The sequence below is a fragment of the Paraburkholderia elongata genome, assembly GCF_013177735.1.
Lineage (GTDB): Bacteria > Pseudomonadota > Gammaproteobacteria > Burkholderiales > Burkholderiaceae > Paraburkholderia > Paraburkholderia elongata.
On sequence record NZ_WOEZ01000086.1, the window covers coordinates 1 to 57,208 of the forward strand.

The 57,208-nt window shown below is 60.4% G+C and carries 49 protein-coding genes and 9 pseudogenes (1 of these 58 cut by a window edge); 27 read left to right on the forward strand and 31 right to left on the reverse strand.

Annotated features, from left to right (window positions below):
• Nucleotides 1–169: 169 nt before the first annotated feature.
• A complete protein-coding gene (gene pflB, locus GNZ13_RS16275; protein ID WP_328807237.1) occupies nt 170–2,434 on the reverse strand; it encodes a formate C-acetyltransferase in 2,265 nt (754 codons plus the stop codon).
• Between the two features lie 437 nt (nt 2,435–2,871).
• On the opposite strand from pflB, the gene GNZ13_RS16280 reads away from it, so the two are divergent.
• The 14 genes and pseudogenes from GNZ13_RS16280 to GNZ13_RS16345 all read left to right on the forward strand — a co-directional run bounded on the left by GNZ13_RS16280 (nt 2,872) and on the right by GNZ13_RS16345 (nt 19,832).
• On the forward strand, nt 2,872–3,396 hold the full coding sequence (locus GNZ13_RS16280; RefSeq protein ID WP_172166143.1) for a hypothetical protein: 525 nt from the start codon (nt 2,872–2,874) through the stop codon (nt 3,394–3,396).
• Between the two features lie 583 nt (nt 3,397–3,979).
• The gene (locus GNZ13_RS16285) at nt 3,980–4,201 is read left to right on the forward strand and encodes a hypothetical protein (protein WP_172166146.1); all 222 of its coding nucleotides are present in this window, start codon (nt 3,980–3,982) and stop codon (nt 4,199–4,201) included.
• Nucleotides 4,198–4,848, forward strand: a complete 651-nt coding sequence (locus GNZ13_RS16290) for a response regulator (RefSeq protein ID WP_172166149.1) — start codon at nt 4,198–4,200, stop codon at nt 4,846–4,848. Before GNZ13_RS16285 ends, GNZ13_RS16290 begins: the two co-directional genes overlap by 4 nt.
• 46 nt (nt 4,849–4,894) lie before the next feature.
• Nucleotides 4,895–6,391 (forward strand): sensor histidine kinase, encoded by a 1,497-nt coding sequence (locus tag GNZ13_RS16295; protein WP_172166152.1) that lies wholly within the window; start codon nt 4,895–4,897, stop codon nt 6,389–6,391.
• A gap of 16 nt (nt 6,392–6,407) precedes the next feature.
• Entirely contained in the window at nt 6,408–6,860 is a 453-nt protein-coding gene (locus GNZ13_RS16300) for a response regulator (RefSeq protein WP_172166154.1), read from the forward strand.
• Nucleotides 6,857–8,332, forward strand: coding sequence for a hybrid sensor histidine kinase/response regulator (locus tag GNZ13_RS16305; protein ID WP_172166156.1), 1,476 nt, complete (start codon nt 6,857–6,859; stop codon nt 8,330–8,332). The genes GNZ13_RS16300 and GNZ13_RS16305 overlap by 4 nt, the downstream gene beginning before the upstream one ends.
• A gap of 90 nt (nt 8,333–8,422) precedes the next feature.
• A pseudogene (locus tag GNZ13_RS16310) lies at nt 8,423–8,817 on the forward strand (SDR family oxidoreductase); the annotation flags it as partial.
• Between the two features lie 31 nt (nt 8,818–8,848).
• On the forward strand, nt 8,849–9,103 hold the full coding sequence (locus tag GNZ13_RS16315) for an RNA-binding protein (protein ID WP_172166158.1): 255 nt from the start codon (nt 8,849–8,851) through the stop codon (nt 9,101–9,103).
• A 119-nt stretch (nt 9,104–9,222) separates the two neighbouring features.
• Nucleotides 9,223–10,389: a hypothetical protein gene (locus GNZ13_RS16320; RefSeq protein WP_236002025.1), complete on the forward strand. Its 1,167-nt coding sequence runs from the start codon at nt 9,223–9,225 to the stop codon at nt 10,387–10,389.
• A 226-nt stretch (nt 10,390–10,615) separates the two neighbouring features.
• A complete protein-coding gene (locus GNZ13_RS16325; RefSeq protein WP_172166160.1) occupies nt 10,616–11,416 on the forward strand; it encodes a potassium channel family protein in 801 nt (266 codons plus the stop codon).
• A complete protein-coding gene (locus GNZ13_RS16330) occupies nt 11,413–13,140 on the forward strand; it encodes a SulP family inorganic anion transporter (protein ID WP_236002026.1) in 1,728 nt (575 codons plus the stop codon). The genes GNZ13_RS16325 and GNZ13_RS16330 overlap by 4 nt, the downstream gene beginning before the upstream one ends.
• 377 nt (nt 13,141–13,517) lie before the next feature.
• Nucleotides 13,518–13,706 carry a hypothetical protein gene (locus GNZ13_RS16335; protein WP_172166162.1) on the forward strand — a complete coding sequence of 63 codons (189 nt, stop codon included), beginning with the start codon at nt 13,518–13,520 and terminating at the stop codon, nt 13,704–13,706.
• A 71-nt stretch (nt 13,707–13,777) separates the two neighbouring features.
• Complete coding sequence (locus GNZ13_RS16340) at nt 13,778–19,042, forward strand: trifunctional serine/threonine-protein kinase/ATP-binding protein/sensor histidine kinase (protein WP_172166164.1); 5,265 nt, start codon at nt 13,778–13,780, stop codon at nt 19,040–19,042.
• A gap of 118 nt (nt 19,043–19,160) precedes the next feature.
• Complete coding sequence (locus GNZ13_RS16345) at nt 19,161–19,832, forward strand: tyrosine-type recombinase/integrase (RefSeq protein ID WP_172166166.1); 672 nt, start codon at nt 19,161–19,163, stop codon at nt 19,830–19,832.
• A gap of 81 nt (nt 19,833–19,913) precedes the next feature.
• Here the strand turns inward: GNZ13_RS16345 and GNZ13_RS16350 are convergent.
• Nucleotides 19,914–20,093 (reverse strand): annotated as a pseudogene (locus tag GNZ13_RS16350) (transposase zinc-binding domain-containing protein); the annotation flags it as partial.
• Between the two features lie 104 nt (nt 20,094–20,197).
• Here GNZ13_RS16350 and GNZ13_RS52320 point away from each other — a divergent pair.
• Nucleotides 20,198–20,293 (forward strand): annotated as a pseudogene (locus tag GNZ13_RS52320) (integrase); the annotation flags it as partial.
• 78 nt (nt 20,294–20,371) lie between these two features.
• Here the strand turns inward: GNZ13_RS52320 and GNZ13_RS16360 are convergent.
• From GNZ13_RS16360 to GNZ13_RS16380, 5 genes and pseudogenes are all read right to left on the reverse strand, one after another.
• Nucleotides 20,372–20,569 (reverse strand): annotated as a pseudogene (locus GNZ13_RS16360) (transposase domain-containing protein); the annotation flags it as partial.
• A gap of 173 nt (nt 20,570–20,742) precedes the next feature.
• Complete coding sequence (locus GNZ13_RS16365; RefSeq protein ID WP_328807238.1) at nt 20,743–21,747, reverse strand: tyrosine-type recombinase/integrase; 1,005 nt, start codon at nt 21,745–21,747, stop codon at nt 20,743–20,745.
• Nucleotides 21,744–22,688: a tyrosine-type recombinase/integrase gene (locus GNZ13_RS16370; RefSeq protein WP_172166169.1), complete on the reverse strand. Its 945-nt coding sequence runs from the start codon at nt 22,686–22,688 to the stop codon at nt 21,744–21,746. The genes GNZ13_RS16365 and GNZ13_RS16370 overlap by 4 nt, the downstream gene beginning before the upstream one ends.
• Nucleotides 22,685–23,944, reverse strand: coding sequence for a site-specific integrase (locus tag GNZ13_RS16375; protein ID WP_172166172.1), 1,260 nt, complete (start codon nt 23,942–23,944; stop codon nt 22,685–22,687). The genes GNZ13_RS16370 and GNZ13_RS16375 overlap by 4 nt, the downstream gene beginning before the upstream one ends.
• Before the next feature lie 126 nt (nt 23,945–24,070).
• Nucleotides 24,071–24,355: pseudogene (locus GNZ13_RS16380) on the reverse strand (IS66 family transposase); the annotation flags it as partial.
• Between the two features lie 214 nt (nt 24,356–24,569).
• Between GNZ13_RS16380 and glsA the strand changes: the two are divergent.
• From glsA to GNZ13_RS16405, 5 genes are all read left to right on the forward strand, one after another.
• Nucleotides 24,570–25,628: a glutaminase A gene (glsA, locus tag GNZ13_RS16385; protein WP_236002027.1), complete on the forward strand. Its 1,059-nt coding sequence runs from the start codon at nt 24,570–24,572 to the stop codon at nt 25,626–25,628.
• 842 nt (nt 25,629–26,470) lie between these two features.
• Complete coding sequence (locus GNZ13_RS16390; protein WP_172166175.1) at nt 26,471–27,046, forward strand: hemerythrin domain-containing protein; 576 nt, start codon at nt 26,471–26,473, stop codon at nt 27,044–27,046.
• Between the two features lie 204 nt (nt 27,047–27,250).
• Nucleotides 27,251–27,598, forward strand: a complete 348-nt coding sequence (locus tag GNZ13_RS16395) for a hypothetical protein (protein WP_172166178.1) — start codon at nt 27,251–27,253, stop codon at nt 27,596–27,598.
• A gap of 38 nt (nt 27,599–27,636) precedes the next feature.
• Nucleotides 27,637–28,077 (forward strand): ester cyclase, encoded by a 441-nt coding sequence (locus tag GNZ13_RS16400; RefSeq protein ID WP_172166181.1) that lies wholly within the window; start codon nt 27,637–27,639, stop codon nt 28,075–28,077.
• A gap of 351 nt (nt 28,078–28,428) precedes the next feature.
• On the forward strand, nt 28,429–28,677 hold the full coding sequence (locus GNZ13_RS16405; protein ID WP_216674872.1) for a c-type cytochrome: 249 nt from the start codon (nt 28,429–28,431) through the stop codon (nt 28,675–28,677).
• On the opposite strand, the gene GNZ13_RS16410 is transcribed toward GNZ13_RS16405, so the two are convergent.
• Both GNZ13_RS16410 and GNZ13_RS16415 read right to left on the reverse strand, forming a co-directional pair.
• Nucleotides 28,674–29,255: a hemerythrin domain-containing protein gene (locus tag GNZ13_RS16410; protein ID WP_172166184.1), complete on the reverse strand. Its 582-nt coding sequence runs from the start codon at nt 29,253–29,255 to the stop codon at nt 28,674–28,676. The two genes, GNZ13_RS16405 and GNZ13_RS16410, sit on opposite strands and share 4 nt — an antisense overlap.
• 216 nt (nt 29,256–29,471) lie before the next feature.
• On the reverse strand, nt 29,472–30,092 hold the full coding sequence (locus tag GNZ13_RS16415) for a c-type cytochrome (RefSeq protein WP_172166187.1): 621 nt from the start codon (nt 30,090–30,092) through the stop codon (nt 29,472–29,474).
• Nucleotides 30,093–30,708: 616 nt separating this feature from the next.
• Here GNZ13_RS16415 and GNZ13_RS16420 point away from each other — a divergent pair.
• A complete protein-coding gene (locus GNZ13_RS16420; protein WP_216674873.1) occupies nt 30,709–30,927 on the forward strand; it encodes a hypothetical protein in 219 nt (72 codons plus the stop codon).
• 111 nt (nt 30,928–31,038) lie between these two features.
• Here the strand turns inward: GNZ13_RS16420 and GNZ13_RS16425 are convergent.
• The 4 genes and pseudogenes from GNZ13_RS16425 to GNZ13_RS52325 form a co-directional block, all read right to left on the reverse strand.
• Nucleotides 31,039–31,332 (reverse strand): annotated as a pseudogene (locus GNZ13_RS16425) (IS110 family transposase); the annotation flags it as partial.
• 131 nt (nt 31,333–31,463) lie between these two features.
• Nucleotides 31,464–31,886 carry an ExbD/TolR family protein gene (locus GNZ13_RS16430; protein ID WP_172166190.1) on the reverse strand — a complete coding sequence of 141 codons (423 nt, stop codon included), beginning with the start codon at nt 31,884–31,886 and terminating at the stop codon, nt 31,464–31,466.
• The gene (locus GNZ13_RS16435; protein ID WP_172166193.1) at nt 31,883–32,587 is read right to left on the reverse strand and encodes a MotA/TolQ/ExbB proton channel family protein; all 705 of its coding nucleotides are present in this window, start codon (nt 32,585–32,587) and stop codon (nt 31,883–31,885) included. Before GNZ13_RS16435 ends, GNZ13_RS16430 begins: the two co-directional genes overlap by 4 nt.
• A 10-nt stretch (nt 32,588–32,597) precedes the next feature.
• Nucleotides 32,598–33,485 carry an energy transducer TonB gene (locus GNZ13_RS52325; protein WP_236002029.1) on the reverse strand — a complete coding sequence of 296 codons (888 nt, stop codon included), beginning with the start codon at nt 33,483–33,485 and terminating at the stop codon, nt 32,598–32,600.
• Nucleotides 33,486–33,797: 312 nt separating this feature from the next.
• Here GNZ13_RS52325 and GNZ13_RS16445 point away from each other — a divergent pair, with 312 nt between their 5' ends.
• A complete protein-coding gene (locus tag GNZ13_RS16445) occupies nt 33,798–36,083 on the forward strand; it encodes a TonB-dependent receptor (protein WP_172166196.1) in 2,286 nt (761 codons plus the stop codon).
• Between the two features lie 78 nt (nt 36,084–36,161).
• Here GNZ13_RS16445 and adh read toward each other — a convergent pair whose 3' ends face one another.
• Entirely contained in the window at nt 36,162–37,682 is a 1,521-nt protein-coding gene (gene adh, locus GNZ13_RS16450) for an aldehyde dehydrogenase (protein WP_172166199.1), read from the reverse strand.
• 473 nt (nt 37,683–38,155) lie between these two features.
• On the opposite strand from adh, the gene GNZ13_RS16455 reads away from it, so the two are divergent.
• A complete protein-coding gene (locus tag GNZ13_RS16455) occupies nt 38,156–39,883 on the forward strand; it encodes a methanol/ethanol family PQQ-dependent dehydrogenase (RefSeq protein ID WP_172166202.1) in 1,728 nt (575 codons plus the stop codon).
• Between the two features lie 90 nt (nt 39,884–39,973).
• A complete protein-coding gene (locus tag GNZ13_RS16460; protein ID WP_172166205.1) occupies nt 39,974–41,212 on the forward strand; it encodes a c-type cytochrome in 1,239 nt (412 codons plus the stop codon).
• Between the two features lie 106 nt (nt 41,213–41,318).
• Here GNZ13_RS16460 and pqqE read toward each other — a convergent pair whose 3' ends face one another.
• The 6 genes from pqqE to GNZ13_RS16490 all read right to left on the reverse strand — a co-directional run bounded on the left by pqqE (nt 41,319) and on the right by GNZ13_RS16490 (nt 46,773).
• Complete coding sequence (pqqE, locus tag GNZ13_RS16465; RefSeq protein WP_236002030.1) at nt 41,319–42,455, reverse strand: pyrroloquinoline quinone biosynthesis protein PqqE; 1,137 nt, start codon at nt 42,453–42,455, stop codon at nt 41,319–41,321.
• A 1-nt stretch (nt 42,456) separates the two neighbouring features.
• Nucleotides 42,457–42,738, reverse strand: coding sequence for a pyrroloquinoline quinone biosynthesis peptide chaperone PqqD (pqqD, locus tag GNZ13_RS16470; protein WP_172166208.1), 282 nt, complete (start codon nt 42,736–42,738; stop codon nt 42,457–42,459).
• Nucleotides 42,735–43,454, reverse strand: coding sequence for a pyrroloquinoline-quinone synthase PqqC (gene pqqC, locus GNZ13_RS16475; protein ID WP_172166211.1), 720 nt, complete (start codon nt 43,452–43,454; stop codon nt 42,735–42,737). The genes pqqD and pqqC overlap by 4 nt, the downstream gene beginning before the upstream one ends.
• 2 nt (nt 43,455–43,456) lie before the next feature.
• Nucleotides 43,457–44,380: a pyrroloquinoline quinone biosynthesis protein PqqB gene (gene pqqB, locus GNZ13_RS16480; RefSeq protein ID WP_172166215.1), complete on the reverse strand. Its 924-nt coding sequence runs from the start codon at nt 44,378–44,380 to the stop codon at nt 43,457–43,459.
• 69 nt (nt 44,381–44,449) lie between these two features.
• Nucleotides 44,450–44,524: a pyrroloquinoline quinone precursor peptide PqqA gene (gene pqqA, locus GNZ13_RS16485; RefSeq protein WP_007178434.1), complete on the reverse strand. Its 75-nt coding sequence runs from the start codon at nt 44,522–44,524 to the stop codon at nt 44,450–44,452.
• Nucleotides 44,525–44,799: 275 nt separating this feature from the next.
• Complete coding sequence (locus tag GNZ13_RS16490) at nt 44,800–46,773, reverse strand: sigma-54-dependent Fis family transcriptional regulator (protein ID WP_172166218.1); 1,974 nt, start codon at nt 46,771–46,773, stop codon at nt 44,800–44,802.
• A gap of 447 nt (nt 46,774–47,220) precedes the next feature.
• On the opposite strand from GNZ13_RS16490, the gene GNZ13_RS16495 reads away from it, so the two are divergent.
• Nucleotides 47,221–47,547: a hypothetical protein gene (locus GNZ13_RS16495; protein WP_172166221.1), complete on the forward strand. Its 327-nt coding sequence runs from the start codon at nt 47,221–47,223 to the stop codon at nt 47,545–47,547.
• A gap of 263 nt (nt 47,548–47,810) precedes the next feature.
• Here the strand turns inward: GNZ13_RS16495 and GNZ13_RS16505 are convergent, their stop codons facing one another.
• The 6 genes and pseudogenes from GNZ13_RS16505 to GNZ13_RS16530 form a co-directional block, all read right to left on the reverse strand.
• Complete coding sequence (locus GNZ13_RS16505) at nt 47,811–48,554, reverse strand: YoaK family protein (RefSeq protein WP_172166224.1); 744 nt, start codon at nt 48,552–48,554, stop codon at nt 47,811–47,813.
• 114 nt (nt 48,555–48,668) lie between these two features.
• Nucleotides 48,669–48,794: pseudogene (locus GNZ13_RS16510) on the reverse strand (GPR1/FUN34/YaaH family transporter); the annotation flags it as partial.
• Between the two features lie 99 nt (nt 48,795–48,893).
• The gene (locus GNZ13_RS16515; protein ID WP_172166137.1) at nt 48,894–49,103 is read right to left on the reverse strand and encodes a hypothetical protein; all 210 of its coding nucleotides are present in this window, start codon (nt 49,101–49,103) and stop codon (nt 48,894–48,896) included.
• A gap of 79 nt (nt 49,104–49,182) precedes the next feature.
• Nucleotides 49,183–49,657 (reverse strand): annotated as a pseudogene (locus GNZ13_RS16520) (hypothetical protein).
• Between the two features lie 36 nt (nt 49,658–49,693).
• A pseudogene (locus GNZ13_RS16525) lies at nt 49,694–50,067 on the reverse strand (DUF3564 domain-containing protein).
• Between the two features lie 46 nt (nt 50,068–50,113).
• Entirely contained in the window at nt 50,114–50,407 is a 294-nt protein-coding gene (locus GNZ13_RS16530; protein WP_407945642.1) for a c-type cytochrome, read from the reverse strand.
• Between the two features lie 468 nt (nt 50,408–50,875).
• On the opposite strand from GNZ13_RS16530, the gene GNZ13_RS16535 reads away from it, so the two are divergent.
• Nucleotides 50,876–51,151, forward strand: a complete 276-nt coding sequence (locus tag GNZ13_RS16535) for a DUF1488 family protein (RefSeq protein ID WP_172166227.1) — start codon at nt 50,876–50,878, stop codon at nt 51,149–51,151.
• 27 nt (nt 51,152–51,178) lie between these two features.
• Here GNZ13_RS16535 and GNZ13_RS16540 read toward each other — a convergent pair whose 3' ends face one another.
• The gene (locus GNZ13_RS16540; protein WP_172166230.1) at nt 51,179–52,210 is read right to left on the reverse strand and encodes an Acg family FMN-binding oxidoreductase; all 1,032 of its coding nucleotides are present in this window, start codon (nt 52,208–52,210) and stop codon (nt 51,179–51,181) included.
• A gap of 217 nt (nt 52,211–52,427) precedes the next feature.
• On the opposite strand from GNZ13_RS16540, the gene GNZ13_RS16545 reads away from it, so the two are divergent.
• Nucleotides 52,428–53,414 (forward strand): zinc-dependent alcohol dehydrogenase family protein, encoded by a 987-nt coding sequence (locus GNZ13_RS16545; protein ID WP_172166233.1) that lies wholly within the window; start codon nt 52,428–52,430, stop codon nt 53,412–53,414.
• Between the two features lie 137 nt (nt 53,415–53,551).
• On the opposite strand, the gene GNZ13_RS16550 is transcribed toward GNZ13_RS16545, so the two are convergent.
• From GNZ13_RS16550 to GNZ13_RS16565, 4 genes are all read right to left on the reverse strand, one after another.
• A complete protein-coding gene (locus GNZ13_RS16550) occupies nt 53,552–54,334 on the reverse strand; it encodes a helix-turn-helix domain-containing protein (protein ID WP_172166236.1) in 783 nt (260 codons plus the stop codon).
• Between the two features lie 9 nt (nt 54,335–54,343).
• A complete protein-coding gene (locus GNZ13_RS16555) occupies nt 54,344–54,766 on the reverse strand; it encodes a response regulator (protein WP_172166239.1) in 423 nt (140 codons plus the stop codon).
• Between the two features lie 182 nt (nt 54,767–54,948).
• The gene (locus tag GNZ13_RS16560) at nt 54,949–55,596 is read right to left on the reverse strand and encodes a response regulator (RefSeq protein ID WP_172166241.1); all 648 of its coding nucleotides are present in this window, start codon (nt 55,594–55,596) and stop codon (nt 54,949–54,951) included.
• A protein-coding gene (locus GNZ13_RS16565) for a sensor histidine kinase (protein WP_172166243.1) crosses the window boundary here: on the reverse strand, nt 55,593–57,208 show its 3' portion. It continues 520 nt past the right edge of the window; the window shows 1,616 of its 2,136 coding nt (coding positions 521–2,136); its start codon lies off the right edge, out of view — the gene reads right to left on this strand; the stop codon is at nt 55,593–55,595. The genes GNZ13_RS16560 and GNZ13_RS16565 overlap by 4 nt, the downstream gene beginning before the upstream one ends.

The following is a 57,208-nucleotide window of genomic DNA, read 5'->3' on the forward strand; positions in this document are numbered from 1 at the left end:
CCGTCGACGAGCGAGCCGGTTTCGAGCGAATGCACGTAGCCGAACGTGCCGATCCCGTCCGCGAACCCTTCGGTTTCCGGAGCGTCGGGCGAACGGATGGCGCCGAACTCGTGGCGGCTGCCCGACAACTCCGGGCTGTGAGTATCCGGCGTAGCGTCGTGAGGTTGCATCAGACCGCTCCGTGGAAAGTGCGGTGGATGACGTCGAGCTGCTGCTCCCGCGTGAGACGAATGAAGTTCACCGCATAGCCGGAGACGCGAATCGTCAACTGCGGGTACTTGTCCGGATGGTCCATCGCGTCAAGCAGCGTTTCCTTGTTCACGACGTTCAGGTTCATGTGATAGCCGCCCTGGCCGAAATACGCATCGAACACGTCGATCGCGCGATCGAGTCCTTCCTCAACGGCCAGACGCGTCACGGTCGGCACGACGGACACCGTATAGCTGATGCCGTCCTGCGCGTGCACGTAGGGCAGCTTCGCCACCGACAGGCACGATGCGAGCCAGCCGATCTGATCGCGGCCGTGCATCGGGTTCGCGCCCGGCGCGAACGGCACGCCGGCACGCCGCCCGTCCGGTGTATTGCCGGTGGCCTTGCCGTACACCACGTTCGACGTGATGGTCAACACCGACTGTGTAGGCATTGCCCCGCGATAGCACGGGTGCTTGCGCAGCTTTGTCATGAAGCGTTCGACCAGGTCGGCGGCGATCGAGTCGACGCGCTCGTCGTCGTTTCCGAACGTCGGGAACGTCCCCTCGATCCGATAGTCCTCGACGATCCCGTTGGCGCCGCGGATCGCGGTGACCTTCGCGTGCTTGATCGCGGACAGGCTGTCGGCGACCACCGAGAGCCCGGCGACGCCGAAGGCCATCGTGCGCAAGATGTCCCGGTCGTGCAGCGCCATCTCCAGCCGCTCGTAGAAATACTTGTCGTGCATGTAGTGAATGCAGTTCATCGCGTGCACATAGGTGCGCGCGAGCCATTCCATCATCGCGTCGAACCTGGCCATCACGTCGTCATAGACGAGCACGTCGCCGGTGACGGCCGGAGCCGGGGGCGCCACCTGCACGCCGCTGATCTCGTCGCGGCCGCCATTGATCGCGTAGAGCAGGCATTTCGCGAGGTTGGCCCGCGCGCCGAAGAACTGCATCTGCTTGCCGATGCGCATCGCCGATACGCAGCAGGCGATCCCGTAGTCATCGCCGTGGAAGGGACGCATCAGATCGTCGTTCTCGTACTGCAACGCCGACGTTTCGCGCGAGATCGCCAGGCAGAAGCGTTTGAACGGCCGCGGCAGATGCTTCGACCACAGCACAGTCAAGTTGGGCTCGGGGGCCGGCCCCAGGTTGCGCAGCGTTTGCAGCATGCGGAAGCTGGTGCGGGTGACCAGCGTGCGGCCGTTCAGGTCCATGCCGCCGATCGATTCGGTCGCCCAATAAGGGTCTCCCGAGAAGAGGCTGTCGTACTCCGGCGTGCGCAGGAAGCGGACGATGCGCAGCTTCTGGACGAACTGGTCGATCAACTCCTGTGCGCCGGCCTCGTCGAGCGTCCCGTCCGCGAGGTCGCGTTCGATGTAGATATCGAGGAACGTCGAAATCCGGCCGATCGACATCGCCGCACCGTTGGCCTCCTTGACTGCGCCGAGATAGGCGAAGTAGGTCCATTGCACGGCCTCTGTCGCCGTTTGTGCGGGTTGCGCAAGATCGAAGCCGTACGCCTCTCCCATCTTGACGAGGTCGTGCAGCGCGCGGGTCTGCTCCGCGAGCTCCTCGCGCAGGCGGATGACTTCATCCGTCGGCCACTCGTCGTCGATTTGCGCGCGCTCGGCGGCCTTCTCTTCGAGCAGGCGATTGACGCCGTACAGCGCCACGCGCCGATAGTCGCCGATAATCCGGCCGCGTCCGTACGCATCCGGCAAGCCCGTGATGATGTGCGACTTCCGGCAGGCAAGGATCTCAGGCGTGTACACGTCGAACACGCCGTCGTTGTGCGTTTTGCGATATTTCGTGAAGATCTCGGCGACCTTCGGGTCGACCTTCATCCCGACGGAACTCAGGCCGTTCTCGACCATGCGAATCCCGCCCCACGGCATGATGGATCGCCTGAACGGTTTATCGGTCTGCAGGCCGACAATCACCTCGTTGTGCTGGTCGATATAGCCGGGTGCGTGCGATGTCATCGTTGACGGCGTTGCGGGGTCCGCATCGAGCACGCCCTTATGGGCTTCTTCGCGAAAGTATGGCTGCAATACGGCCCAAACGGCTTTCGTTCGGTCGGTCGGACCGGACAGGAAGGCGCAGTCGCCTTCATAGGACCTGACGTTGGCAACGATGAAATCCCTGACGTCGATGCGCTTCATCCACGGGCCAGGCGAGAATCCACGCCACGGGTCGGTCTTTTCGTTCATCTGATGGAAAGTCGAGAGCGTGCTCATTTCGCTGCATCCCTTCGCTATGTTGATCATCGGTCATTCGCCGGTCCTCTGTTTCCCGGCGAACGATATTTCCATCTCTCGGCTTACGGATCCGCGCGAGCATCGAGAATTCTGTGTGAGTTCACTATCGACTCACTGACGTGGAGTCGCAATGGATTACGTCTTGAGTTTTTGTCAGATATCCCTGACAGAGACGACTTACAGATTTTCCGGAAAGGACTGATTGCCGCTGTTGACCGGTGCGCCAATACTGGACGAACGATGCCACTAGCCAGGTGACCATTGTTCTGCTTTCGGCCACATACTTTGGGCCCCGCCCGCACGCCTTTGCATGAGAGGCGCTAACCTGTCGGCAGCTTCGTTTTTCGAACGGTGCCGTCTGCCGTGGTCTCATGTCGTTCGCGGCTTCAACAATCAGCAGGAACCCGGAGGCAGCAGTGAGCGAAAAAGATGCAGCCTTTCCCATAACCGGCATGGTGGAATCCGAACTTCGATCTGAGGGGGACTGGATTGAGGAGCACAACAACCCGGCGAGAATCACGCTCGATCGCATAACAACGTTGACCATATTTGGCGTATGCGGTTGGTCATTGATCGAGACACCTCTGGAAATTGGTGTATCGAACTCGAGCACCGGGATACTCGCGCTTGCTGTGTCGAAGTTTATAGTGATCCTAACCGGTACCAGTGCTATCGCCAGAGTACGCGCCGCACGCGCAATCTTTGCTTTCATTTGCGGGGCAAGTGTGCTGGCCATTGCGACGGCATTGCCGTTCGTATATGCGCGATCCGTTGAAATTTCAGTGATATCGACCGTGGAGTGCGTTCTGAAGACCGTGTGTCTTGGCGCGCTTTGCCTTTCGTCGTTGCAGAAGAAGCCGCGCAAAAGGCATGCGGGGACGGTGCATCCCGGCATGCGGCAAGATCGACCACCGTCCGACGATGTGATTAGAGGAGCATGAAATGCATGGCATGCCTCACAACTGGACCCCGAGTGGCTGCACTCCCAATGGCGAGTCCACTTTTGTGCCGCGTCCGGAGTGCATTGACACACGGTCGACGAAGGACGTGTCAGTCTGCGGTGCGCATCAACCCTATGCGCACAGTTACACGGGTTCGTGAGACTACGTTCTCCACGCTTCCACAGTCGTCTCCTCCACGCGCACGTTCCCCCGGTGGCATGGCCTCTGCCCACATTTTCGGCTGCTCAGCCGGGCTCTGAACAACGCCGAATTCTCACTCGCCGACTACGTCACGCCATTGCTGCTGTTCGGTGCGATATACATATGAAGATAGTGCTTGAAAGCAACTGCAACCGTGTCCCGGATTACATAAATATGTAGTTTCGCAGCCGAGCACAACCTTGTAAGCTTTCCGGGGTCGAGCTTCGCTGAGCGCGTAAAGGCGATGGGATCAGCGGCGCGAACTGGCGCGGCAAAGCCGCTATTGTCGCAAAACTAGGGCGTCAGCTTGTCCGATGCGTGCGCATGGGGGCCGCCACGGCGCCGATCCCCCATCAGGGTGATACCTGGTCATCAGGAATCCATGCAAAATAAAGTTTTGTTCAACCGTTGGGGTGAGCGCGACCGACAGCGACAGACTCCGAGCCCGCAGCTCACCACGGTGGTCGATCACTTCATGTTTGCCCCTGAAGGGGAAAAGCCACGGCCCGCCGCGTTAAGCTATGCAACGCCGACAACGGCGGACGTGAGATCGGGTTCCCTTGCATTGCCGTTTGCGACAAACGTGGAGCAGGAGAAGACATGATTCGCGTATTGATCGCCGATGACCACGCGCTGATGCGTGACGGCCTGCGGCATATCCTCGAGAAGGCAACCGGATTCCAAGTAGTGGGCGAAGCCGCCGACGGCTCCGCGGCGTTGCACCTTGGGAGGAGCACGCCAGCGCAGGTCATGCTGATCGACCTGTCGATGCCCGGACGCAACGGCCTCGAGGTCGTGCGCCAATTGAAGAAAGAAAACGCATCCGTGCGCGCGATCGTGTTGACCATGCATGGCGAGCACCAGTACGCGGAACGCGCGTTCAAGTGCGGCGCGCGGGGCTATCTGACCAAGGAATGCGCAATGACGGATCTGGTCACTGCGATCACCAAAGTCGCGAGCGGCGGCGTTTACCTGAGCCCCGCCATGGCCGAGCGCCTGGCCTGCCACCTGGACCGGGGCGCTTACGTGTTGCCGCACGAACAGCTATCGGATCGTGAATTCGACGTCTTCAGACGGCTTGTCAGTGGCGAGACGGTCTCCGAGATCGCAAACGGGCTGTGCATCAGCTCCAAAACGGTCAGTACTTACAAAATGCGGATTCATCAAAAGATGGAGATGAACAGCGACGTTGCACTCATTCGTTACGCGTTGAAAAACGGTCTGTGCAGCGCCCTGGGTGAAGACGCGTAAGCGTCGCTTTCCGCTGAAACGCAAAGAAATCTTGCCGGGAGGCTGGATGGACCCACGCAAGGAATCAAGTGGCCTCACCAACGATCTCTTCCGCCAGGTGGTGGAGGCGGCGCCCAACGCCATGGTAATGGTGGACCGAGCTGGCCGGATTGTTCTCGTGAACGCGCAGACGGAGAAGCTGTTTGGCTATGGGCGCGACGAACTGATCGCGAAAAGCATTGAAACGCTCGTGCCCGAGCGGTTCCGTTCTGGTCACCCGGGCCACCGGAGTGCGTTCTATAAGGACCCGAAGAGCCGTCCAATGGGAGTTGGCCGCGAGCTTTACGCGCTGCGCAAGGACGGCTCCGAATTTCCAGTCGAAATCGGACTCAACCCCGTTTCGACTGGCGAAGAAACGTTCGTCCTTGCGGCCGTCGTCGATATCACCGAGCGTAGGCGGCTGGAGGAGCGTTTCCGGCAGGTGGTGGAGGCGGCGCCCAACGCCATGGTAATGGTGGACCGCTCTGGCCGAATTGTTCTCGTGAACGCGCAGACCGAGAAGCTGTTTGGCTATGGGCGCGACGAACTGATCGCGAAGAGCATCGAAACGCTCGTGCCCGAGCGCTTCCGTGCTGCTCACCCAGGTTACCGCAGTGCGTTCTATGGGGACCTTAAGAGCCGTCCAATGGGAATTGGCCGCGAGCTTTACGCGCTGCGTAAGGACGGCTCCGAATTTCCAGTCGAAATCGGACTCAATCCGGTTAGAACCTCCGAGGAAGTGTTTGTTCTCAGCGCGATTGTTGATATCACAGAGCGAAAGCGTGCGGAGCAGGAACTGCTTAGAAAGACAGACGAGCTGGCCCGTTCCAATCACGACCTTGAACAGTTTGCCTACGTGGCCTCTCACGATCTACAGGAGCCGCTGCGGGCAGTCGCTGGCTCCTTGCAACTGCTGCAACGCCGATACCAGGGTCAACTGGATCCGCGGGCCGATGAGTTTATTGGGCATGCAGTTGATGGCGCCACCCGCATGCAGGCGCTCATCGAAGACCTGCTCACCTATTCCCGCGTGGGCCGATCAGCAGATACACGGCAGCCGACTGATTGCGGACAAATACTTGATCAGGCGCTAAAGAGTTTGAGCGTCGTGATTGAGGAGACGGGAGCACTGGTTGGCCGCGCTGCATTGCCAACGGTGCTTGCGACTCCCACGGAACTGACGCTGCTGTTTCAGAATCTGGTCGGAAACGCTATCAAGTTTCGACACAAGGACCGTCCTGTCCAGATCGATGTAGGTGCGCAACGTCACGGTGATTCCTGGACGTTCTGGGTTAAGGACAACGGAATCGGGATCGATCCACAATATTTTGAGCGCATCTTTCTAGTTTTCCAGCGCCTCCATACCCGCACGGAATATCCAGGCACGGGAATTGGTCTTGCCCTGTCCAAGCGAATCGTTGAACGGCACGGCGGCCGCATATGGGTCGAGTCCGCTCCGGATAAGGGCACGACGTTCTTTTTTACTCTCTACGCGAAGGTCGACGACGGAATTCCGTCGCGATAACGTCCCAACGGCCACCATGGTTAGCAACGCATCCGACAATATCCTTCATATTCTCCTCGTGGAAGACAGTCCCACTGACGTGATGATGACACGTGAGGCTCTTGAGTACTACAAGGTGCTGAATCCGCTGCATGTGGTCGACGACGGCGTGGAGGCGATGGCATACCTGAGGCGTGAGGGAAAACACTGCGCCGCGCCCCGGCCCGGACTCATCATTCTCGATCTCAATTTACCGCGAAAGAGCGGGCGGGAAGTGCTGGAGGATGTGAAAATAGATCCAGAGCTGATGAACATCCCAGTGGTCGTGCTGACCACCTCCAAATCAGAGGAGGATGTGGCAAGATCATACGGGCTCCATGCCAATTGCTACATTACGAAGCCGGTGGATTTCACCAAATTCGCCGACGTCGTACGAAGCATCAGTGAGTTCTGGTTTGGCATTGTGACGCTGCCGCCCAACGGACCATGAGTACGTCGAAGGAAATCAGGATTCTCCTACTCGAAGATAGCATCAGCGATGCGCTTTTGATTGAAATGGCGCTAGCGGATGTGGTGGAGTTCGAGCATCGGCTGGTTCGGTCCGAGCGCCTGTCTGACGGTTTGGCTCGCACACAATCGATGCGTTTCGATGTCGTGCTTCTGGATCTGGGACTGCCCGACGCCCAGGGCCTCGACACAGTCAGAACATTCATTCGGCTATCGCCGGATGTTCCGGTACTGGTTCTCACGGGTCTGGACGACGCATCGATCGGCTTACTGGCCATACAAGAAGGTGCGCAAGACTACCTTTTAAAAAAAGATATTCATGCGTCGGAGTTGGGTCGCGCAATTCGTTACGCCATCGAACGTCATTGCATCGCGGCGGCTCTTAGAGCGAGTGAGGAGCGATTTCAGCTCGCCGTGACCGGTGCTACCGCGGGGTTATGGGATTGGAATCTGCAGACCGGTGCGATGTATCTTTCGTCCTGTTTCAAGGAAATCATGGGCTATGAGGATAGCGAACTGCCCAATGAAGCGCGAGTGCTTCGGGATGCCATTCATCCGGACGACGCCGATAGGGTATTCACCAGCCTGAAAGCACATCTGGAGCATAAGGGCGCCTACGACGTGGAGTATCGAGTTCGAACCAAGTCGCCCGATTTCAGGTGGGTTCAGTCTCGTGGGCAAGCGCTGTGGGACGATTCCGATCAGCCTTATCGCATGGTGGGCTGGATCATAGATATTACAGATCGGAAACGGGCTAGCGAAGCATTGCGCGAATCGCGCGAAGAACTGCAGCGCCTGTCGGCGAATATTCAGCACGTACGGGAGGAGGAGAAAAATCGTATTGCACGCGAACTGCACGACGATCTTGGGCAGCAGTTGGTGACGCTGAAAGTGGAAGCCGCCAAAATCGAAGACCATCTTATGTCTGCTGAGACGACCGCGCCGGTTGCCACGTTGCGCAAGGTATACTCGCTGATTGACCAGGTCATTGGCTCGGTAAGGCGGATTGCGGCAGGTCTGCGTCCCACGATGCTTGACGACCTGGGCCTGACTCCGGCAGTCGACTGGCTAATCGATGAGTTTTCAGCGAGCCACGACGTACAGGTGGTCCGCCGGATTGATGTCGACAACATTGACTTTAATCACGAGGCCGGCACCGCAGTGTTTCGAATCGTCCAGGAGGCACTGACGAACGTCGCGCGCCATTCGGGTGCGACTTCAGTGACGCTCGAAATCGTGTGCGAGGAGACGAATTGCATAGTACGCGTCGTAGACAACGGCAGCGGTTGCCCTAGTGACGCCCGACCCAACGCGAACGCTTTCGGCCTGCTGGGAATGCGGGAGCGTGCTGCCCGCCTGGGCGGCGCCATTCGGATTCAGACCGCGCCCAATCAAGGCTTCGCATTGACCGTTACGTTGCCGCTCGCAGCCGTCGAAACCAGGGAAGGCGAATGAAGGCCCGTCGAATGTTGGCAGAGGTCGGCCAGTCGTGTCGGATGCGCTGATCCGAAAAGCCCGCCATTCGGGGTAACCGTACTATCCGTGTTTGTGCGCATGGCGCGTTTGGCCACGCCGTTGATGACGGACGGCGGCTCAATATTCACGATGAGCTATGGCGCCAACAAGGTGGTGCCGAACTACAATGTAATGGGTCCGGTGAAGGCGGCGCTCGAAGCATGTGCCCGTTATCTCGCCTATGAACTGGGGCCGAATCGCATCCGTGTGCACGCGATCTCGCCGGGACCGGTCAAGACGCGAGCCGCTTGGGGCCTCAAGGATTTGATCTGCTGCTCAACGAGGGGGCACAGCGCGCGCCACTCGGGGAACTGGTCGACATCATGGATGTCGGGTTCACGTGCGCCTTCCTTGCGACGCCGTTTGCACGGCGCCTGTCGGGCGAAACGCTGTATATCGACGGCGGCGTGCACATCATGGCTTAAGGCGGATTTTTGAGGAAGAAGGGACCCTATCATGGCCGAACTCTGGTTGGGGAATGTGGCAGACGACGCTTCCGATGAAGAGATCAGGGAACTCCTGATCAAGTACGGGTTTCCGTCGTTCGACGATATCCAGCGCGTTCAGGGAGCGGGTTCGCGGCCAGGCGTCCTGCTTACTTTCAACGACACGGATCCACAAGTGTTACGGAGCCTGCTGCCGCGGATCGAAAAGCTGTTCTGGAAAAATCACACGCTCCTCGTGCAGGTCATGATTCAGCACAATGACTGAGCTGACCGTATGCCTGCCAGCTGGTCGCTTCGCTGCCCGCACCGCACGAAGCGAACGCAACGGGCTTGATCCGCATACCTTCGTGTGCGGCAGTTCCACCTCCGGCAGGAGCTTGACAAATGGGCTTGCTTGACTGGTTTCTGCATCGTGACCGAGGGCAGGTCCCCGTTGACGAAAGAGCGCGGATCAACGAAACGCTTGAACGCATTCTGCGGATCGTTCCGCGGCTGCGGAATGCGCGGCGTTATCGGGAGCGTCTCGCGCCGGCGATTGCGGCATCGCTACGGTACGTGGACGATCTGGTGGCTTCCTTGCCGGCCTGTCACGAAGCCAATGCCAATGCTTGGTCCTCGGATTCGCACGTTCGGGCTTTTTTTGCCACACCAAATGACCTGATAACAGCGTTCAGCGTCTCCGAAGAATTGCGCGCGTACTTCGACCGGAATTCCGACCTGCCGGAAGCCTACGCGGCACTCGGGATGGCGATGACTGAGCGCCACGTACTTGGCGTTGCTCTCGAGGGCGACACGACCCGCTATGACGTTGAACAAACCACGCTCTGTTTCGGCGACTATAGCGTCAGAATCTGCGGTCGAACGGAGTCCGACCTTCACGAGGAAATCGGACGCAGGATGGTTGATCAACTGGCACTAGAGGGGTTGGGGAAACTGGCTGTAGATCGTCGTGAGCTGCTGGCGCAGGGGAGGGAACTGCTTCAGGTGCGCCTTGTGCTACTCGAGCATCAAGGCGCTGGCATGCGTTCGGTGGTCGGTGGTGGTCTCGAAGCCAGCTCAGAGGAATTGGCCCGGGTGCGGACACGGATTGAGGAAAACGCCCGCCACCTCGCCGATCTCAGAGCTCCGACCGTAGTCATCGAACACGAACTCGAGCGTGTATGTGAAGTATTGTCGGCCCCCTCATCGCATATCTACATCACGAAAAAGCGCTTCCGGCTTGACCTGATGAATGTGGTTCGGGACGGTAGTGCGCAAGCCAGCCGGGAAATCGACTGTCATGTCGCCCGCATTCCAGGCGATCCCCCCGGATGCGCGCATTTGCACTTGTGCGTTTTCCTCGGGTGGAGCTGCTGCCAGCCGGGTTGCATATCGATGAGGCAATGGGCGGGTTGTAAGTCGCCGACGCAAATCCGGAATGCTTTCAACAGCTTCCGACACCACTGGCCTCCACGAAAACGCGTCTCACTGCGCTCCCGCGTCCGACTCTCTACCCGGATCGTCCGCACTGATAGCATTCGCGCGCGATCGCCAGCGCACCGATCCGGCTGAGCTGCTTCAGCACTCCGTCAACGAGCGGGTTGAGCAGGCGGGGGAGGTTGCGCACGCGATCGACATCCTCCGGTCGCTACCGTTGCCTGGCTTGCGTTGCACGAGGCGCGGACCACGCAGCGCGTTGCATTGGACCAAACTCCCATTGCAGACATCGGGCAAAAGCACATAATTCAGTCCAGTCGAACGTGCCTTGGGAAATTCAATAACCAATACTCGAGGAGCGATGTGGATCTACCGTATCGATGAGCCCAGGCTTGGCGTGATACGCATACGCGAATGGCGACGCCGTGCGCGCCACGCGATCGTCCTTTTGCTGCTCGTATTGGGGGCTGCGACGACGGGCCTCGTGCTGCTAGATCGCTCGAACGTCCCGCCCGGCACCAAGGTATTCAATGCCGTGTGGAACGGGGTCAACCTCGTCACCACGCTCGGCGCTTTCTCGGAGTTCAACGAAGGTCAGAAACGGTTCATGCTGCTGGCGATGGTCATCACGATGGTGGTCGGTGGGTACGCGGTAGCAACGCTCACAGGCATCCTGTCGGGCGACGACGTGATCGCTTACCGGGAGAACAGAGTCATGGAACGCAAACTGGAGAAGCTCGCCGACCACGTCGTCGTTGCGGGCTTCAGCCCGGTCGGCGAGCTGGTCGCCGATCGCCTGCGGGAGGCCGGTGAGACGGTGCTCGTGCTGGTCTCGGAAGAAAAGTTGGCCAGGAAGGCTGCCGAGCGTGGGCATATGGTCCTGTTCGGCGAACCCAACGTCTTCGACGACGTGCTCAAACGCGCGCGACTCGATAGCGCCCGAGCGCTCGTGGTGGCGCCCGCCGACGCCAACAACAATCTGGCGGTCACAGTCTTGGCGCATGTGCTCAACCCCAAGCTCAGGATCGCCGTGCCTGGCGAAAACAGCACGCGGCAAGCCCTGCTCGAAAGCGCTGGCGCAACGGACGTCGTGATAGCGGATGAGCTGGTGGCGAACGCGCTGGTCGAGCATATCAACATTCACCGCCAGGCAACGACATGAAGCCGACCGCACCGGCGGAGGCAGGTTCGCCGCACATGCCTTTCCTGCGCGGGCTTCTGCCGATCGACCGTGCTGCATTGCCGCATGACGTTGTCGCAGGCATTACGCTGGCCGCGCTTGGTATCCCCGAGGTGATCGGGTATACGAAGATCGCAGGCACGCCTGCCGTTACCGGCCTCTACACGATCCTGCTGCCACTCGTGGCATTCGCGGTGCTCGGCGGCTCGCGCCATCTGGTGGTCGCCGCGGATTCGGCGACCGCCGCGATTCTTGCCGGGACCCTGGTGACGATCGCCGCGTTAGGCAGCCCCGAGTATGTGAACCTGACCAGCATGGTGGCACTCACCGTGGCCGGCATGCTCGTGCTTGCGCGGGTCTTTCGCCTTGGCTTTCTTGCCGACTTTCTGTCGCGTAGTGCGCTCATCGGCTTTCTGACGGGCGTCGGCATACAGGTGGCGATCGGCGAGCTCGCAGGGTTGTTCGGTCTGCCGAAAGAGGGGCACGGAGCACTTGGACAGGTCGCGTCGGTGTTGCAGCGGCTGGGCGATGCGCACTACGCGACGCTGGTGCTTTCTGCGATCGTGCTTGCCGTGATCGTAGGGTTCAAGCGCGTTGCTCCGCGAGTCCCCGGTGCCCTCATTGCGGTCATTGGCGCCATCGTTGTCAGTATGGCCTTCGATCTCACACGATATGGGATTGCGATTATCGGCAACGTGCCGAGCGGGCTGCCGTCGTTGTCCCTGCCGGCGATGCACGTCGCGGATATCAACCAGGTACTGGCTACCGCGGCGTCTTGCTTCATTGTCATCCTTGCGCAGAGCGTGGCGACTGCACGCGCGTACGCGAACCGCTACAACGAACGCATCGACGCCAATCTCGATCTGGTCGGCCTCGCGGGCGCAAACGTGACCGCGGCCCTGACTGGCACGTTCGTGGTGAATGGCAGCCCAACCAAGACCGAAATGGTCGACGATGCCGGCGGACGTAGTCAGATCGCGCATCTGACGACGGCGGCAATCGTGCTGCTGGTGCTGCTGTTTCTGACGCGGCCGCTCAGTTTCATGCCGGCTGCGGTGCTTTCGGCGATCGTCTTTCTGATCGGGGTGAAGCTTGTCGACGTGAAAGGCCTGCGCGAACTGTACCGCCTTCAGTGGGACGAATTCGTCGTTGCATTGGTCACGGCGGGCGTGGTCGTGCTCGTCGATGTCAACCACGGCATCATCGTTGCCGTCGTGCTGTCTCTCATCGACCATGCGCGCCACAGCTATCGCCTGCGCACTCGCGTGCTGACGCGCGACACGGCTGGGCTGTGGCAGGCGCATCCGGTAGCGCCGAATCTGTTCGCTGCACCGGGAATCGTCGTTTACAGGTTCGAAGCGGACATCTTTTATGCCAACGCCGGCCGCTTCATGGAAGAGATCCTGACGCTCGTGGAGGGTGAACCTTCGCCGGTGCGCTGGGTCGTGGTCGATGCGTCCGAGGTTCACAACATTGACTATACGGCCGGCAAAATGGTGTACCAGCTGCGCGACGAACTGAACCGGCGCGGTGTCGGGATCGCGACGGTGGCCGTCCCCGAGGGCGTGCAAGCGGAACTCGACTGCTATCGCGATGCCGCCGGGCTGGCCGTGCGGTCGGAGTTTTTCCCGACAGTCGATGCCGCGGTCGATGCGTTGCGCGACGCCACACCGCCGTCGCCCGCGACTGCCAACACATCGGCATGACGCGATCGATGTTGGAAGTGTCCGGGTAAAGGAGGTGCTGTGCCAAGAACCACTGACACAAAGCCTGGCCTGGCGCCTGTGCGCGCTGATCCGACGCGTGCCACGTGCAGCGTCTCGTTGCGGCAACGGCGTGATCTTTTGAGCCCCGTTGATGCGCGCCAGGTCGTCTCGACTTCCTCGTGTGCGGTCAATTTGGTGGCCAAGTAATGCCACGTCTAGCGACGAACCAGTCAAGGACGATCAACCGGTTTAGCAAAAAGCTCGTCGCCCGAAACTGCCCGCCATCAAGCTGCTGGCAAGTCGGCCTTGACTGTAGATTATGGCAGCGATAGAAGATTGCTTGTTTTCCGTCCCGCCACGACGCAAGCATTCTCCACATGATTGGTCCCGCAGAGCAAGTCTTCCTGTCGAACGAATTGCACGACATGAAGCATTCGGGCGAGAGCCTGAACACGGACGGCTCGCGCAGCTACGACTTCGTCCAAGGGCTCCATCTCAAGATGCTCTATCATCGGGCCCGATTGGCAGCGCGCAGCCTTTCAGTGCTGCTTCGCTGCGCACAATAAGGCCTCGCTCCGGAGCGAGTGGAACGCGGTCGCTCACGACTGGCGCAGGAACTAGAATCGACTGACATTCCATGGACCCGATCAAATTCGATTCCGGCGGCAAGAGCCTCGAAAGTCTCCTCGGGACCCCACTTGATGCCGGGACCTTCCTGCGCCTCGCCATTGGCATCGCATCGGCACTGGGCGAAGTCCACCAGGGTGGGCTCGTGCACAAGGACGTCAAGCCCGCCAACATCCTGGTGAATCCCGACAGTGGCGAAGTGCAGCTCACGGGTTTTGGCCTCGCGTCGCGGCTTGCGCGAGAGCGTCAGCGGCCCGAGCCGCCCGAGTCAATAGCCGGTACGCTCGCCTATATGGCGCCCGAGCAGACCGGGCGGATGAATCGTTTGGTCGACTCCCGCAGCGATCTTTACGCGTTCGGCGTGACGCTCTACCAGATGCTCACGAGAAGTCTGCCATTCACCGCGGCGGATCCGATGGGATGGGTACACTGCCACATCGCGAGGCAGGCGGTGCCGCCGCACGAGCGATCGACCGACGTGGCGCCAGCCGTCTCCGCGATCGTGATGAAGCTGCTCGCCAAGACCGCGGACGAGCGGTATCAGACCGCGACGGGCGTCGAAGCGGATTTGCGACGCTGTCTTGCGCAATGGGAAACCGACCGACACATTGATGAATTCGCACTCGGCGAGCACGACACGCCGGACCAGCTCACGATTCCGGAGAAACTGTACGGGCGATCGCAAGAGGTGGAGGCGCTGCTCGACGCCTTCGAGCGCGTTGTCAAAAGCGGGGCGCCGGAGCTGGTGCTGGTCTCCGGGTATTCCGGCATTGGCAAGTCCTCGGTCGTCAACGAGCTGCAACAGGTGCTGGTACCGTCGCGCGGGCTCTTCGCCGCCGGCAAATTCGACCAGTACAAACGCGACATCCCCTATTCGACGCTGGCGCAAGCCTTTCAGAGCCTGATCCCGCCGCTGCTCGGCAAGAGCGAGGCGGAACTTGCGGCCTGGCGCGACGCGCTTCGGGAAGCGCTTGGGCCAAATGCGGGGCTCGTCGTGAATCTCGTTCCCGAAGTGGCGCTCATCGTCGGAGCGCCCCCGCCGGTCCCCGAGTTGCCTCCACAAGAGGCACAACGCCGGTTTCAGCACGTGCTTCGGCGGTTCGTTGGCGTATTCGCCCGGCCGGAGCATCCGCTCGCGCTCTTCCTCGACGATTTGCAATGGCTCGACGTGGCGACGCTCGACCTGATAGAGGACCTGTTGACCCGGTCCCATCCGCAGAACCTCATGCTGATCGGCGCCTATCGCGACAATGAAGTCACTGCCACACATCCGCTGATGCGCAAGCTCGATGCCATCAAGACCGCCGGTGGCAAGGTGGCGGAGATCACGCTCGCGCCGCTTGCCCGGGAGCATCTCGAACAGTTGATCGGCGACGCGCTTCGTTGCAAGCCGGAGCGGGTCGCGTCGCTCGCGCAGCTGGTGCTGGATAAGACCGCCGGCAATCCGTTTTTTGCCATTCAGTTCATTTCTTCGCTCGGCGAAGAGGGGATGCTTACCTTCGATCATGACGCGGCGCGCTGGACCTGGGATGTCGATCGCATCCGCACGAAAGGTCACACCGACAATGTCGTGGACCTCATGGTCGGCAAGCTGAACCGCCTGCCCGTCGAAACGCAGCAAGGCCTGCAGCTGCTTGCGTGTATGGGCCACAGCGCGGAACTCGCGCTGCTGGAGACGGTTTCCCGGCGGCCGGGAGACGAAATCCGCGAGCAGCTTTGGGAGGCGATACGAGCGGGTCTCGTCTCCTGCACGGAACATGCGTGCAGCTTCGTCCACGACCGGGTTCAGGAGGCGGCGTACTCGTTGATCCAGGAAGACGCACGTGCGCAGACCCATCTCCGGATAGGCAGGGTGCTCGCTGCCTGCATCCCGCCGGAAAAGCTGCCGGAGATGATCTTCGAGATCGTCAACCAGCTCAACCGCGGCGCATCCCTCATCACGGCACAGGACGAGCGCGAGAAGCTCGCCGAGCTGAACCTGGTCGCCGGCAAGCGCGCGAAGGCCTCGTCCGCCTACGCCTCTGCGCTGACGTATCTGCGTGCCGGCGCGGCGCTGATGCGGGAGGATGCGTGGGAGCGCCGGCAGGAGCTTGCCTTCGCCCTGGAACTGCATGGGGCCGACTGCGAGCTCTGGATGGGCGCGCTACCGTCCGTGGAGGAGCGTCTGGCGGCGCTTGCAGCGCGCGCTGTCGACACGGTCCAACGAGCGGCCGTCGCAAGCCGGCGTGTGGATCTGTACACGATGCTCGGGGCCAGCGACCGCTCTGTCGCGGTGGGCCTGGAATGCCTCCGGCATGCAGGGATCGATTGGACGGCGCATCCCACCGAGCTGGAAGCGCGTCGCGAGTACGAGCGGATCTGGTCCCAGCTCGGAAGCCGCGCGATCGGAGACCTCATCGACCTGCCGCTGATGCAGGATCCGGAGTCTGTCGCGACGCTCGACGTGCTCACTGCCCTTGGACCGCCGACGTTGTATACCGACGGGAATTTGTACGCGCTCACCAGTTGCAGGGCGGTCAATCTCTGCCTGGAGCGCGGAAACAGCGACGCCGCACCGGCGCATTACGCTTCGGTCGGCCTGATGGCCGGCAACCGCTTCGGCGATTACGATGCAGGTTATCGACTCGCAAAGATGGCCTGCGACCTGACCGAACGCCGCGGATTGAAGCGCTTCGGAGGAAAGACCTATTCGGTCTTCTCGCTCGTTGTCCCGTGGACCCGGCCGGTTAGGGAGTGTATCAACCCTGCGCGTCGTGCCTTTGATATGGCGAACGAGCAGGGCGACCCGACGTATGCTGCCTACGCTTGCTGGAATCTCACTTCTAGTCTTCTCGCCGCAGGCGATCCACTCGAGCAGGTCGAGCGCGAATTCGAGCACGGATTGGAGGTTGCGCTCACGCTGCGGTTCGGATTCGTCGCCGACATGATCTCCGCCCCGCTCGCGCTCGCCCGGACGCTCCGTGGCGAGACCGCAAAATTTGGCGCGCTCGACGATGGCCGGTTCACGGAGCGCTCGTTCGAGGAGGGCCTGACGGGGCACCCGGCTCTGGCCTTGCCGGAATGTTTCTACTGGATCCGGAAGCTGCAGGCGCGTTTCCTCGCCGGCGACCACGCGTCGGCTTTCGACGCTGCGCAAAGGGCCGAAAAGTGCCTCTCGACCTCAGCGTCGCTGTCGGTCTTCGTATTGGAGAGGGCGGAATACCACCTTTATGCCGCGCTCTGTCGGGCCGCCTGCTGCGCGCCCATGGGCCCCGATCCGTATGCAAAGCATCGCGAGGCGCTGTCGGCCCATGGCAAACAACTCAGGGCATGGGCGGAAAACTGCCCCCAGAACTTCGAGGATCGTGCGGTCCTGGTCGAAGCGGAGATCGCACGCATCGAGGACCGCCTGCCCGAGGCAATGGATCTGTACGAGCGAGCCATTCGCTCCGCGCGTTCAAATGGCTTCGTTCAAAACGAGGCGCTGTCCTACGAACTGGCTGCCCGCTGCTACGCGGCGCGAGGCCTTGAGGAGATTGCGCATCTCTACCTGGGAAACGCACGGCGCGCATGGCTGCGGTGGGGAGCCTATGGGAAGGTGCGACAATTCGATCAGCTCTATCCCGCATTGAGGCAGGACGATCGTGCCCCGGGCTCCGCGGGCACGATCGAGGCGCCGCTCGAAGAGCTGGACCTGGCCACTGTGATCAAAGTGTCGCAGGCGGTGTCGGGCGAGCTCGTCCCGGAAAAACTCATCGAATCGCTGTTGCGTACGGCCATCGAGCATGCCGGCGCGGACCGTGGGCTGCTGATCCTGCCTCGTGGCAGCGAATTCCTGATCCAGGCGGAGGCGCAGACTTGCGGCAGCTCCGTTTCGGTCAGCCTGCGCGAGACGCCGGTTTCCGCGGACACGCTTCCCGAATCGGTGGTCCGTTATGCCGCGCGTACCCAGGAGAGTGTGATTCTCGACGATACTTCAGTCCGGAGTCCGCATTCCACCGACGAGTATATCGGTGCGCAACGCGTCCGGTCGGTACTCTGCCTGCCGTTGATGAAGCAGGGTGCGCTGGTTGCACTGCTGTACCTGGAAAACAGGCTTGCTCCAGGCGTTTTTACGCCCGGCAGGATTTCTGTCCTGAAGGTGCTTGCTTCCCAGGCGGCGATTTCGCTCGAAAACAGCCGTCTGTACCGCGACCTCCGGGAACGGGAAGCGCAGATCCGCCGGCTGGTCGACGCCAACATCGTCGGGATCTTGTTTTGGGATCTGGAAGGTCGGATTCTCGAGGCCAATGACGCGTTTCTTCGCATGGTCGGATACCAACGCGAGGATCTCGTCTCAGGCCGCTTGTGGTGGACCGACTTGACGCCTCCCGAATGGCTGGACCGCGATCGAGAACACATCTTGCGCCAGCTCAAGCTGACTGGCAGCGTGCAAGCCTTTGAAAAGGAATATTTGCACAAAGATGGCAGCCGTGTGCCCGTGCTGATCGGGGTGGCGGCGTACGACGAGGGAGGCGAGCTCGGCGTAGCCTTTGCCGTCGATATGACCGAGCGCAAGCGCGCGGACGAGGAGCTGCGGCTCAGCCGCGAGAAGCTTGCGCAGGCGTCGCGGATCGCGACGGTGGCCGAGCTGTCCGCTTCCATCGCCCACGAACTCAACCAGCCGCTCCAGGCCATTGTGGCGCATGGGCGCGCATGCGTGCGATGGCTCGCCGCAACGCCGCCCAGGATCGACGAAGCCAAATACTCGGCCGAACAGGTTGTCCGCGACGCGAATTCCGCGGCAGACGTGGTAAGCCGCATTCGGGCGCTCTTCAGGCACAGGGCTCCTGCAAAAACCGATCTCGACATCAACAAGCTGATCCTTGAAGTCTGCGCTCTGATGTCTGACGAAATCCACGGAAACGTGATCTCGATCGAAACGGAGCTGGCCCACGACGTGCCGATGATCAAAGCCGACGCAGTGCAGATTCAGCAGGTGATGGTCAACCTTATGCGCAACGCCATCGAGGCGTCGGCGGCGACGACGCAACGACCGAAGCCGCTATTGATCCGCTCTCGACGCGAAGGGGACAAGGTGCTGGTCGACGTTCAGGATCATGGCGTAGGGCTGGCAGATTTCGAGAACATATTCGAGCCGTTTGTCACCACAAAGGAAACGGGCATGGGGATGGGACTGGCGATCTGTCAGTCGATCGTCGAAGCGCACGGGGGCCGCATTTGGGTCGTGCGTAATGAGATCCGGGGCGTGACCTCTAGCTTCGGCCTCCCGACTGATATTTCGGATGTGACATGAATCCAGCAATGCCTCCCACGAGTTGCCCATCGGTCGGGTTGCATCGGGATGTGTCCCGCCTGCGTCCGTTCCGAACTCGTAAGCGGCCTTTGACACTGAGAGGCGTACAAATACCGCAATGGGTCTATTGCCTGCAGGCAATAGGCTCGAGACCACCGCGCTCTATGCCCAGGTAGAAAGGGAAGTACGGGCCTTGCTCGATGCGCCAGACCCGACGACACGTGAGGGAATCCGGGATCGGGCAATGCTGCATCTGGCTATTTGCGGTGGCCTGCGCGTTTCGGAGCTGACGGGATTGCAGACGACCGATGTTGCATTGCCGTCGATGAGCATCCGCGTCGACGGCAAGGGGCGGCGTGAGCGTACGCTCCCCCTGTGGAAGGCGACCGCTGATGCATCGCGTGCGTGGATGGCGGTACGGGGAACGGTTCGAGTACCGGAGTTGTTCGTCAATGCTCGGGGTGAAGCGATGAGTCGCTGGGGGTTTGCCTACGTCCTCAAACATCACGCTGAGGCGGCGAGCCAGAAGTGCCCTTCGTTGTCGCAGAAACGTGTTTCACCGCACGTCTTGAGGCATACGTGCGCGATGATAGTACTGCAGAGCACGAACGATATCAGCAAAGTGTCTTTGTGGCTCGGACACAGCGATTTGGCTACCACCGAAATCTATACTCGTGCCGACCCTACCGAAAAGCTTGAAGCGCTCAACGCAATCGTTCCTCCGGAACTGCGCAGGGGCTCGTTTGGGCCGTCCGACAAGGTCATCGCCATGCTTAGGGCAAAGCTTTAATGGAGAGTTGCAGGAGCGCGGGCTCCCCGGTTCGCGCTCCCTCAACACGTCTACTCCCCATTCAAAACGACTCCCCATAAGGCAGGAGTTGTAGGCGACCTCGACCTGTGCGCAGCCGGAACAGCGCAACACGTGTCCACCCAGCGCCGCACTGCGGCACTGTTCAATCGCCGACGTGACCTTCAGCTGTCCCAGGCTCAGCTGTACGGTCTGTCGCCAGGCCGGTCCATGCGCGCGGAAGACGTCCGCGACTTCGGGCACGGAAGCGCTCCGCGCACTAGGTGCTGTGCAGATTCTCTAGCGGACTGATCACCTCGCGCAGCAGGTCGGTGGCGACCTGGGCGTAGAGCGCCGTGGTCTCAAGTCTATTGCCTGGGGGCAATAGATTGGAAAGTACAGTGCGATACCTCGGCATCGAAGTCGACGATGCGCTCGAGATGGCAGAACAGACCGAGGTTTGAACCTCGGTCGGCCGGACAGTAATCGGTCGCTGTCCGGCCATGAAGGTAAGCACCCGGTGAAGGCACTGCAGATGTCTGTCAAGCAGTAGTGGGGACCCAGCGATGTGGCAGCAACTGAGCGATGTCGTCGGCTCGATGGGTGGGTAACCGGGTCGGCACGTCTTTCAGGTAGGCGTACGGATCGTGGTCGTTGAGTTGTGCCGATCGGATCAAGCTCATGATCGCCGCTGCACGTTTACCTGCGCGCAACGAACCCGCGAACAGCCAGTTCGAGCGATTATAGAAACGATTCTATAAGAGGTCTTATCGTCAGTTTGCAGTTATCGAAGGTTCGCTGGAAGTGTATCGAGTGAACAACCGACGATCGATGCCGGAGCCCTGTATTTGCGGGACAACGGCATCGATGTGAATGCGTGATCTGTGGTGCGTCAGCTACGAACTATCAATAACTATAGGGTCTCCAGGAACCTAAGGAGATCATCTTTCGGCCGGTATCGAAGGGGCTCGCGTGATGGCGCCTGGAGTGCCTTCAATGCCCGTTCTTTCATCTGCAGGTCCGCTTCGACATAGCGATGGGTGGTAGCGGGACTTTCGTGTCCAAGCCACAGCGCGATGACTGTATCGGGAACGCCCGACTGCAGCATGTGCATGGCAACGGAATGGCGAACGAGGTGCGGAAAGATCCGACGCCGGACGAGCTCCGGAAACTGTCGTGAGGCAATCTGGGTAGCGAGTTTCAACCGGTCAGTGAAACCGATGCGTGTGAGTGGAGCGCCAGATCGACCGGGAAATAGCGGTTCCTGAGGGGCACGTGGATATTGCCGTAGCCAGCGCTTGAGGTCTTTGGCGGTGTCGGGCCACAGCGGGACTGAGCGCTCCTTGCGGCCCTTGCCATGGATGCGAATCCATGAGGTGGGCCCGAGCACAAGATCGGACACGCGCATGTCAATGAGTTCCGAAACACGAGCGCCCGTGTTGTAAAGCGTTGCCAGCATGATGTGGTCTCGCTGCCCCGTCCATGTTCCGGTATCTGGAGCCGCGAGAATCGCTTCGATATGCTCACGGGACAGAAATCCTACCAGTGGTTGCTCAAACCGCTTCATGGGAATCGCCAGTACCGACTGCGCTATCGCCATGGCTGACGGCTCCTCGAATGAAACGTATTCCATGAACGACCGGATGGCGGCAAACCGCGCGTTCCGGCTGCGGATCGAATTGCGCCGATCCTCTTCGAGGTACCGGAGAAAGTCGAGGATGAATGGCGCGTCCAGGTCTTCGATGGTGATATCGCTTGGCCGTTTGTGCAAGCGTTGATGAGCAAAGGCCAGGAGCAACCGGAAGCTGTCACGGTAGGCCGTCACAGTGCAAGGGCTCGCGTGTCGTTGCTGTTGCAAGCGCTGCATAAAGAACTTCTGTACCAGGACGGCAAAGGTCTGGGTGGCGGAATGTCTCACGATGCACCTCCATGACAGCGCACGAAGCGCCGGGCTGCGATCGCCAGCAATTCGGGCGTAGCTGTTTCATACCAGTACGTATCCGTGACCTTGGCGTGCCCGAGGTAGGTCGACAGAGCAAGAATGCTGCGATCAACGTCCAGCCCGCGAGCGTACCACTCCTGCAATCTATGGCAGACGAACGAATGTCGAAGATCCTGCAGCCGCGGTGCGGGATGGTCTCCTCGAGCGCGCCACTTCAAGGCTGTGCGCAATACTTTGAAGACACGCTCGACGCTTCGTGTCGAGGCCGGTCGACCGCAATCGAACACGAAGAATGCGTCGGTTGTACCAGCGAGAGGATCGCGGTCGCGCTTGCTGACGAAAGTGCGCAATGCTTCCGCCGTGGTGGGATGTATCGGCACCCAACGCGATTTGCCAAATTTGCCATATCGAATTTGTAGCAGCTGTCGCTCGAGATCGACATCCGAACGGGTTAACCCCGTCGCTTCCGAGACGCGCAGGCCTGTTGCCGCAATCAATCCAAAGATTGTCTTACAGCTCGCACCGCGCAGGCCACCGGACGGATATAAGTGATCGCAGGCAGCCAACAGATCAAGGACCTCATTGTCTGTAAAAACATGCGGTGTCAACCGCCGATGAGCACGTCCGAACAGGCTTCGCGGCGGAATCTCGGTTGCGGGATCGAACTGCCGGCAATAAGACGCAAAGGGCCGAAGCACCTCGATCCGGCGTGCAGCCGTTAGCCGTCGGCCAGTGTGTGAACTGCTGGCCCACTGAACGGCAAGTCGTACCGTCAGCGGACCAGAATGGCCAACCTGTTCGGCGAAGCGCGCAAATTGCCTGAGCTGCGTGCCTTCAGTTTCAAGCCGAAAGCCTGCACGTCGGCGAACGGCCAGGTAATCGTCGATCCAGGTCGAGAATGATGTACGTGCGTTCATGGCCGCCTCCCTGGCCATGGGAGCGCCACGCACCGAAGCGCGGGAAGATCGACCTTCGCGTAAATCGTCGTCGTGTTGAGGCTGCGGTGACGCAACAGGTCGGCGATTTCCTTAAACGGCGCACCACCTTGTGCCATCCGGCATGCCATGGTGTGTCGGAATATATGCGTGCCGCGCACGCGCTGCTGCAGACCGCAGCGTTCGGCAGCGTTACGAACAGCGTTTCGGACGATGTCCACGTTAGCCGCGGCATTGAGCGGTGGCCGATGGCGGACGAAGACCTCGCGCCGTGTGGTCTGCGGGCGTCCGTGTTCCAGATACGCTGCGATCGCCTGGCCGGTCAATCGTGGAAGCGGCACGACGTCGGTTCGCTTGCCCTTGCCGCGAATCCTCAACACTCCAGCGCGCCAGTCGATGTCATCCAGGCGCAGGTGCGCGACCTCCGCGCGTCGCAGGCCCAGGTCCAGCAGGCAGCGCGTAATTGCGAAGTCGCGCATGCCCGTGGCGCTGTCGCGATCGAAAGCGTTGAGCAGTTGCCCGGTCTCGACAGGCGTGAGAACCTCGGGCAGTCCGGCGAGGCGCCACAGGGCGACCCGTGGCAGTGCCGCGATGAGTGAAGTGGTGGGTGTTCCGCAGCTAGCCTTGAACAGGAAATAGCTGCGCAGCGAGAGGACTACGCTCCTGACCGAACCGGGCGTGAGTCCATGCGTGCGACGCATGACAAAGCGAACGATATCCGCCGGACCGAGCTTCGAAATGCGTACAGTGCTCGTGCCGAAACGATCGACAAGAAACTCCAAGACGTCGCGCCGCCGAACGGTGCATGTGCTATCGGAAAGACCGCGGACTTCTACGAGATGACGCTCAAAACCTGCCAGTTCTGCTGCAATTGACGCGGAAACACTCGGGACCAGATGTGTTTGAACCTTGCCGAGCATGGCAAGAAAGTGCTTCAGCGCGGCGCGTGCGTCGACTCTATAGCGACGGCATCGTGGGGCGCATCGGCAATGGGGCAGATGCCCATCGAGAAACCGGTTGACCAGCGTCTCGCTGAGATCGCAAAGAGCAACATCCTGTTGCGAGACCCAGCGGACGAAGTGGGCGACACTCCTGAAGTAGCGCTCCACTGTCTCCCAGGCATAACCGCGTTCAGTCAGATATTGGAAGTACGCATCTGCATGCGCATCCAATGCGGCCCTGGCAAACCAGCGTTGGGCAAGAATATGCCCGGGTTTGAGGCGCGAGTACGTGGACATGGCAACTCTCCTCGAAAACACGAAACAGCACGAGGAAAGTACTCCAAGTTATGGAAGCTCGTGAGAGGTCGGATACCACTGAAAACAGGTGCTATGCCCCATATCCAGCGCTCAACCTTCGATAACTGCAAACCGACGATAAGAGCGACCGGTGGCCCACGGACGAATCTGATTTTCCAACCAGTTGTTGTCGATGGGCACATGCCCCTAGACCAGATAGCGCGTCAGCGCCTCCCATCGCTTGAGACTATAGTCGAGCGCCTTGGCAATCGCCGATCCCTCGGAGATGAGTTTGCGCTGACCCACCATCCAGGCATGCAATGCGTCGGCGATCGGTCTGGCACGCTCTTGACGCAGAGTACCTCTTCGATCTGGTTTCAACTCGGCAGCGTCACGTTCGACATCATAGAGCGCGCCGTCTGCTAGAACATCTTCAGACGTACGGAGCAGTCTTTTTGAAACGGTCTATAAGGAAATTCTGACAGAATTTTAGGACAGAATCGATGGCGGCGACTGGTTAGCACACCAATACTACGGTTAGCGCTACTGCCACTCGCGCGTCGGAGATGCGGCTTACGGCCACATCCTGCGAACAAAGGTCATTTCAGGAAGAGGAGCAATCCGAATGTTAAATAGAAATTTAGCAGTTGCCAACTCGGGCCGGCGACACGTGCTGGCTTGCGCGACGGGCCTGTCCATGCTGGCACTGCTTGGCCGCCAGGCTGCGGCCGCGACGGTCCGCCCGGCGGATATGCCGTCCAGCAATGCGCTTCGTGCTGCCGTCAACGACGCGCATCAGCAGTTCGCAGGGCTCACGGACGGCAAGAACGCGGACTATATTCCGTACTTGGCGACGGTTCCGTCGAACCTGTTCGGCATCGCCGTCGTGACCGCCACGGGCGATACGATCACGGCGGGCGATGTCGACTACGCGTTCGCGATCGAGTCGATTTCGAAACTATTCACGCTTGGGCTCGTGATCGACGACATCGGTGCCGACGCATTGCGCAAGAAGATCGGCGCATCGCCCACGGGCATGCCGTTCAACTCGGTGCAGGCGATCGAGTTACATGGCGGCAAGCCGCTCAATCCGTTTGTCAACGCCGGTGCCATTGCGACGACGAGTCTCGTGCCGGGAAGCAGTCCCGACGCGAAATGGGCCAACATCATCGGTGAAATGAGCGCGTTTGCAGGCCACGAGCTCAAGGTGAACGAAGAGGTCTATAAATCCGAATCGGACACGAATCAGCACAACCGGGGCATTGCCTGGCTGCTGCAGAGCTATGGCTACATGTACAGCGATCCGATCGCCGCGACCGATCTGTACACGCGCCAGTGCTCGGTTGCGGTGAGTGCAAAGGATCTCGCGACGATGGGCGCGGTGCTAGCCGCAAAGGGCGTGCATCCGGTCAGCGGGAAGAGACTGTTGAAAGAGGCCAACGTGCGCGAAATGCTCGCGGAGATGACCCTCAACGGCATGTACGACGCCAGCGGAGACTGGTTGTACCAGGTCGGGCTGCCGGCGAAGAGCGGCGTCGGAGGCGGCGTGCTCGCGGTGGTGCCAGGCAAAATGGCGATCGCCGCTTTTTCTCCGCCGCTCGATAATTATGGCAACAGCGTCCGCGCTCAAGCGGCTATCGCGCATATCTCCAGCCAATTGAAACTCGACGTCTTTGGCGCGTAGTGCTGTTGAGGTTCGTTAATTCCGCTACTGGGTACGCTAATTCTGCTAATACCGCCTGATTTTAGGTGAGCAGCGACTGTAGTTCGCTATATGGCTGATGGCATCAGATGATTCCAGGTAAAGAAACGATTAGCGTTTTCACGGTTTCACTCTTGCTGGTGGATCTGCCAGCATGTGCAGGAAGGCCGTGTGGCAAGAGGTTGCGCGGTATTGGCTGCCACAGGTCACGAGGTAATTGAGGCGAGCCAACCTGGTTGGATTGGGCGGTATTCGAAAAATCGTGCGCGCACATCCACAAGACGTATTAGCGCAATTAGCGGACATGAAAGGGGTATTCGCAGAAATGACGGACAAGAGCCGTGCACCGCGTTGCGAAAACGCAACGCGCCACGGTGAAGCGAATTTCTGGATTCGGTCAAAAAATCAATGAGATAGAGGGATTTCTCATTAGTAGCGTGATTGGACGCCATTAGCGGAATTAACGAACCTCAACACATCCTCCGCTATCGGATGAAAAATTTTAGCGCTTCAAAAATGCGTTTTGACACGCTCTGGCCCGGAGCTGCCCCCTTGATGCGCTATCCCATCAACGGCGGGTTTCGAGGCTAACACGGACGTCTGTCTGCCCAAGGAGACTCAACGGCAATTTTTTAGCTGGAGCGGTCATGCGGGGCAACATCTGCTATTGCCAGAAGCATCCTCACACCGCTTTGAGGCCGAGAGTTGACCTGAATCCTTGATGCAGATCATCGGGGTACCCGTCGTGCCCTCCATACTTTTGATACACGGGACTCAGGCGATCGCAGGCTGAACACGCCGTGTCGACGGGTAAGGGGTTCGATATGCAAACGCCGGTAGCGAGAAAGGCCGTACGGATCATCATTAGGGAACACCAGCAGCTATCGATGGTCGTCACGGGCATGCAACGCTTTGTCAAACTGCTCGGTGCCGGCGCAGACGTGCCTAGACCGACGATGTTTCGGTCCATGCTGTTTTACATTAGCGAATATCCGGAGCAGCAACATCATCCCAAAGAAGAGCGCTATCTGTTCGCGCGCTTGCGGCACCATGCCAACGACCTCGACAAAACCATCGACGAATTAGAGGAACAGCACGCTCAGGGCAAGGCTCGAATGCGAAACATCGAACATGCATTGACCCGATACCAGTTGGTTGGCGAGTCCGCGCTCCCGGTGTTGCGCGAGATGGTCGAAGAATACGCCGCGTTCTCCGCAAATCACAGACGCCTGGAAGAAGAGGTGATTCTGCCTGCCGCGCGTCAGTGGCTGACCGAAGAGGACTGGAACGAGCTGGACGAGGCGTTTGGCACAAACCGCGATCCGTTCGCCGGCGTCATGGTCGAGGCAGATCTCGGCCGCCTCTTTGCAATGATCGTCAAGGCCATCCGGGAACCTTAGGAAATGCAAATGTTGATCTGCGTCAATGCGACAGCGCTGGTGCATGTTCATGCTAGACGGTAAGTGCCCTTCATCCGGTGATCGTCAGTTCAGCCCGGCAAGAGCGCATTCTGCGAGCGACATTCATGGAATGTTTGACCGCCCGCCAGATCGTTCCAGATGTGACAGGATGTGAGGACGCTTGCCGCCGAGAAGGGAGGCGATATGCAAGCCATGCACCACTTTCGTCTGGAACTGCGGCACGCAACGATGCCCACGTATGTTGCCAGTTATCTGTTCCCGTTTCTTTTATTCGTCTACGAAACTCATCGCGTCGGCAGGTGGATTTTCGACTACGGGATGAATTTCTCAAACTACAAGTTTATGGGCTATGAGTATCTGCTCATGCTCGTGTTCGTCGCACTCCAGATCATTGTCGAAGTCGCTTTCCTCCTGGGAGCCTGGTTGGGGCGACATCACGATCTCGATCATCGAATTACAAATGTCCTGGCTGGGGTGGGCTGTTCCATTGGCATCCTCGTCTTCGATTTTGCCTTGCAGCACGCACTCTAGACCGGGCGTGTCGTCTTCTGTCGGTGAGAGGTGATGCCATGGTCCAAGCGAACGAAGTAACCCGCGAGCTTGCGCAGCGGATCATTGGCCGCTTTTACCACGCGCACGCTCAAAAAGACGTCGCGCTTCTGCGGACGGTTGTTACGCCCGACTGGCAATACGTGCCTGCGTCTTTCGGGCCGGCCGGGGGGCCAGACCAGATGATTCCAGTATTTGGTGACTTAGCTTCTGCGCTGCCGGACATGGACATTCAGATCTTGGATGTATTGATCCACGGGAACATGGTTGGCGTGCGGGCAAAAGTCAGGGGAACGCAGTCTGGGTCTCTGATGGGCATCGCAGCGACATCCAAGCCAATCGAGTTTGCGATTCACTCTTTTCACGAGTTCCGCGACGAACGTATAGCGAAAACCTGGCATCTCGAGGACTGGCTAAGTGTCTTCCATCAGCTCGGAACGCTGCCGCCCAGTCTCAATTGAACAAGCATTGTCGGCAGATATGCCGCTTTTGTGGGCATTTCCGTTGTTCAGCAAGTTCGGATTGCATCGAGACTCTAACGTTCGACTACTGTGGATTTTTCATTGCGCGACCGAGGTCGTCCCGGGAGATCAATTTGCTTCCGGTAATGGTGGCGAAATCGCGTGACGCCCGCGAGAGGCAAGAAATCGCTCGTGCGCAGACGAGACGTATGGCACACACTGCCACCGAACTTGATCGCAGGGAAAGAGGGTGCTTGAGTATTTTTAGAATACCGTGCTCGATGAAGTTGACGTTGCCGACCATAGGCTCGGCGTAAACGAATCCGATCCAGGCTTACTCGGGAGCTTGTCATGAAGCGTACGTTTATCGCAGTCACAATGCTGTGGTTATGCGCCTCGGTCGTGGCTGCGCCACCAGACGGGAAAGCCCTCTACCAAGAAAATTGCGCCAGTTTACATGGCCAAAACGGCAAGGGCGACACGGGATCGAAGCTCGTTGGCGATGCGAGTGAATGGAAGACAAAACTCTTTGAGAGGGCGGTTGTTCGCGTTTGCATCGCGTGGCCGGCCGCCCATCGAAAAGCGCAACCGAACTGCTAACTTTCCGCCTCCGGAATCGTTTTAACGATCATCGAGAATAGTTTGCCGAGATCGTCTTCAAGTTTTGCCCCTTCGAACGGATCACGATTTGCGCCAAAGGCGGCGTCGACTTCCGCCCAGTTTTCTTCTGTCAGCAGACGTCTGGCGGCCGGCAAAATCAACGTCTCTTCCATACACCGGTGGTCTGCATAGAACTCGGCATACGCATCCACCAAGGCTCGCAGCTCTCGAAGTGCGGGAGCACCCTTCAATTCATACCGGGTCAGCGCGTGCTCGATATCCCTCAACCTCACGTCACCTCGAGCGTGCTGGGACTCCAGTTCCGTAAGGACGTGGTCAAATTCATCCGTCCGATCCCGCAGCGGCGTGAACAGATAACGATCCTCTTTAGGATGGTGCACCTGCTGAGGGTACTCGCGGATGTAGTAAAGCATCGCCCGAAGCACCATGAGGCCCGGAGCCGGCGTACCTGCTGCCAGCAGGCCCACAAAGCGCCGCATGCCCTCTACCACGGTCGACATCTGCTCGTGTTCATGAAGGATGACGGTTATGGCAGAACGCGGTCCCAGAGACTGCATATCAAACTCCGCAGCAGTACATGAAAAGCATTGGCGAATCGATTTGCTGCTTCACACCAGCGGCATGAGCTGGAAGCTGCGCCGATACCTTAATGCTAGTCATCCTCCGCTCGACATCAAAGCGCGCCACGCCACTGCCTTGATGGAGATCAACGGCTGTGCGGACTGGGTGGCGCATGGGGTCAGCGCCCGTCGGCCGCATAAATTGGCAACTGCTTATCTGGATTGCAGAAAGGCCGCAACCGCCTTGGCCTGGTCGGCGCTCAACGTATGCGCGACGGCGGTCATCACGGGCGCGTTGCCGCGGGTACCGTTCTGGAAGACCTCGATCTGACGCAGCAGATACTCCTGATGTTGCCCTGCGAGGCGCGGAAACGTACCGGCCCCCTGGGCCTGCGCGCCGTGGCATGAAGCGCAAGCCGGCACGCCCTTGTCCGGCACGCCGTGTTCGAAGATTTCCTGCCCCTTGGCCATCAAGGTGGGGTCACCCGCCGCGCCCCGGGTTGCGGCCTGATGCGAGTAGTAATCGGCCAGCGATTTGACGGCTGCCTCGTCCAGCAGTGCGGCCATGCCCCACATGTAATCGCGGGCAGCGGTTTCACCACGCGCGTGTTCGTGGAATCCCTTGAGCTGGGCTTCGATGTATTCAGGTGTCTGGGCGTTGAGCTTCGGAAACATCGGCGATTCGCTGCGCCCGTGTACGCCGTGGCAGCCAGAGCAAATCTGCCCGGCAATGCGGGCGCCATCCTCGGCTTGTGTGAGGGCTGGTATCAAGGCGATGCCAGCGGCGGCAAGTAGCGCGACCGCGGACATCCGGGGAGCAAATATCTTTTTCATGGACGTTCTCGTCAGGCTGAGCGGATTGAAAATATCAGTGCCCGGGCCATCTGGTCAGCATATGAGCTATCCAGGCTCGGCGCGCAGGGAAAGTTGAAGGCAGGCGTGCGGTTTCACACATACGAAACGGCGCGGGTAATGTTCCCCATCAAACTGGAGGGCAACGAGGGGTGGGTCGACGGCACCAGTCATGCGCTAAAGCTTCACATTCCTTCCGGACAGATGGCGGTCGAGTTCGCTGGCGAGCCCAGGCTGGCATGCGGCCTGATTGCCGAACTAAAGTCTGACATTGAGGCCGACCCAACGGCTACGAGGGCCGCCTCGACGTTGTTACACGGGCAGGTAAGCAGCTACATATGAGACACTGCTCACACCTCGATATCGAGGTGGCGATGCACGGAGCCCTTGACGTAGCCGAGGATGAACTTGCGGACTGGCCGGACCAGGTAATTGAATCGTGGATGCCAAAAGTGACCGCTTTGCGGCTCTCGCGCGAATGTCTCTGCATGGTCCAGATTGTGTCAAAACGCATTTTGAACACCTAGGTTGAGAAATATTGAGCACGCGCTGACCCGGTATGAACTGAAGGGCACTCCCGCACTTCGGGAACCGCGCCATGGTGGATGCGTATGCCGAGTTCCATACAGACCACCGGTGTATGGAAGAGACGTTGATTTTGCCGGCCGCCCGACGTCTGCTGACAAAGGAGGACTGGGTGGAGATCGACGTCGCCTTTGGAGCAAATCGTGATCCGTTCGACGGGGTCAAATGCGAAGAAGATCTCGGCAAATTATTCTCGATGATCGTGAAAACGATCCCGGAGACGGAAGGTTAGCAGTTCGGTCACGCCTTTCGGTGGGCGGCCGGTCACGTGATGCAAACGCGGCTCAGCAGATCTGCGCCGCGCAGTTCAACAAAGAATTTTTAGCACCAGAAGCCGACGCGCGAGATTGACGATGCCCTGTTCAGTCAGCCAGCGGTGCAGCCAGAAACCGTCGCGGCCTGTTTCATAACAGCTGTAGACGGGTGCGTCGGCGCCGAGATGGCAACGCGCCCTCACGTTGGCGATGGCGGTGAGAACCGCCGTGGTATCACCGGTGGCGACCGTACAGCGGCTGGGCGCGCGCTGTCCATCACCCAGTGAGAGCTTCCAGTTCTTCTCGCCCAGTTCAAAAGCCATGTACAGGCGGCCACCTGCCGTCGTATTCTGCCCACGGAGGGCTGTGTCAGGCGTATCCATTTGCGTGCTCCTTCGGAGAAAACGAGTGTGCAAGTCCCGTTTTACTCCAGTCGGGCTTTCTGTCGCTGCCCTCCCACATAGCATCTACGTCAACGGCATGAAAAGGGTATGAAGTGCAGGACCGGGCTACATCAATTCCGTGGCTCCACGTTCGCCGTTACGACTGCGACGTGCGCGATGCCCGCATGGCCGATTTTGCCGAGCAGATTCGCAACAGCGCCGAATGGTTGGCTTTGATCGGAACGCAGGTTCACCACAGTCCGGTCACTCTGCGCTGCGATGCGCCGGAGCGTCGGCTCCAGTTGGTCCGGGGCGACGTCGTGGCCGTCGATCGCGAGCTTGCCGTGCGCATCGAGACTGACTGTCACCGCGTAATCGTGCGCTTCGGGCGCGCTGGCTGCGACCTTCGGCAGATCGATATTCAGTGTTTTGGTCAACATCGGAGCCAAGACCAGAAGAATCACGACGAGTACCAGCATGACGTCGACAAGCGGCGTGATGTTGATTTCAGCGAGCGGTTGGTCCGTGTCTTTTTCATTCGAACGGGAAATCATGTGAGTACCTCCGCCCGTTCAGCGCTGGTCGCCGCGCGAAAACCATTGCGTTGTGCAACGTTGACGAGATCCGCGGCGTAGTCTTCGAGATCGGCAATCGAGACGTGAACGCGGCGCACAAAGAGGTTGTAGGCCAGTGCCGCGGGGATGGCGACAGCGATCCCGATCCCCGTCGCAGTCAGTGCTTGCCCGACCGGGCCGGCGACCCCTTCGATCCCGCTCGCGCTGCCCACAGCGACCGCGTGCAGGGCATGGATAATGCCGAACACCGTGCCGAACAGCCCGATAAACGGCGCGGTACTGGCAATCGATGCAAGCAGCGTCAAGCCTCGTTCAAGCGCGCGCCTTTCTCTCTGGATCTGCTGGTTCAGGAAGCGATCGAGCAGTTCGTGGCGATCCCAGGCCACGAATTCCGCATTGAACAATGCCGTCTCCGCAGGGGCGGTTCCCGACCATGCGGCGAAACCGGCGCGCGTCACGCGTGCCTTCGGACACTCCGATGCGTGTGACGGGCTACTGGGCATGCCCGACGGATCGCGCTCGGCGGCGCTCCAGAAAAGCGCCGTGAAGCGCCGGTTCTCAGAAGCAAGACGCCAGTACGCGCAGCCTTTGTACAAAATCAGCAACCACGTCAGCAACGAACAGGCAGCGAGCATGCAAAGCGAAGCGTCGACAATGAGCCGTGTGGCGAAGTCAGACATATTCATAGCCTTAGGTGCCAAGTTTGAATTCAATGGGTACCTGGACCCATCCATCGATCGCCTGATCGCCACGCCGGGCCGGCGCAAAACGCCAGTTGGTGACGGCTTCGAGTGCGGCGTCGTCGAGCGATTCGTGTCCGCTCGACGACGCGAGTCCGACGTGGTCTGGCCGGCCGCTGGCCAGCACGTGGACCTTGAGCAGTACGGTGCCTTGCCAGTCGCGCTGTTGGGCCACGCCGGGGTAGGTCGGCGGAGGATTGCGCAGGTAAGCAGCGCCGAAGCTGGGTTCGGTGAGCGGTTCCGGCGTCGGCTGGGAGTCCGTTGATTTTGCGGCCGATGCATTCAGTGGTTCGCGACCGGCATCGGTGGACACCGGTTGTGGCGTCGTGGTCGGAGTCGCAGTCGAGGGCGCAGGCTGCCACTTCAATGCATTGTTCGGCGCGGTCTTCGCGAGCGGTTTCGATGGCGAAGCCTGAGCTGAGTTTCTCGGGGTGGCCATATCTCTTGCACGGCGCGGCGAGATCGAAGGCGGTGGTGCGGGCGATGCCATAGCCGGCGCCAGGTCGGCGGTGCGGCCTGCGGATTGCGTTGAAAGCGCGGCCGGTGGCGGTACGGCACCCCCTACCTCGAATTGCAGGTCCAGCGCATGCGGCGTCGTGTATTCCAGATTTTCCATGGACACGCGCCATGCCTTGAGCGCAACCGTGCAATGGACGGCAAGCACGACTAGCGCAATGGCATGCGCGCGCGCTCCCCGAAGGTCGTCGAAAGCGCGGGTGGTGTGCGGCGGCAGTCGGCTCGCTGCGACGCGCACCGGCGGGTTCGCCGCCACGGCGCACTGCAGGCCACGCACTCTGCGTCGTGCCGCGTTTGCACTTTTCAGCGTTGAAGTGATCATGCACGCCCCCCCGGATTCTGATTGCCGTTCGGATCGCAACATGCGTGCCGGTCGTGAGGACGCACATGCGGCCTTGTTTCGATCAAGCGCGGTCCGAAGGTATGCGTTCAGTGTCCCCGTTCGGAACACCGTTGTACCAATTCGACACAGGTGTCACATGAGCGAAGGCAAACGCGGTACAGCGTTTGACATCGCGTCGCATAGCGTCGATATCCGGCATCGATGTTGCTTGGAAGTGGGCACATCGAAAACCGCAGTCAGAGAACATACCGCGCAAGGCCATGAAGCCGATGCGCGCCACGGAGGAGACACATGAAGTCGCATCGCGGCGATTGGCAGCGTACGCGCATCGCCACCGCCATAGCGGGCATGCTCGCTATCGCCCAGGGTACTTGTGCAGTGGCGCAAGACGAACCCGCGTCGCCGCCCTCTCAGGTGATGCCGGTCGTGACCGTGGTCGGCACCGCGCCGCTGACCGGGCTCGGCATGCCGCTCACCGAAGTGCCTGCCGCCGTGCAAATCGTCAGCGCGAAGGACATCGAGGCGCAACACCCGAATACCATCACGGCCTACCTGGAGCAGAACGTCACAAGCGTGACGCTCAATTCAAGCCAGGGCAACCCGTATCAGCCGGACGTCAACTATCGCGGCTTCACCGCTTCGCCGCTCCTCGGCACACCCCAGGGCCTGTCGGTGTTCCAGGACGGCGTACGGATCAACGAGCCGTTCGGCGACGTGGTCAACTGGGACCTGCTCGCACAGTCGGCGATCGAGCGCATCGAGGTGATGCCCGGGTCCAATCCGCTATTCGGTTTGAACACGCTAGGTGGCGCGATCGCAATCACCACCAAGAATGGCCGTGACAATCCCGGCGGCAGCGTCGAAGTGGAGGGCGGCTCGTTCGGACGCAGGAGTGTGGTTTTCACGCAAGGCGGCCAGCTCGGACATTTTGACTATTTTGTCACCGCCAACGACGAGGCCGATCAGGGGTGGGCCGACCATAACCCCAGCCGCGTGAAGCAACTGTTCGGCAAGGTCGGCTATACCGACCCGCGCACCACTGTCGAGCTGAGCCTCACTGCAGCCGACAATCAGTTGCAAGGTACCCAGACCATTCCGCGCTCGTTTCTCGACAATCCACGCCAGGCCTACACGTATCCCGACGAGAACCAGAATCGCGCGATCATGCTGAACCTGTCAGGCAAGCATGACTTCAGCGATGCGTTGCAGCTCTCCGGCGACGCGTACTACCGGCACTACAACAACGACAATTTCAGCAGCAACGTCAATGGAGATTACGGTTCCATCGATCCGGCGACGGGCACGATCGATACCGTACCTGCGCAAAATGCGCACTCTCTGATCTCGCAGGACAGTTATGGATTCGCACTGCAATTGAGCGTCACCGGCAAAGTCGCGGGGATGGACAACCAGTTGACAGCGGGCGTCAGCGGCGATTTTGCCAACACCGGCTTCACGCAGTACACGCAGGATGCGCAGTTCACCCCGGACCGCCAGACCGTCGGGACCGACGGCTTCACCCTGCAAACCGACGCATCGACGCGCAACAGCAATCTCGGTGTGTTCGTGACCGATACGCTTTCGTTGACCCGCACGATTGCGCTGACGGCCTCCGCGCGCTACAACCACGCTAGCGTTGATATCGAGGATCGCAGCGGCATGCAGCCCTTGTTGAATGGCTCGCACAGTTTTTCCCGAATCAATCCGGCGCTGGGCATCACCTATAACCCGACTCCCTGGCTGACGGCTTATGCGAACTACAGCGAGGGCATGCGTACGCCGACCGCTATCGAGCTGGCCTGCGCCGACCCGGCTGCGCCCTGTTCGCTGCCGAACGATTTCATTGCCGACCCCGCGTTAAAGCCGGTTATATCGCGGACGTTCGAGGCGGGCGCGCGTGGAACGCTATCGTCGGCGATTCATTGGAGCATGGCATTGTTCCGCACCGATCTTCAGGATGACATAGCGTTTGTCAGCAGCAACGGGGCATCGACTTCGACCGGATACTTCCAGAACGTCGGTACCACGCGGCGGCAAGGGTTCGAAATCAACGCACGCGCGCAGACAGGCCCGCTTACCGTCAACGCAGGCTATACCTATCTGCGCGCAACCTATCAGAGCAGCTTTGTCGAGCAAAGCGCGAGCAACTCGAGCGCCAACGGCCAAGGCAACATTACGGTGCACCCGGGTGATCGTATCCCCGGCATTCCGGAAAACACGCTGAAGCTGCGTCTGGATTATGCGGCTACCGCGAAATGGAATGTGGGTGCAAACATACTGTATCGCAGCTCGATATTCGCCCGTGGCGACGAGAACAATCAGGACAGCAATGGGCGTATCGCGGGCTATGCGATCGTCGATCTGGACACGACCTATCAGGTCACGAAGCAACTGCAGCTGTTCGCGCACGTGAACAATCTGTTCGACAAACGCTACGCCGACTTTGGCATCCTCGGGCAGAATTTCTTCAATGGCCCCGGCCATTCGTTCTCGCCCGATGCAGTGACCAACGAACAGTTTCTCGGTATGGGCGCGTCGCGCGGCGTATGGGTTGGTTTGCGCTATGCGTGGAAGTAAAGCGGCGATGGACGGTGGCGTCTAAAAACCACTTGTCTGGAGCGGGCCTCACACCGCTCCAGATCCGTACGTAGTGCGTTAGAAGAAGCCCAGCGGCTGCTCGCTATAGCTGACGAGCAGATTCTTTGTCTGCTGATAGTGGTCGAGCATCATCTTGTGAGTCTCGCGGCCAATGCCGGACTGTTTGTAGCCGCCGAATGCCGCATGCGCCGGATAGGCGTGATAGCAATTCGTCCACACGCGGCCGGCCTGAATTTGACGGCCGAAGCGATAAGCGCGCGTACCGTCGCGCGTCCACACGCCGGCGCCGAGACCGTACAGCGTATCGTTGGCGATTTCGAGTGCTTCCTCTTCGTTCTTGAATGTCGTCACCGACACCACTGGACCGAAAATTTCTTCCTGGAAGATACGCATTTTGTTGTGGCCGCGGAAGACGGTTGGCTTCACATAGTAGCCTTTGCTCAGTTCGCCGCCGAGCGTATTGCGTTCGCCGCCGATCAGACACTCAGCGCCTTCCTGCTTGCCGAGATCGACGTATGAGAGGATTTTTTCGAGCTGTTCCTGCGAAGCCTGCGCACCGATCATCGTCTTCGTGTCGAGCGGATGACCCTGCGTAATCGCGGCGACGCGCTTCAGGGCACGCTCCATGAAGCGATCGTAGATTTTTTCATCGACCAGTACGCGCGACGGGCACGTGCAGACTTCACCCTGATTCAGCGCGAACATCGCGAAGCCTTCGAGTGCCTTATCAAAGTAACCGTCGTCGCGATCCATCACGTCGGCGAAGAAAATGTTCGGGCTCTTGCCACCGAGTTCGAGCGTCACCGGAATGATGTTCTGGCTCGCATACTGCATGATCAGACGGCCTGTGGATGTCTCACCCGTGAAGGCAATCTTCGCGATACGCTTGCTCGTTGCGAGCGGCTTGCCCGCTTCGAGACCAAAACCGTTGACCACGTTCAGCACACCCGGCGGCAGCAGGTCCTGAATCAGTTCCATCAGCACCAGGATCGACGCAGGTGTTTGCTCGGCTGGTTTGAGCACGATGCAGTTCCCTGCGGCCAGCGCGGGCGCGACCTTCCACACGGCCATCAGGATCGGGAAATTCCACGGAATGATCTGACCGACCACACCAAGCGGTTCGTGGAAATGATAAGCCACGGTATCGGCATCGATCTCGGAGATCGTCCCTTCCTGTGCACGAATGCAGCCGGTGAAATAGCGGAAGTGGTCGATCGCGAGCGGGATGTCGGCGGCGAGCGTTTCGCGGATCGGCTTGCCGTTGTCGATCGATTCGGCAAACGCGATGCGCGAGAGGTTCTGCTCCATGCGGTCGGCAATCCGGTTCAGGATAGTCGCGCGCACGGCCGGCGCGGTATCGGCCCAGGCTTTGCGGGCACGGTGGGCAGCATCGAGGGCGAGCTCGATATCTTCTTCTGTTGAGCGCGGAATCGACGTAAAGGGTTCGCCCGTGATGGGCGATACGTTGTCGAAGTATTCGCCGCGCACTGGCGGAATCCATTGACCGCCTATGAAATTCGCGTACTGCCGCGCATACGGAAATTCGACATCGAGAAACTGCATATCAGCGTGATTCATACCTGACTCCTCCAGTGATTGTGTGGCTGGTGTCGATGGAGAGGGCCTGCGTTGGCTCGACGTGTCCGCCGTGCTGACGCTCTTCATCGTGCGGAGCGTTCAGCGAGAAGCGTGCCATTGACCTTTATCTCCATCGCGATAGGCGTGCGGGCGCCGAGGCGCCGCATACCCCGCGCGGCGTATACGTGGCGATGCATGGAGCGACCCTGCGCGTCGTTCGATCCACCGGCATGGCAACTGTCATTTTTAGTAACACATTGCCGCGTGACTGCGCCAACGTGCAACACCGTTGTTGTGCCGTGACGGCCGCTTCACTGCGAAGCCGCGTTCTTCCTTCGTGAGCCGTCGTGGCTCGCAGCGGCACTGTAGCGAATGGCACGCGACTTGCCTTGAATGGTTCGCAGGCAGTCTGCGATCACTAGACGATGGCGCCGCCGCACGGCCTCGCGTCGACAATTCAACAGGAGACAAGGATGAAAGCACGTTTAGCTTCGGCGAAGCGGCCCACGGCGCTTGCAATGAGCGTGGCCGCAGCCGTCAGTCTGGTATTCGCCTCGGCCGCATCGGCCGACGACTATCCAGCCGTCACCTATGAGCGTTTGACAGCCGCGCAAAGCGATCCCGGCTGGCTCACGTATTACCGCACCTATAACGGCCAGGCGCATTCACCGCTCAAGCAGATCGACACAGCCAACGTCAAGAATCTCAAACAGGTCTGGAGCTACAAGTTTCCGGCGGATCTGCAGCAGGGTTTCGAAGCCACACCGATCGTCAATGGCCGCTACCTGTTCGTGACCACGCCGAAGGACAACGTCTATGCTTTTGATGCTGTAACCGGCAAACAACTCTGGAAGTTCGAACCCAAGCTCGGCGCCGAATCGTTCAAGACTGCGTGTTGCGACGTGATCAACCGCGGTGTGGCGTTGTATGGCAAGAATGTCTACGTCGCGATGCTGAGCGGCGACGTTGCCGCGCTGGACGCGCAAACCGGTGCGGTTGTCTGGCGCAAGCAGATGTTCGAGCCGGGTCTGGGTTATGCATTCTCGCTGGCGCCACTCGCGCTCGACGGCGCGCTGGTGGTGGGCAGCGCAGGCGGCGAATACGGCGCGCGTGGTTTTATCGCGGCGTTGAATCCCGATGACGGCAACGTGCTGTGGAAGCGTTTCACGATACCGGCGGCCGGCGAGAAGGACGGCGACACATGGCCGAACGGCATGCAGGATCACGGCGGCGCACCGGCCTGGCTGACAGGCACTTACGATGCCGCATCGAAAACACTTTACTGGGGCGTTGGCAATCCGGGCCCGTGGCTCGCCGAACTGCGTCCGGGCGACAACCTGTACTCAGACTCGCTGCTCGCCCTTGATCCGAAAACCGGCAACTTCAAATGGCATTACCAGTACACGAAGCACGACTCGTGGGATTACGACGGTGTCAATACACCGGTGCTTGCCACGATCAAGTATGAGAACAAGGAATACGACGCCATCATCCACGCGGACCGTAATGGCTTTTTCCACGCGATCGACCGTGGCACAGGCAAGCTGATCTACGCGAAGCCCTTTGTGACGGCAAGCTCGGTCACCGGCTATACGGCAGACGGCTCGCCAATTCAGGACGCGTCGAAATATCCCAAGGCCGGAACGACGATCGAAACCTGCCCGAGCTTCCTCGGCGGCAAGAACTGGTGGTCGGTCTCGTACGATCCGGACAAACATCTCGCGATCGTTCCGGCGTTGCATGCGTGCATGTCGCTGTCAGGCAAGTCGGTGAACTATATGGAGGGGCTGCCATACCTTGGCGAAGGGTTCGAGATCAAACCGGAACCGGGCAGCAAGGGTTATGGCGAACTTCAGGCTATCGATGTCAACACCGGCAAGAAAGTCTGGAGTCACTGGAGCAAGCTGCCGTGGAATGGCGGTGTAGCGACCACAGCTGGCGGCCTCGCGTTTAGCGGTTCGCTTGACGGCCACCTATACGCATTCGATGAGGCGACCGGCAAGGTGCTGTGGCAAAGCCCGAAACTCGCGAGCGGCGTCGTTGCTCAACCGTCGGTATTCGAGGTCAACGGTCAGGAGTACGTTGCCATTCTCGCCGGTTACGGCGGCGCGAACCCGATCTGGGGTGGGCCGATGGCGAAAGCGGCGGAGAAGGTCCCACGCGGCGGCACGCTGTACGTGTTTGCGCTCAACCACGGCTGATGTTCACCTGGCTGCCACGACAGTTTGGCCAGGCCGACATGGGCACGGCCATCCAGCTGTGGCGGCCTGGTCTTTTCCGGAAGCAAGATCATGAAGACTCGACTTAATTGGTTCGCTTTTGCCAGTGTTCTGTTAGCCACCGGCACCCTCACACCGGGACTCGCTAGCGCGGGTGCAGGCGTGCACGTTTGCACGTTTCCCGGCAGTCCATCGATCGCGCTCGACGAGGCGGTCGCGCGCGAAGCGCTTCGCACCGCGGGGATTGCGCTGTCGCTTGCCCCCGGAGGATTCGACGGTAGTGACGACGACGGTGTTTCGCTGAAGGAACTCAACAAGGCGCTTGCGCGAAAATGCGACGTGATCGCCGGCTTTCCGCGTTCGACAGTCGCTGATGGCTCGGGCAGCAAGCTGACCTTCTCGCGCGGGTATCTGCACTCTGGCTACGTCAGCGTCACCACGCGCGAATCGTCCGCGCCGGCCGGCGGCGCGGAAGTCGTTGCGGCAACCTATGCGAGCCCTGCGCAGTTGATCGCTGTCCAGCAACCCAACGTTAGGCTCGACCTGGAGAACACGGCGGCACTCACGGTCGACGCCGTGGCGAGCGGGCATGCACAACGCGCGATCGTCTGGTACCCGGCGGTCGTGGCTTATGCGATCACGCACCCCGAGCAGCACTTCCGGATTGTGGGTGCTGCCTCGCCATATGCCGACTGGCAACTGGTGTTCGCGTTCGGGAAGAACGGCGCGGCGTTGCAGCCGCGCATCGACGCCGCGCTGCAGAAGATGGCGTCCAATGGCCGGCTGGCGGCCTTGACCCGCAAATGGATGCTCCCCGAGACGGCTCAGGCCGCCAGCTCATCCGTGGCTACGTTTGCCTATCGCGACGGCCCCGGCCGCAACAATGCGGCGTGGCACATGACGTTGGCGGCCGATCACGGGTCGCAGCAGGGGCGCTTCATCAAGGTCGATGCGAGCGCGGCAGCCGACGCCCCCGGCTTCGACCGCGCGCAGGTGGCGCACGGTAAGACCCTGTACTCGAGTGCGTGCGCGAAATGCCACGGTCCCGGCCTGCAAGGATTGAATGCGCCCGCGTTACGCGGTCCGGCCTTTGCGCCGGCGGCAAACGCGAAGCTGACCATCGGCGGGGTGTACGGATACATGACGAACAATATGCCGGCTGACCGCCCCGGCAAGATGAAACCGCAGGACTATGCTGACATCATGGCATTCCTGCTCTATTCGAATGGCTATAGCGCCGGCTCCACCAAGCTGACGGACGACAACGCCAAGGCGTCGAAGACGCCGCTCAACGCGGGCACTTCACAATAGTCTCGATCGCTTCAACAGCCTTGATTGGCGCCATAAAAAAACCCGGCGATTCTCCGTCATTCACGGGGATCGCCGGGCTTTCTCGAAGCCGCAGCTTCATCCAGAATCATCCCAAACGCAACGAGTTATCCCTGCTGCGGAAAATCAGCGGCTGCACCGGGTCGTCACGTGCCGGCCGCCGCGCGAGCGTCACCACCTGCTCGATTTGCCCGTGATGCGCCGACTTTGCACACACCGGGTCGGCGGCTGCGGCGTCTCCAGTCAACAGATACGCCTGGCAGCGGCAGCCTCCGTGATCGGTCTCGCGCTCGTCGCAGCTCCGGCACGGCTCGCGCATCCAGCCATCACCACGAAACGCATTGAACGCGTGACTGCCGTACCAGATTTCCGCCAGTGAAGCGTCCTGCACGCGGGGCAGGTCCAGACCCGGTAACGAGCGTGCCGCGTGGCATGGCAGTGCAGTGCCGTCCGGCGCGATGCCGAGAAACACTGAACCCCATCCGTTCATGCAGGCCTTGGGCCGTACCTCGAAATAATCAGGGACCACGAACAGGATCCGGCAGCGATCGCCGACGCGTTCGCGGTACCAATTAACTGTCGCCTCGGCCTCCTTCAACTGTTCGCTGGTCGGCATCAACTGCTCACGGTTAAGCATCGCCCAACCGTAGTACTGCGTGTTCGCCAGTTCGAGGTAGTCGGCGCCCATCTCGAGCGCGATGTCGATAATCTGCCCGACGTGCGGCAGGTTATAGCGATGCAGCACGCAATTGAGCACCATCGGGTAGCCATGCGCCTTGATCAGGCGCGCGACACGCTGTTTCAGTTCGAAGGTCTTCGTGCTGGAGAGGAAATCGTTCAGTTCACGCGTCGAGTCCTGAAACGAGAGCTGGATATGATCGAGACCGGCTTCTTTTAGACAAGCGATGCGCTGCTCGTTCAGTCCGACACCCGAGGTAATCAGATTCGTATAGAAACCGAGTCCACGGGCATGCGCGACCAGCGTTTCGAGATCGTCACGCACCAGCGGTTCACCGCCCGAGAAGCCAATCTGCGCGGCGCCCATGCCGCGCGCCTGCGTGATCACGTCGCGCCAGGTGTCGGTATCGAGCTCCGCGCCGTGACTGGCGAAGTCGACGGGGTTGTAGCAGAACGCGCAGTGCAGCGGGCAGCGATACGTGAGCTCCGCCAGCAGCCACAGAGGCGGGGACGGGCGCGCGCCCGGAGTGTCGGTCGTCGTGGTCATATCAATCCAGCCAGCCGCGTTGCCGCGCATGATCGATGAAGCGGTACACATCGGCGGCAAGATCCGACACACTGAACAGGTCTTCCAGTTCGTCGATGATGTCGTCCAGCTCGCGGGTTCCGTCGCAGCGCGCGAGAATTTCGCCTGCACTCGGATTTAGCTTGACCATGCCCTCTGGATAAAGCAATACGTAGGCATCCTGTGCGTCTTCCCACTGCAGGCGAAACATCGCGCGCAGATGTGGCCGCAGGCTGGCGTAGTGGTCGGGGTGCGGGGCGTTCATGCAGGGTACGCCTTTTCGATGGCGTCGAGCATCGACCAGAGAATGTCTAGCTTGAAGCGCAGGATGTTGAGGGCACGCTGTTGGGCGTCCGGGGTCTTGAAGTGACTGAGCGTGACGGCGAGCCCGTGCTCGACATCGCGCTGGGCAAGCGGAATGCGGCTGCGAAAGTACTGCAATCCATGCGCGTTGATCCATGGATACAGGTCGGGCCATCCGGCCAAACGGTCGCGATGAATCTGCGGCGCGAACATCTCGGTGAGCGAAGAGCAGACTGCCTCCTGCCACGGCGCCCGGCGCGCGAAATTGACATAGGAGTCGACCGCGAAACGCACACCGGGCAGCACGTGCTCGAGCGACCACAATGCTTTGCGGTCAATGCCAACTGCATCGGCGAGATGCGCCCATGCTTCAATGCCACCGGGGTTGTCGCCGTAGCCGTCGTGGTCATGCAGCCGCTGGATCCACAAGCGGCGCGTCTGCCGATCCTCGCAATTGGATATGACCGCGGCATCTTTCAGTGGGATGTTGATCTGGTAATAGAAGCGGTTGGCGACCCAGCCGCGAATCTGCTGCGGCGAGCACCGGCCACTATTCATCCGCACATTGAACGGGTGATGAATATGATAATGAGCGCCGAGCGCGCGCAGGCGCGCTTCGAATTCGGCTGGCGACCAGGGGGCGGCGTGAGTAACGGCGGTGGGCAGGGGGGCGTTCATGGCTATACCTGGAATTGCATCCCGTCGCGTGCCACTTCGATACCGCATGCGCGTATCACGGCGTGTTCGGCGGAGTGCGGGTCAAGAATCGGATTGGTGTTGTTGATGTGAATCAGCACCTTGCGTGTCGCATTAGGCAGCGCATCGAGCAGTTGAACCATCCCTGGCAGGCCACGGTGGCCACACTGCGCAAGGTGGCCCATATCGGCCGCCAGGTGGGTCGACAGGCCAAGGTCGATCATCTCCGTGGCGGACCAGAACGTGCCGTCAACCAGAACGAGTCGCGCAGAGCGCATCGCGTCGAGCACAGGTTCCGGTGCGCTCGCGAGACCCGGCGCGTAGAAGACGCGTGCGCCGGTGGCAAGGTCTTCGATCAGCAATGCGATGTTGTCTCCGGGTGCGGCTTCCATGCGACGGGGAGAATAGGGCGGCGCCTTGCTTTCAATCGGCAATGCGGTGAAGCGGATGCCTTCCGCAGGGGCGACCGTGAACGGTTGATCGAGCGTGATCTCGTGACGCTCGACACCACAGTAGTGTTCGAGCAGCGGAACGAGCGGTAACCCGGTGGAGAGATCGTCGAACACCGGAGCGCACGCATACAACGGCAGGGGCGCGGTGCGTTCGCGCAGCATCAGCAGACCGGTGACGTGATCGATCTGTGCATCGATCAGGACCACGGCGGCGATGGCGCTATCGCGGATCGAGCGGCCGGGTTGCAGTTCTGGATTCGCGCGCAATTGGGCGAGCAGGTCCGGCGAGGCGTTGATCAGAATCCAGTCTATGCCGTTCTCGCTCACTGCAATCGACGACTGGGTACGTGGCAACACGTCGCCGATCTGGTAACGGGCCCGGTTGCAGTTCGCACAGTTGCAGTTCCATTGCGGCAGTCCGCCGCCTGCACCTGAACCAAGAATCTTGATCTTCATGAGCCATGCTCCGGGCGCCGTCACGCACGCTCACTCACTGCGAGAGGCGTGCGGCGCTTCATGGTTGCTTCAGCGATTGGCGATGTACATCGTGATTTCAAAACCGAAACGCAGATCGGAATAAGCGGGGGTAGTCCATTGCATGGCTGTCTCCTTAGATACGACATGTGATTGAGGAACCGCATTGAGTAAGCGGTCGTATCGATCGAACGCAAAGTCTGTGCCGGGCGTATAAATCCGTGCTTCCCAGCCACGCCGATCGCGACGCATGTTTTGCATCCCGAACGGATGTGTTATTTGGAATGGATGCAGGGCTTGTTGCGCAAAATCTAACCATCTGCGACCGGTGAAAACTGCAACGCACTGTTCAATTCGAGTACACCGTTGTTGCAAATTGGAGCACTTGTGACACAAGTGCGTCAGGGGGCGTCGTCGGCGTCGCCCACACCTTGCGCCGGTAGCTTGCGATAGATCGTATTGCGCGAGACACCAAGCGCACGGGCGGCGGCCGACACGTTGCCGCCATGCTGCGCGACGGCCTTGGCGATAGCGTTGGCGGCGACGTCTTCCAGCCGCCCGCTTGATAGCGGTACGGTTTCCGTGGTGCCCGCAGGCGCGGCGGCAGCGCTGCGCACGTCGTCGAAGAAGTCGTCAGGCAAATGCTCGCGCCGGAGCTGGCCGTCCTCATCGACCATTGCGGCGGCGGTCCGTAGAAGATTGCCGAGCTGGCGAAAATTGCCGGGCCACGCGCATTGCTCGAACAGCGCCATCACCTCGTCGGCGACACTCAGTCGCTGCCCATCAGCGCTTTCGGATGATGCGGATTGCAGCATCTTCTGGATCACGGCGGACAGATCCGTGCGCTCGCGCAGCGGCGGCAATTTGACCACCAGTCCGTTCAGGCGGTAATACAGGTCTTCGCGAAACCGGTTCTGCACGATCATGTCACGCAGGTCGCGGTGAGTTGCACAAATGATGGCGATATCGACCGGTATCGACTTCGAGGAGCCAAGCGGATTGACGAGGCGCTCCTGCAACACGCGCAGCAACCGCACTTGCAGCGGATAGGGCATGTCGCCGATCTCGTCGAGAAAGAGCGTGCCGCCGTTGGCCTGCAGCAATTTGCCGACGGCTCCTTTGCGTCGCGCACCGGTGAAGGCGCCTTCTTCATAGCCGAACAACTCGGATTCGATCAGCGTTTCCGGTATCGACGCGCAGTTGACCGCAACGAACGCACCCGAGCGGCGCGGCGAGTCGTTGTGGATCGCCTGGGCAAGGAGTTCCTTGCCGGTACCGGTCTCACCGGTGATCAGGATCGGTATGTCCTTGCCGATTACCTTGCGGACTTTGGCGATGACCGCCGCGATCTGCGGGTCGCCGGTGTCCAGATAGCTGAGTCTCGATAGCGCGCTCGCGGCTGGGGGTGGTGACGCCATGCGTTGCGCGGGTCGTGACTCCCGGTGCTCCTCCGGCGGCCAGGCATCATCCGCGCGCGTGGCACGCCGGAATTCGACGTGTGCGCATACCACCGCGCCGTTGCTCAGGTTCAGCGACAGATGCCGGTCCCGGCTGACGCGAAGACGGTCGATCAGCTGCGCGCTGGTGAGGCCGAATAGCGAGGACAGCGTATGCGCGCGCAAGCCGGTGAGCGGCAATCCCAGTTGGAATTGCGCACTACGATTGGCTGACAGGAAGCGGCCATCGCAGGTGAACGCGACGATGCCTTCCATCAAGGTGCCGAGAAATTCGGGCCGGCCGTGAAAGGCAATTTGCAACGTCTCGCGAAAGGTATTGGTAAACAGATGATTCTCGATCATCTGTACGGACATCTTTGCCAGCGCCATGGTGTGCTGGTGATAGCTACGATGATCGCCGGTGACGTCGAGCACGCCAATCAGATCGCCGTACGGATCGAGGATCGGTACGCTGGAGCAGGTGAGAAAGCGATTGGCAGCCAGATAGTGTTGTTCGCCATGCACGACCGTCGGACAGCGCTCGGCGAGCGCCGTGCCGATTGCGTTGGTGCCTTGCCGTTCTTCCGCCCAGTTCGCGCCCGGACGCAGCGCGACTTTCTCGGCCCGCCGGAGAAAATCATCGTCGCCGATCGAGTGAAGAATCAGCCCTTCGGCGTCGGTCAGCACGATCATGCTTTGCGTGTTGACGATCTGCTCGTGCAGCGTTTCCATCACAGGCGTGGCATGCGCGCACAGGACGCGGCTTTGCTCGAGTTTCAATGTGAGCTCGGCCGCCGGCAGCACGTCATAATCCGGCCGCATCGCGGCGCTCAAGCCGAACGTTTCGGAGCGTTCGTGGGATTTCTGAATCGACGGCGTGAGCCAGCCGGCCTCACGAGCCGCCATTGGCGTTACGGCGTGACCGACATCATCGCGCATTGTCTCCTCCTGCTGGTCAGCCCCGGTCGCTTCGCCGGGGTCGTGCTGGTACAACAATAAGCAAGTCCTGCGCCACGTTGGCGGTAATCGCGCGCCGGCAGAGCGTCATCGCCTTTGTGGTTGCGCCGTGGCGGGGCGGTCGATCTACCCGGTTAGCCGCAGCCGCTCAGGCGATGCGAGATTACGCATATTCATCCCGATACGCCAAAGTGGCTTGATTTGCATCAATGCTAGTGAAATGCGCTGCCGCTTCCGCGAAACGTCGGGTTCGCGGCCAGGTACGCCAGCGACAGCGTGTACACCATTGATTCAAATCAATTCACGTGCGAGGAAAGCGCAGATGATGAATTTGTGACTGCCGTCAACCTAGGTGGGGCGCGTCTTCGCGTGGTTCCCGACGAGGTCGGAGTCGTCGCTTGACGCCCGGCATTCCTGCGGAGGTGATCGATGGGAGTCGGCATGCAGATTACGTATCTCGGTTTTGCTGGATCTGCGCGCATCGAAGCCGAGGCTGGCGCGCAGTTAGTGCGCCTCGAACGGTTCAGGGAATACCTTTCCGGCTGCCACCTGGCCGTCGAGGCGATACGCAACGGTCCGTTCCATGGCAAGCCGGCTGGTCTTCTCTATGACGCGCGTCTCGATCTGATTACCCGCACAAATGACCTGATTGCGGTTGAGCACTGCCTCAATGAGGACCCGGGCATAGCGCTCCGCGCGGCATTCGACGCGGCAGAGCGGCGACTCGAACAAACGTTGCGCCGACAGCGCAGTTGATCCGCCATGAGGAGCGAATTCGTAATCGACTTACCAGAGAGGGTGGTCATGGACAAAGATATGCTGGTTGATAGGTAGCGTCGCCGAGCGATTTCTTCGGTTCGCGACCTGCCCGGTGCTGCTGGTTCGCGACGCGATCGTTGCAACCTGAGCGACGCGGAGTTGCCGCCGCGCAGGCGCTTGGGGAGAAAGCCATGATTCGCGCGGAATACCGGATCATCGGCGGTCGAGCAGCGCGAAATAGGGGCATTGCAAAAAATATTCTACCGGCGCTGCGCGAGCATATCGTCGACGATCGGAACAGCAGCGAGAGTAAGAAGTACGACAGCAAGGGGAATGGTCGCCATAAACCCCAGGTGCTTGAAGCCTACGGCGCCTGCCAGGCCACCTGCGAGGAACGACAACAAGAGCGATCCGAGAAGGCGCAGTTTCTGGCGATCTGCGCGAACCGCGCTCCCGGCCGTTGCTCCAACGTTCCAGTAAAAGAACTTGCCGAGTTCGATGCCGATATCCGTCACAAGACCGGTGACGTGCGTTGTGCGTATCTCCGCCTTTGAGATCTTTGTGATCATGGCGTTCTGCAGACCCATCACATAGCACAGAAGACAGACGGTCGCCGGCACGAAAAGGACGCGATGGGTCTCGAGATTTGTGCCAAGCAGGCCAAAGCTGAGGAGCAGCGTAGCCTCGAGCATCAACGGCATCGCGTACAGGCTGTGCAATTGCCGGCGACGCCCCCAGTTGATCAGGATTGCGGACGTGGCGGCCCCGAAAAGGAACGACAACAAGGAACTCAATCCCGCAACGATCGCATTGATTTCGCCGAGCGCGAGGTTGTCGGCGAGCGACGACACAATGCCGGACATGTGGGATGTGTACTGCCCCACAGCGAGGAATCCGCCGGCGTTGGCCGCACCGGCGACGAAAGCTAGCGATCGTCCGAGGCGCAGATTCGCCGCGTCGCTGCGCTCGGGTTTCGTGAATCCTCGAAGATAGTTGATCGGCATGCCGACATTTTATCCGTATGCGCGGCACCGCGCGATGGCCGCCGCTTGCTTCCAGGCGCCGCGGAGTCCCTCGGCGACAGTCACGGTCACGTCGACCTCCTGAATGATGGTTCCCACTGGCAGCACCATGCCCATCGAATTGGCGCTGAACCAGCCGGCGTTGATCATGTTGAGCAGCCAGGTCGTCAAGGCAAAACCGGCGAGGCCGAGTGCAGCGGGATTAGGGGCTTTGATATTCATGATGAAGTCCTCAAGCAAACAGAAATAGACGCCGATTGCGCGGCTGTCGTGAAGACTGGCGCCGCGCAATCGTCACATCGCAATCGAAAGGCGGACCGCTCAGATCGAATCGGCGAACTGGGAAATCACGGCCGGATTGTCAACAGTCGACGTGTCTTGTGAAATCGCTTCGCCTTTCGCGACTGAGCGCAACAACCGGCGCACGACCTTGCCGGAGCGCGTCTTGGGCATTGCGTCGCCAAACCGGAGTATCGGCAGCGTGCACGATCCCGCCGCGAGCGGGGTAGCGCCTGGCAACGGCGAGATCATGTGGCCGCCTGTCTCGGTCTGCCCACTTGATTCACATCAAGAGATGAACTGCGCCGCGCACTGGTCACCTTTCTTCTGATCAGCCTTTGACCGTGCCGCCCGCCGGAGCCGGTGTATCTGATGACCCCGCGCGCTCACTCGGTTCGAGCCGCAAAGCGCCCCAGCCGATCGGCGCAAACACGTGACCGCCCGCGAGTTCGATCTGCTCCACAAATGACTCGAGCGTGACGCCCGCCATGATATGAATCGGTGCATTGCCGACAAAACTTTGCGTACGCAGCCATGGCATCTCGCCGCGATTGATTTCGTTGACGCTGCGCTCCTTACCGTCGTAGCCGAGATCGGGCGTATACAGCGGACCATCGAAGGCGACGGTCAGGATCTGCTCGGGACTATCGGTATAAGGGGCGCCAGCGTGCTGTTCATAAGGCACGCGTTCCCAGCCGTCGCCCCATTGCTGGTCGAGCGTCAAACGCGTGAAATAGGCCCAGGGCGCGCGCACGAAGCAGAGTCCGTACGCATCGCGCGCCGTCCAGATTGGCAGTCATTCCCACAGTAGCACCTCATCCTGGTGGTAGTGTCGACAACGCTCACGGGTTGTCGTCGGCGGCGAAGATTCCGGCTTCCGGCTCCGCGCTTTCATTGTCGACACATTGCACGTGCCAATGGCCCGTCTTCAGCGATCTGCCCGCATCCGGGCACCATTGCGCGCGTCCGGTTTCGCCCTCGATGGCCCAGACGTGCCGTTCAGATCGAGCCCTTCGAGTACGCAGCAGGGCGTCGAATCGTTCGGCCCGCACACGAGCGTGTTGCCGCAATCGACGTGCAAGGCGCCCCATTCCGGCAGTTCGAGCCCCATATGACCCTCGCGTGACCATTGACGTGTTTCATTGTCGAGCCACAGGATGGCGAATGCCATCGGATTGACACGGCCGAACGTGTCGAGGTGGATGGTGAGGCGCATGAGGTTCTCCGTACATTCCACGAACTTGTGCAAACGAACTGGGTGGCTATTGACTCAAAACCCACTGGATCAATGTGTGGGCGTTTTCGGGCGTCAACGGGCCGCCGCGATCCGCTGGCAGCGGCATTGCCATGTCGCCCCAGTGGGCCTTGCCGCCGAGTCGCAGCTTGTGCTCGAGCATCACGCCGGCGTTTGGCACGTCGCGATAACGGTCCGCAATCTGCTGAAACGACGGGGCGAGAAAAGGCGCGTCCCGGGTATGGCAGAACATGCAATGCTGTTGATCGACGAGTGCCGTCGGTTCGGACTGGGCAAGCGCTGCGCCGCTTGCTGCCAGCAACAGCGCAAGTGTGCTTGCAGTGAGATCGTGCAGGTGAGGGGCATTCACGAGACACACTCCAGAACAGGTTCTGAGTTAAGTGTAGGGTCGGTGTCGCCTTCGCGATTGACTCATATCAAGCCAGATGTTTCATGGCAGCCTCATACGAGCCTGGCGAAATTAGGTAATGCAAGCCAGGACAGCGAGTGCACAAGATCATCGTGCACTGCTGCCATATTCGATGATTGACTCAAATCAACCCCCTTTCTCATGCGCGCAGACGTTCGCTTTCCGGCGCCCAGCCGAAGAGGTCACTTGACCTGAATCAAGCCTGATCGCCGGCGAAAACATGTCGACGCGCAAATGGCGCCTATCCTGTTCACAGACGAGTGCCACGCGTGGCGGCACTCTCTTCGCCTTGCCGCGCGGGCGTTGCGGTCGCTCGCATGATGACGCCTTAAGAGCCACGCCCATCTTCAGGCTGCGGTCATGAATATTCATTTTCCCCAGGAACATCCGGAATATTGCGCTCGCGATCTGGTCATCGCCTTTCCGGCAGCGATCGACCGCGTGCGGGTTCAGTGCGCGATTACCGCGGAGGCGCTCGAAGATCACTTTGGCGCAGCGTCGTTACGCGAAGACGACCTGCTCGCCGCGTTCGATACGCACCGTTATGCGATCGAACAGGCAGCGCGGCGTTTACTGGACGAAGTGGGCGCCAGGCCGGTCATGCTGCACAGCGGCTACTTCCGCTTTTGCGACTGAAGCGGTCGTCGGTGGGCCGCTTCGTTCCTACGACACGACTTCGGCAAGCGGACGCCGCGGCGAATGAGGAGTTTGCCGACCGCGGCCGATACGCAGCAGCAATTGCGGTACACCGTCCAGATTCAGCGCGGCACGCAATGTGTCGCGCAGCGAAGCCACTTCGATCGGCTGATTCAGATAGGACGCCGTGATGCCCTCGTCCGCGGCGGTAAGCAGCACCCGTTCAAGCGCCTGACCTGCCGCCAGCCACGCTGCGGCATCGTCCGCTCCGGTGGCGATACACAGCAGTAACGGCGAGCCGGTGACCAGCGTGTGATGGGCGGCCGCCATGCCGCCACCCTGGTCGAACGTGCGAATCACCGAACCTACCAGGGGCACCGCGAGATCGAGCAGGACGCGCATGCCCTGCGACAACGCAGGCATGCCATCCTGACTGCGTTTCGGATGGATCCAGCTCGCGAGTTCGCGCCTGAAGCGCGGATCCTTGAATTGCGTCTGATCGGCTTCAGCGATCAGCGTGGCCAAGCGCTCGCGGATGACCGTGTTTCCGGCGCAGACAATATCCGCGCCCTCGGCGGTGCCCGCTTCCTCGCGCCGCAACTGGAGTTCGACCGGGATGGGCTCGTCAGCGAAGGTTTCACGGGTCGTGACGCGTCGCGGCATTGCGTCGAATAGCGGTGGAAGGCTGGTGTCGCAACGGCCGTCGCGCAAGATCCGCAGATGCGCCAGCACGTCCACGTCGGCTGGCGAGGGAAACAGCGTAATCGCGTAGGCAAGACCGAAGTGGCTTAGCGCAACCCGGAGATTGAAAAGCGCCGCGCCACAGCTGATGATCAGCTCGCGGTCAAAGGGATCGACCATCGGCAGCGCGCGCAAACGGTCCGCGCACAGCGTGATGCAGTCACCGTCGACGATGAAATGCCAAGGCTGCGTATTATGGTTGGATGGCGCCAGGACCGCGTATCGCAGTGCAAACCGCAGTTTTTCCTCGATGCCGGCATTCGGGTCGATTTGATGTTCGTCGATGGACCACGCCGTGTACTGGGGAAGTGCGTTCATTCAGGGCCTCTTGCGCATTTTCCGGATCGCTGACGAGCCGTGCATGCGCTGCCGGTTGTCGGATCACGTCGTTAAGCCATCGTGTCAGATGGCCTTACGCGTGGCTTGACTCAGATCAAACGCTGGTGGTCATATTGCAGTGAAATGAATGCCGGAACTAACGCGGCGCCTGTCAGGCCCGCTCCCGCGGTTCCGCGGTGCGATCTTGGAGAACACAATGCGCGCAATGGTATTCGACGGTAGCGAATCGCGGCTGAACGACATGCAGGTTCCGGAACCGATACCCGCCGCCGGCGAAGTGTTGGTCGACATTCTCGCATGCGGTGTCTGCCGGACCGATCTGCATCTGATCGATCACGAACTGCCGCATCCGAAACAGCCGGTGATTCCAGGGCATGAAATCGTCGGCACGGTCGCGGCGCTCGGCGCGGACGTCACGGGCTTCGCGATCGGCGATCGCGTCGGTGTGCCGTGGGTCGGGCGCACGTGCGGACACTGTCGCTATTGTTTGAGCGCGCGCGAGAACCTGTGCGACGACCCGGGCTTCACCGGCTATACGCTCGACGGCGGCTATGCGGAACGGACAGTCGCCGATAGCCGGTATTGTTTTCATCTGCCGGCGCAATATTCCGACATCGAAGCGGCTCCGCTCCTGTGCGCGGGGCTGATTGGCTATCGCACGCTCAGTATGGCGGGCGACGCACAGCGCATCGGGATTTACGGATTCGGCGCGGCCGCGCATATCGTCGCGCAGATTGCACGCCATCAGGGAAGGTCGGTGTATGCGTTCACGCGCCCCGGCGATACTGCCGCCCAGCAATTGGCGCTGCGCTTGGGCGCCGTCTGGGCCGGCAACAGCGATGAAGCGCCGCCGGACGAACTCGATGCTGCCTTGCTGTTCGCCCCAGTGGGCGCGCTGGTGCCGGTCGCGCTAAAGGCTGTTGCGAAGGGCGGGGTGGTCGTGTGCGGCGGCATTCACATGAGCGACATTCCGTCATTCCCCTATGCGTTCCTGTGGGGCGAGCGGCGCGTGGTATCGGTAGCGAATCTCACGCGTGAGGACGGCGCTGCTTTCATGTGGGTAGCTGCACAAACGCGGCTCGAAATCGAAACAACGACCTATGCACTAGGCGATGCCAATCAGGCGCTCAGCGATCTGCGCGATGGGAAACTGACGGGTGCGGCGGTGCTGTCGATCCGCTAAAACGCCGGATCCGCAGGCACGAAAAAGAGGCGGCAAACGGCGCCGCCTGAACACGCCTCCTCTTTCGAGGGATCGCCGATAAAACCCCGTGCCGCCTGAAGCTACGGCGCAGCACGCCATGCATCTCATCTCTGGGACTAGACGCGCGCGAGGCCTTCGAGGTCGAGAATCCTGATCTGCTTGCCATGCGTATCGACAAGACCGTCTTTCTGAAATTTCGAAAACATGCGGCTGACGGTTTCGAGTTTCATCCCGAGGTAGCTGCCGATCTCCTCGCGTGTCATGCGCAAAATGAATTCCGCCGGCGAATAGCCGCGTGTCTTGAGCCTTCCAGACAGGTTCAGCAGGAATGCAGCGACCCGCTGGTCGGCGGACATCGTGCCGAGCAGCATCATGAGGGTCGCCTCGCGAACGATTTCGCCGCCCATCAGACGATGGACGTGCTGCTGCACCACCTTCACCTCGCGGCACATAACTTCAAGCAGATGGAACGGGATGATGCAGACCTTGCTGTCCTCGAGGGCGATCGCGTCGCAACTGTGCCGGCCCGAGCAGACGCCGTCGAGACCGAGCGAATCGCCGGCCAGCTGGAAGCCGGTAACCTGTTCGCGACCGTCGCGATGCATGACGACGGTCTTGAATGAGCCGGCGCGGACCGCATAGATGCTCTGGAAGGAATCGTTGGCGCGATATAGCGATTCACCGTGTTTAATCGTGTGGGAAACGCAGATCAGCGACTCCAGGCGCTCCAGTTCGGCTGACGTCAAGCCTTGTGGCATGCAGATCGAGCGCATCGTGCAGCTTGAACAGCGCGCGGCGCGGCGAGCCGGGACTGACGCTGTGAGCGCGGGATTGCCTGAAGCCGGCCGCGAGACACGCTGGAGCGGCATGATTTCGGAGTATTCGGCGACATCAGACATGGTGTGTTCCTATGTAATCGAGTAATTGAGGCCACGCGCGCAACGCTCGTGGGCAATCCGCGTGATCGTGTTGCATGCAAGATCGAACTCGCTCGTCTTGTCGAAGAAGTACTGCGCGCCGGCCGCGAGGCACGCCTGCCTGAACCACGCACTTGAGTGATTCGTCAGGACGATCGCGATCACCGAAGACATGCCCTGCGCGAGGCCATGCAGCAGTTCCATAGCGGTGCCGCCGGTCAGGCGTAAATCCACGACCACAACGTCGGCTCCGGTGGTGCCGATACCGGTGAGCGCGGCACCTGATTCCTCGGCTTCGCCGACAATCTCGACACCGTTGATTGCGCCGAAGCGCGCCGCCATCCGTTGTCTGATCGGAATCGCGTCTTCAACGAGGAAGACGCGCAGTGCTTGCTGGTTCGGGCTTGAGTTCATGGCTCGAAGTATCGGCCGCTCCATCTCAAAAAAAAATCGGCGGCGAACGAACTTCGTGTAGGCGAGCGCGAAGGCGTGTAGGGAGTTTCCTACACGCGGCGAATGCAAAGGTGGATATAGTCGCGCGACCGGAGAATTGATGTGAGGATGGGATCTAGCCCGACGGCCGGTGCGCCGCCGGACTAGATTTCGTCGTCTTCGCCGAGCAGCTTGTGGCGCAGCGCGTAACGCACCAGCGCGGCTTCGTGCGGCATCTGCATTTTTTCGAGGATGCGCGTTTTATAAGTGCTCACCGTCTTGCTGCTGACACACAATTCAGCGGCGATTTCGGTGATGGTTTGCCCTGCGGCGATGCGGCGCAGCACATCGAACTCGCGGTCGGACAAGCGTTGATGGGGCAACGTGTCGGCGGGTTCGTTCAGGCTTTGCGCAAAACGCTCGGCCATCGCGAGACTCACATAGACACCCCCGGATGCGACTTTGGTGACTGCGGCCACCAGTTCGGCACTCGCGCTTTCCTTGGTTAGATACCCTGACGCGCCCGCTTTGAAAGCGCGTACCGCATACTGCTGCTCCGCATGCATGGTGAGCACGAGAATCCGCAGCGCGGGTTTTTCGTCCTTGATCTGTCTGATCAGCTCAACGCCGTTTCGTCCTGGCATCGACAGATCTAGCACGAGCACGTCCGCAGCGCTCGAGCGGATCAGCGCAATCGTGCTGACACCGTCATTGGCCTCGCCAACCACCTCGAAGCCGCTTGCGCCTTGCAGGATATGCCGCAGGCCATCACGCACCAGAGCGTGATCGTCGGCTAACAGCACTCGCATCATGTTTGCATCTCCTGCTGTTGCACCGCCGAGACTGGAAAGGTCACGGTCAACTTAAAGCCCTTGCCACTGGAAGTGTGGATTTCGACTGTGCCGCCCAGCATGTGCGCACGCTCGCGGATACCGAGCAAACCAAACGATTTCTCGGTGGAGGGGGCGGTGTGGCTCGAACCCTGACCGTTGTCCGCAATTTGCACGACGCACACGCCGCCCTCGACATGCACCGTCAGCGTGACGAGCGTCGCTTCCGCATGACGGGCGACATTGGTCAGCGCTTCCTGCACGATGCGAAATAGCGTCGTCGCGCCTGCCGACGTAAAGCAGGTGTCGCCGACTTCGATCCAGCGCTCCACATCGATGCCGTAGCGGTTGGTAAAGTCGTTGGCGAGCCATTCGATTGCGGGAATCAGGCCGAGATCGTCGAGCATGACCGGACGCAGGTCGGCAGCGATACGGCGCACGGAGGCCACCGTCGCATCGATCAACCGGCGCATCCCCCGCAATTGCTGCAGCAGGCGCGGGTCGGCGGTGTTTTCAAGCTCCTGTTCGACCGACGAAATGTCCATCTTGAGGGCGGTCAATTGCTGCCCGAGGTCGTCGTGCAGTTCACGTGCGATGCGGGTTTTTTCTTCCTCACGAACTTTCTGCAGATTCGCCGAGAGTTCGCGCAACTCCTCGCGCGTTTGACGCTGCGCATTTTCCGCTTTGACCCGCTCGGTGATGTCACGCAGCATGACCGTGTATAGCTTGCCATCGCCGTCGCGGATCTGCGAGATCGACGCTTCAATAGGAAACTCTTCGCCGTTGTTCCGCAAGCCGAACAGCACACGCTGCTTGCCCATTTGCCGGTCGGAAACGCCGGTCACGCCGAACTGTTCGACGTGCCGCTCGTGCCCTGCGCGAAAGCGCTCGGGAATGAAGCGCGAGAGCGAGGCGCCGACCGCTTCCATCGCGGTGCATCCAAAAACCTGTTCAGCCATTGGATTGAAGATGACGATGTTCTGCCGTTCGTCGACGGTGATGATGGCTTCCATCGATGACCGGATGATCCCCATCATGCGTGCTTCGTTCAGGTTTAACTGGCTGCGCGCTTCGCTCGTCGTGGCAGATCCGACACCGCGTTCGCAGGCGATCAGGAAAGCAATGGCGCCGAACAGGCATGCCGCCGCGATGCCGGCGATCAGCACCGCGGTTTCTGCAAATGCGTCCTCGGCTCGCAGAGAGCGGCTGCTCGCCGTATAGGACAGCGTGAGAGGTTCACCGCCGACACGCAGGGTCGCGGTTTTACGCATGACGGGCGCGCGCTCCGCGGGATCGTCGTCCCCGGCGGCGGACGAATAAAGCAGCGTAGCGGGGGTTCCGCTCAATACCTGCAAGTCGATGCTTCGTTGTCGCGCGAGGGCGTTATCGAACACACGGCCGCTGTCCAGCGCCGCCACCAGCAGTCGCTTGATGCCCGCGCGCCGCGCCTGTGGTGTGGGCGGCAACCCGCCGTCCGAATACACTGGAAAATAGATGTAAAGACGCGGACGGGTGTTCGAACCGATGTCGCCGAATGGCGCAGCACCAGCGTTGAGCGCGCTTGCTCCTGTGTCGATGGCTCGCAGCAATGCCT

Coding starts and splice junctions, on each gene's coding strand:
- pflB (WP_328807237.1), bottom strand. CDS start 2,434: ATGAGCACGCTCTCGACTTTCCATCAGATGAACGAAAAGACCGACCCG.
- GNZ13_RS16515 (WP_172166137.1), bottom strand. CDS start 49,103: ATGATCTCGCCGTTGCCAGGCGCTACCCCGCTCGCGGCGGGATCGTGC.
- GNZ13_RS16435 (WP_172166193.1), bottom strand. CDS start 32,587: ATGTCTGACTTCGCCACACGGCTCATTGTCGACGCTTCGCTTTGCATG.
- GNZ13_RS16400 (WP_172166181.1), top strand. CDS start 27,637: ATGGTCCAAGCGAACGAAGTAACCCGCGAGCTTGCGCAGCGGATCATT.
- GNZ13_RS16285 (WP_172166146.1), top strand. CDS start 3,980: ATGCAAAATAAAGTTTTGTTCAACCGTTGGGGTGAGCGCGACCGACAG.
- pqqB (WP_172166215.1), bottom strand. CDS start 44,380: ATGAAGATCAAGATTCTTGGTTCAGGTGCAGGCGGCGGACTGCCGCAA.
- GNZ13_RS16390 (WP_172166175.1), top strand. CDS start 26,471: ATGCAAACGCCGGTAGCGAGAAAGGCCGTACGGATCATCATTAGGGAA.
- GNZ13_RS16430 (WP_172166190.1), bottom strand. CDS start 31,886: ATGATTTCCCGTTCGAATGAAAAAGACACGGACCAACCGCTCGCTGAA.
- GNZ13_RS16330 (WP_236002026.1), top strand. CDS start 11,413: ATGAAGCCGACCGCACCGGCGGAGGCAGGTTCGCCGCACATGCCTTTC.
- GNZ13_RS16460 (WP_172166205.1), top strand. CDS start 39,974: ATGAAGACTCGACTTAATTGGTTCGCTTTTGCCAGTGTTCTGTTAGCC.
- GNZ13_RS16345 (WP_172166166.1), top strand. CDS start 19,161: ATGGGTCTATTGCCTGCAGGCAATAGGCTCGAGACCACCGCGCTCTAT.
- pqqC (WP_172166211.1), bottom strand. CDS start 43,454: ATGAACGCCCCCCTGCCCACCGCCGTTACTCACGCCGCCCCCTGGTCG.
- GNZ13_RS16340 (WP_172166164.1), top strand. CDS start 13,778: ATGGACCCGATCAAATTCGATTCCGGCGGCAAGAGCCTCGAAAGTCTC.
- GNZ13_RS16290 (WP_172166149.1), top strand. CDS start 4,198: ATGATTCGCGTATTGATCGCCGATGACCACGCGCTGATGCGTGACGGC.
- GNZ13_RS16455 (WP_172166202.1), top strand. CDS start 38,156: ATGAAAGCACGTTTAGCTTCGGCGAAGCGGCCCACGGCGCTTGCAATG.
- GNZ13_RS16540 (WP_172166230.1), bottom strand. CDS start 52,210: ATGAACGCACTTCCCCAGTACACGGCGTGGTCCATCGACGAACATCAA.
- GNZ13_RS16420 (WP_216674873.1), top strand. CDS start 30,709: ATGGTGGATGCGTATGCCGAGTTCCATACAGACCACCGGTGTATGGAA.
- GNZ13_RS16410 (WP_172166184.1), bottom strand. CDS start 29,255: ATGCAGTCTCTGGGACCGCGTTCTGCCATAACCGTCATCCTTCATGAA.
- GNZ13_RS16545 (WP_172166233.1), top strand. CDS start 52,428: ATGCGCGCAATGGTATTCGACGGTAGCGAATCGCGGCTGAACGACATG.
- GNZ13_RS16550 (WP_172166236.1), bottom strand. CDS start 54,334: ATGTCTGATGTCGCCGAATACTCCGAAATCATGCCGCTCCAGCGTGTC.
- GNZ13_RS16490 (WP_172166218.1), bottom strand. CDS start 46,773: ATGCGCGATGATGTCGGTCACGCCGTAACGCCAATGGCGGCTCGTGAG.
- GNZ13_RS16305 (WP_172166156.1), top strand. CDS start 6,857: ATGAGTACGTCGAAGGAAATCAGGATTCTCCTACTCGAAGATAGCATC.
- glsA (WP_236002027.1), top strand. CDS start 24,570: ATGTTAAATAGAAATTTAGCAGTTGCCAACTCGGGCCGGCGACACGTG.
- GNZ13_RS16415 (WP_172166187.1), bottom strand. CDS start 30,092: ATGAAAAAGATATTTGCTCCCCGGATGTCCGCGGTCGCGCTACTTGCC.
- GNZ13_RS16295 (WP_172166152.1), top strand. CDS start 4,895: ATGGACCCACGCAAGGAATCAAGTGGCCTCACCAACGATCTCTTCCGC.
- GNZ13_RS16535 (WP_172166227.1), top strand. CDS start 50,876: ATGAATATTCATTTTCCCCAGGAACATCCGGAATATTGCGCTCGCGAT.
- GNZ13_RS16560 (WP_172166241.1), bottom strand. CDS start 55,596: ATGATGCGAGTGCTGTTAGCCGACGATCACGCTCTGGTGCGTGATGGC.
- GNZ13_RS16395 (WP_172166178.1), top strand. CDS start 27,251: ATGCAAGCCATGCACCACTTTCGTCTGGAACTGCGGCACGCAACGATG.
- GNZ13_RS16405 (WP_216674872.1), top strand. CDS start 28,429: ATGAAGCGTACGTTTATCGCAGTCACAATGCTGTGGTTATGCGCCTCG.
- GNZ13_RS16325 (WP_172166160.1), top strand. CDS start 10,616: ATGTGGATCTACCGTATCGATGAGCCCAGGCTTGGCGTGATACGCATA.
- GNZ13_RS16315 (WP_172166158.1), top strand. CDS start 8,849: ATGGCCGAACTCTGGTTGGGGAATGTGGCAGACGACGCTTCCGATGAA.
- GNZ13_RS16370 (WP_172166169.1), bottom strand. CDS start 22,688: ATGAACGCACGTACATCATTCTCGACCTGGATCGACGATTACCTGGCC.
- GNZ13_RS16335 (WP_172166162.1), top strand. CDS start 13,518: ATGATTGGTCCCGCAGAGCAAGTCTTCCTGTCGAACGAATTGCACGAC.
- GNZ13_RS16505 (WP_172166224.1), bottom strand. CDS start 48,554: ATGCCGATCAACTATCTTCGAGGATTCACGAAACCCGAGCGCAGCGAC.
- GNZ13_RS16300 (WP_172166154.1), top strand. CDS start 6,408: ATGGTTAGCAACGCATCCGACAATATCCTTCATATTCTCCTCGTGGAA.
- GNZ13_RS16445 (WP_172166196.1), top strand. CDS start 33,798: ATGAAGTCGCATCGCGGCGATTGGCAGCGTACGCGCATCGCCACCGCC.
- GNZ13_RS16375 (WP_172166172.1), bottom strand. CDS start 23,944: ATGTCCACGTACTCGCGCCTCAAACCCGGGCATATTCTTGCCCAACGC.
- GNZ13_RS16495 (WP_172166221.1), top strand. CDS start 47,221: ATGGGAGTCGGCATGCAGATTACGTATCTCGGTTTTGCTGGATCTGCG.
- GNZ13_RS52325 (WP_236002029.1), bottom strand. CDS start 33,485: ATGATCACTTCAACGCTGAAAAGTGCAAACGCGGCACGACGCAGAGTG.
- adh (WP_172166199.1), bottom strand. CDS start 37,682: ATGAATCACGCTGATATGCAGTTTCTCGATGTCGAATTTCCGTATGCG.
- GNZ13_RS16320 (WP_236002025.1), top strand. CDS start 9,223: ATGGGCTTGCTTGACTGGTTTCTGCATCGTGACCGAGGGCAGGTCCCC.
- GNZ13_RS16555 (WP_172166239.1), bottom strand. CDS start 54,766: ATGAACTCAAGCCCGAACCAGCAAGCACTGCGCGTCTTCCTCGTTGAA.
- pqqE (WP_236002030.1), bottom strand. CDS start 42,455: ATGACCACGACGACCGACACTCCGGGCGCGCGCCCGTCCCCGCCTCTG.
- pqqD (WP_172166208.1), bottom strand. CDS start 42,738: ATGAACGCCCCGCACCCCGACCACTACGCCAGCCTGCGGCCACATCTG.